Below are 57671 nucleotides of genomic sequence, written 5' to 3'. Positions count from 1 at the left end.
AGGACGCTTCCTGTCATCATTTTATAGCCGTCACGTCCACACCATCCTTAACTAAAAAAAGATTAGCGCCTTATAGTATATATAAAGCGCTAATCTTTTTTATGCTATATTTTATTTCCAAGGTAATAGCTTATGTTCAAGCCATTGCAATCCTCGATTGAATGTTAAACCGAGCAAAGACAAAACGAGTACACCGACCATCAGTTTTGTTGTAATCATTAAGTTTCCATAATGTAAAACCATCGATCCAATACCACTCTCTGCTGCAATCATTTCCGCGGAGACTAACAATAAAAGCGATGTACCAGCAGCTAGCTTTAACCCTGCAAAAATCATCGGCAAAGAGCCCGGTAGAATTACTTTGCGAATGACATTAAACGGACTTGATCCAAAAGTAACAGCTGCCTTAACAAGCATTTGATCAACATTTTTCACACCTGAAAATGTATTAATTACAACTGGGAAAAAGACACCTAGAGCAATAATCGTTACTTTTGACAATTCTCCGATACCGAGCCACAAAATAAATAAAGGCAAAAGAGCAATTTTCGGAATCGGATAGATTGCGTATACAATCGGAGTCCCAATAGCATCCGCCCATTTTGAAAAACCAAGAATTAGTCCGATCACAATACCAAAGCTCGCACCAATTGCATACCCTACAACAATTCGATATAAGCTTGCCGTAAGATTTGTATAGATTTCACCGCCTATAATCATGTCCCAGCCGGTAAGTACAATCGCAGAAGGCGCAGGCAAAAATAATGGTGATACGATATTCAAGCGTGTAATAAGCTCCCAGATAAGCAGAACGCCTACTATTCCAATAAAAGAAGCATAAATAGGTATTTTCTTTTCTAAAAACGCGACGCGATTCGTTATCACTTGTTTCTTTTTGCTCATTTTCATTACTCCTTTAACGCTTCGGCCGCATCATGGCGAATTAATTGCCATATAGCATCCGCATATTGCTCAAATTGCATGCGATACTTTTCCTCGCCTCTCCCTGTTTTTGGCAAATCAATAGAAATAATGTCTTTGATTTGCCCAGGGTGACGAGAAAGAACGATAACTCGATCTGCTAAATAAACAGCTTCTTGTATGTTGTGTGTAACATATAGTGTACTTAATTTCGTCCGGTTCCATATCGTCAATAATTCTTCCTGCATTAACGTACGTGTTTGTGCATCAAGGGCAGAAAACGGCTCGTCCATTAACAATAAATCTGGTTCAATTGCAAGTGCTCTAGCAATTCCTGCTCGTTGCTTCATTCCACCGGATAATTGCTTCGGATATGCATTTTCAAACCCCGTCAAGCCTACCATATCAATGTAATGCTGGCCACGTTCTTTCTGTTCCTTCTTACTTAATCCTTTTTCTTCTAAACCATACACAACGTTTTTAAATACGGTACGCCAAGGAAACAATGCAATTTCTTGAAATACAATACCTAAATTCGGTTGCTTGTTGTCCATCCCTTCAAAGTAAACAGACCCTTCCGTCGGGGACATAAGTCCTCCGACGATGTTTAAAAGGGTCGACTTTCCACAACCGCTTGGACCTACCAACACGACAAATTCTTCTTTATCAATTGAAAAATTAATATTCTCTAGAGCGGTTACTTCTTTCTTTTTCGTATCTGTAAACTTCTTGCCAACATTATCTATAACAATCTTCATCGATTTCACTTCCCTAGTTCTGTCAACGCCTCGTCTAGTAAATCCGTATTTACGATATCGCTTGCATCAAGTTCCTTTTCAAGCAAATTTTCTTTTACATACCAATCGATTTGAGTTTGAATATCTTCTGCTAGTAATTTTCCGTCACGATCCATATATGGTAGACCTTGCTTAATAATTTCCGGGTCTTGATCTGTATATTCCGCAATAATCGTAATAACCTCGTCAAAATTTTCCCCTGCAACAAGCTCTCCGTCTTCCTTCGTTAATACTGCATCGTAATAATAACGTGTGGCTTTTGCATAAGCCTTTAAGAACTTTTTCGCGGTATCCTCATCTCCTGCAAATGTTTTCGAGAAAAAGATTCCGGAAATTTGGTAGTCGAACGTATCGCCAATTTGTGCAACTACCTTTCCGTACCCTTCATCTAGTACTCTAGAAATATTCGGCTCATTTAAAAGGACAGCATCTACCTGCTTGCTCTCCAACGTCTCCATTAATCCAGGAATACTGTTCAAAGGAACAAGATCAACATCGCTTGTTGACAGTCCATTTTCTTCTAATAATCGTCCCGTCATATAGTGATACGTGGAGCCTGTTTGCGTAATCCCTATTCTTTTCCCTTTCAAATCCTCTACGCGCTCTACATCGGAATCGTTCGGAACGAGTAAAGCAGTAGAAGAATAGCCTTCCTGTTCTCTACCTTTATCCGCTACAATAACGAGTTCTTCACCGCCTGCTACCATATTGTAAAGGCTAGCAGTAATTCCGGTAGCACCTACATCAATATCTCCGCCGGCTGTTGCAACCGATATTGGCTGGGCTGCTTCAAACCATTCCACATTCACATTAATGCCTGCTTCTTCAAAATATCCTTTTTCAATCGCTATAAATAGTGGTGCTGAACTTGTTAGCTTCAACATTCCTATATCTACAGCAGTACCTTCACTGCTCGCATTTTTTTCTTCAGTAGTATTTTTATCTCCGTCATTTTGACTACAAGCGATTAAACTAATGGCCAAAATAAACAAAGCTCCCAATAAAAGTATATTTCTTTTCATCACCGTTTTCTCCTCACATTTCTGTAAAAATTACAACAACCTATAATTACTTATATGATTTATAGAATAGCACAATTAGACAAATTTCTCCATAAGTAAAAAATAGTAATAGCGCCTTACAACCGACTGCTTCAATTTACACAATCCGTCAAAAAAGTAACTGCATTCGTTTGTTCATTCTCTGTTCATATTCAAAATCTATACTATGACCAATGAACAGTCAAAGGAGTGAAGGAAATGCTTCAACCGATACGAAGTATTGTTAAATATACAAGTAGTCAAAGAGGGGCAAAAGTAACAATCATCGCTTGGATTGTGGCCGTTATTCTTTTAAGTGCCTTAGCACCTTCTGCAAAAGAGTATGAAACTAACGGTACAGAAGGTAGCATCCGTGCCAATACGCCATCAGAGGCTGCTTCTGCACTATTAGATGAGGAATTTCCAACAGATGAAGGCTTAACCGCACTACTCGTATTTCATCGTGAAACAGGGATTACTCAAGATGATGAAGAAATGATTCAAACATTTAGTGAGTGGCTCGTTTCTGAAGAGAAACCAGAAGGAGTAGCTAGCTCACTTCCATTCCATCAATTCCCTCCGAATGTAAAGAAACAGCTCTTATCAGATGGGAATACAACATTACTATTTAACATTGCTCTTGAGAAAAATCTAGAGTCAAATGAAGCACATGAAACATTACAGAAGCTGCGTAATCAATTAGAAGCTTATAACTTAGCGGGTATGGATTTCGAAATTACAGGCCCAGCAGGTATCGCAGCCGATACGATCTCATTGTTCAAAGACGCTGATTTTATATTAATGCTTGCTACCGTTTTGCTAATCTTTATCATTTTAATTATTATTTATCGCTCACCGCTTTTGGCTATTACACCGCTATTAATAGCCGGTATCGTTTATGGTGTTGTCGATCGTGTGCTAGGTCTTGCTGGTAAATATAATTTGTTTACGATCGAAGGCCAAGCAACATCTATTATGCTTGTACTACTATTTGCTGTACTAACCGATTATAGCTTATTCGTTTTTTCTCGTTATCGCGAGGAACTAACCAAACATTTATCAAAATATGATTCTATGGGTGAAGCGATTTACCACGTATGTGAGCCTATATTTTTTAGTGGTGGTACAGTTCTATTAGCAATGCTCTCGCTATTTGTTACATTATTTAACCCTTATCATTATTTTGCACCTGTATTTACAATCGCGGTTATATTTATTTTAATCGCTGGTTTAACACTAATCCCAGCATTATTTGCAGTATTAGGACGAAAAGCATTTTGGCCATTTATTCCAAACGTAAATAAAAGCAAGCAACCGAAAAGACGCTTTTGGAAATGGGTTAGCGCTCAGGTAAGGAAGCGACCTGCAATAGTTGCAAGTAGTATACTTGTCATCTTACTTATCGGAGCTGCGAACATTTTAACAATACAATTCTCTTTTAATTTGCTAAAGTCCTTTCCAGAAGACATTTCTTCACGCCAAGGCTTTGAGATTTTAGAGGAGAACTATCCAGCTGGACAGCTTGCGCCTGTTACAGTAATTCTTGAAGCAAATAAAAAAATAACAGTAAACAAAGATTTTATAAATAATGTAAATCAATTAAAAGAAACACTTGAAGCTAAGGAAGATATCGTTTCCGTACGACCAGACTTATCTCAGCTTACCGAAAATGGTATTGCTGAATTGCCAAAAGGATTTCTTTCAAAAAGCGAAAAGGCAATTAAAATGGAATTCGTACTAAATGAACACCCGTACGAAAAAGATGCAATGGATACGATAAACATGCTGCGAAAGAGTGGAGATGAGCTATTAGCAAATGCGCAGCTGTCTTCACAGGATTATAAGTTGCATTACGCCGGTCAAACAGCACAGCAGCTGGATGTGAAACAGTTGAATAAGCGAGATATGATTATCTTATTCACACTAGTGACCGTATTACTAACACTTGTACTCGGCCTTCAAACAAAGTCAATTGCCCTACCAATTATTATGATGGGAACGATCCTTCTATCGTACGCGTCTGCACTAGGATTTAGCTGGTGGGTTGTAGAACACTTTATTGGTTACGAAGCGATCAGTTATCGTTTACCTGTCTATGCGTTTATTTTCATGGTAGCGCTTGGTATTGACTATAATATTATGCTCGTCTCGAGAATGAAGGAATTCGTAGCAGAAGGACAATCGTGGGACGTAGCCATTCAAAAGGGGATCACCGTAACCGGGGGCGTTATATCTTCAGCAGGATTAATTCTTGCTGCAACGTTTTCTGTTTTAATGACCCAGCCTTTACAAGAGCTGTTCCTATTCGGATTTATGATGGCCCTAGGGATATTACTTGATACCTTTGTCATTAGAGGCTTTTTACTTCCATCCATTCTCACTTTATTCCATCGTTTTGGTTGGAACAAAAACATAGAAGCGAGCCAACAACACGTGCAAGAGATATAATATCATTTCTGAACAATTTATATTCAAACTAAAAGGGCCCTTATCATTAATCAATGATAGAGGCCCCCTTTTTTCTTTTTCAAAATTGCATTACATATAATTTCGTAAAATTATATATGTTAAATAACCTAAGTAAAATAAAACGAGAACGACACCTTCTGCTTTCTTCACTTTGTATTGCGTTCGTGAAAATATTAATAAAAATACCGTCAAGACCATCATAATCACAATATCAATAAATACATCGGAATCTGTAATCATCATTGGCGAGACGATGGAAGCTGTTCCTAACACAAATAATATGTTAAATATATTGCTACCAACAACATTCCCTAATGCTATTCCTGCTTCTTTTTTCACTGCTGCCGTTATCGACGTTACGAGCTCAGGAAGGGATGTACCGAACGCAACAACCGTTAAACCGACTAATGTTTCGCTCATTCCTAGCTTGTAAGCAATCTCTGTACTGTTCGTAACAACTAGTTGCCCACCGTAAATGATTCCTGCTAACCCTAATATGGTGAATACAAGATTTTTGCCCCACGATATATTGCCAGCCTTCTCATCATCAGCTGTCTTATTATTTCTACTTTTTCTTGCCACCTCAAACGCATAATACATAAAAACAATAAAAAACAACAAAAAGATCAGGCCATCACTGCGTGTTATTACATTCGTCGCTGTTCCTTGTAAAAACGTATCACCGATTAATACAAACAATGCCATGCTTGCTAATAACGTAAAAGGAATCTCCTTTCTGACGGTTTCATCCTCCACGCTTAATGGACTTATAAATGCAGTGATCCCAACTACAAGTGTAAGATTAAATATATTACTTCCGACAACATTACCGAGGGAAACACCCGAGTTCTCTTGTAATGAAGCGATAATACTAACCGTCGCCTCAGGAGAGCTTGTTCCGAGCGCTACAATCGTAAGACCGATAATCATGGGCGGAACACGTAATAATCGTGCTATATTTGAGGAACCATCAACAAAAAAGTCCGCACCTTTTATTAATAAACCGAAGCCTATAATAAGAAATACATAAGTCATCTTCTTTTACCTCTACTCGTTCTTTTAGACGTTGTGTTCTTTTTTATCTATACCCTAGTACTCGTATTATCATACAAAAGAATAACTTATTCAAACGGGATAAAAAAGCGGATTGAGTCAAGTATTTGTGGGTGTTATTTTAAGAAGTTAAAAAACCTCTCTTTGTATTCGTTAATTTTAGTATTGATTTCTACCGACCGCAGTAGATAGTTTCCTTTTATCCCTCAATTCAAAGCGTTGCTTATCCCTATTATCAGCGATGTATTGATCTAATTCCCCTAGGAATTGTGCCATTTTGTTAGTTGTGTTGTCGTAACTTAACTATACAAAAGAGGGTCCTTTTTTTCATGGAACACGACTAAATTATCCATAGATGATGTAACCACTCCCAGTTGATTGTAACGGAAGGTGGTGACTCCTGCGGGAATAGCAAGCGTCTGAAGACCCCGCAGGAAGTGGTTTTATTCCGAGGAGGCTGAAGCCGTGCCCGCGGAAAGCATCCACCTGCAGTGAAAATCAACGGTGTTATTCATGTGTATATCGTTCGAAGAAAATTGATCACATATTATCTAGTTAGATTCGTGCATGTGTTCCCCACAAACATTTTACTCATACTGTTCTCCCACCACCATTTTATTCATACAGAACCTATTACATCATGGTACGATTATTAACAAAGCATATTCAAAGTGTTTAGAATAGAAGCACGGCCAAGATTAAAATAAAAGGATGGTTTTTACAGTGATCATTAGAGATTCCGTCGACTCCTTCATTATGATTGAACAACACAATCATGCACACCTAGCAAAAGATATAGCAGAAAAATGGAAGGAAATTCCCCGCTATACGAAAAATCAACCAAAGGCGTCCGTTATGTATGCAATCGGAAATCATGACCGCGGCTGGCAAGCATTTGACAAAGCCCCTTTTTGGAACGACCGAAAAAAAAGACCGTTTACGTTTATCGACCTCCCACTATCTGTGAAAGCCGTTCTTTATACAAATGGCATTAATGAAGTGGAACAGGAGGATTTATATGCAGCACTCCTATGTAGTAAGCATTATACCCAATTCATGCAACGAGCAGCAGGACATGACGCTCAGCAGTTTGTTGTTCGAGAAGAAAAACGACAACACCAACTAATCCATCAACATAGTACGATTGACAACAATCTGCTCTCTACTCATTTGGATTTTCTTAAATTATGCGATAATTTATCCTTATACATTTGTTTAAACGATCCTGGATCAAACAAAGACGATGAACACCCGTTTTTCAAGGAAGGTATCCCAATAGCTTCTACACTCCAATTAAGCGAAACGGGAAGCATGAAAGTACATTTACATTGGCAAGATAAAAAGACAATCGAAATGGATCCATTTCCCTTTGAACATAACGTTCACCTTACCTTCCCATTAAAAAGGATCGCTAAACGTACAATTGCCGATATTGGTCTGTTAAAAGCATATAATCAAGCTCCATACGAAAACAAGACCGTTGTTCTAACGCCAATTTCCATTAATTCATAAGGGAAACCGTCAAATAAGCCATCCGTTCCGTTAAAGTGCACTACAAAAAGAGCATACTTCGAGTACGACAAGGCATTATACAGAGCTGTACTCTTTTAAAAAAACGGTCGTACAATATATGACGTTGGTGAAGAAAAATCACATTTTTTGATAGGGAAATGTGAAGGAAGTTAATTGCTTCATTTATCCGTTGCAAGTTAAACAGAACTGAAGTTTGTGTAATAAGGCTATTAGCCCTCTTTAAGCTGACTGGAAACGGAAGTCGACGGACTCCTGCGGAAATAGCACGCGTCCGAAGATCCCTGTAGCAAGTCAGATAAAGGAGCTACAAAAACTGAGTCCGTGCCCGCGGAAAGTCTGTCGGCTGTAATGCAAGTCAGCGACATCCGAATGCAAGCTTTCATGTTTAGTTCTATTTCATTAGTACGTATTTCTCGACTTAAAATACATCACCAACGTCGTTTGACAAAGAACCAAAAAGACGGCTATTGAATGTCCTCAATAGCCGTCTGATTATGTTACCCTTTTATAATTTGAGCAGGGCGAATATATTTAGAAATAATCCCGTGCTTAGGTGAGAAAATAAAGCTAATTATGAACGCAATACCCGTAGCAAACGCCATCGATCCGGAAATCGACGTATCAATCCATGCAGCGATATAATAACCGCCAACTGCAGACAATACACCAATTGTACCACTAATAAGTAGCATATGAATCAGCTTATCTGTCCATAAATAAGCAGCAGCTGCTGGTGTAATCAACATTGCCACGACCATAATTGCGCCTACTGCATCAAAGGAGGCTACTGTTGTAATCGAAACTAGACTCATGAAAAGGTAGTGCATAAGAACGACGGGAATCCCTAAGCTTGCCGCCAATGCCGGATCGAACGAAGTAATTTTCCACTCTTTATAAAACACAATAATGAAAAACAACACGATACACAATACAAGCGCTAGTAAAGCAGTTGCTTTAGGTACGTCACCAACGATAGGCAACGTTATTTTATCCCATGGAACAAAAGTAATTTCACCCATTAGCGTATGCTGTACATCTAGGTGTGCATTTCCTACTGAAGTTGCAATTAATATGACACCGATAGCAAATAATGTCGTAAAAACCACACCAATGGAAGCATCCTGCTGCACCCCTTGCGTATGCAACCATTGCACAAGAAGCGCTGTCACAAGCCCGGCTAAAATAGCTCCAACAAGCATATGCGTACCACTCAATTCACGCGTAATAATATAAGCGAGCACAATTCCTAATAAAACGGTATGACTAATTGCATCAGCCATCATCGCCATTTTACGTAATATTAAAAAAACACCAATTATTCCACAGGATAAACCAACTAATGATGCAGTCAATAAAATCCAAGCTGTATACGTCATCTGTTTTCCCCCTTAATCCCTTGGTTCATAGGGGACTTCACTAGTTCCTTCGCATATTCCTTTTCATGAAGCTTTTGCTGGATATACTGGATTAAAATTCCTTTTTCCTTTCCAAAAACAAGCGAAACAAAGAACACTACAGCTGCAACTAGAACGATAAAAGGACCGGTTGGCCAGCCACTTCCTAGCGCGCTTATTCCTGTCCCAATCGCTCCAGAGCCTCCGCCAAAAAAGGCCGATAAAAAAAGCATTGTTTTAAATGAATGTGTCCAATAACGAGCACTTACCGCCGGAATAATAATTAAGGCAGCAATTAAAATAACTCCAACCGCTTGTATGCCAATTACAATCGTCAATACGAGTAAAGCAGTATATAATCCGTCAAGCCCTTTCAGAGATAAGCCTAATCCTTTAGCAAATTGCGGATCAAACAAAAATATTTTCCATTCCTTAAATGCAATAATTGTGATTAAAATAACAATTAAACTTAAAAAAAGCATCATAAAAACATCCGATTTTACCATGGCTGCCGCTTGGCCTAAAATAAACCGATCGAGCCCGCTTTGATTTCCTGAAGCGGATCGACTTACAATTGTCAGCAGCATTATGCCAAACCCAAAGAAAACGGATAATACCATGCCCATCGCCGTATCCTCCGTAATGCGTGTGGAGGAACGTATCCATTGAATAAATAGAGCACCGATCAAAGCACTAACAGATGCACCTATCAAAATAACAAAGTAATTTTTTTCGCCTAAAAGGGCAAAGGAAACCAACACACCTGGTAGAGCAGCATGTGCGAGTGCATCGCTCATAAGACTTTGCCGCTTCCAATATGCCAAACAGCCGACAAGTCCAGCAGCTATCCCTAAGATCATCGTGCTTAATAGCACCCATTGCAAGTTACTGCTGGATAGAATGGACCACATCGCTGCTCTCCCCTTTCATCCAGCGCATGTTTCCACCATACGTTGCGGAAACATTATCTTTTGTGAACACTTTTTCTGTTTCCCCATGCTTAATAATCGTTTTATTTATAAGGAGTACGTGATCAAAGTAATCTTCAACAGATTGCAAGTCATGATGAACGACCATTACCGTTTTTCCAAGGTTCTTTAGCTCCTTCAAAATATCCATAATCGCTTGTTCTGTTGCAGCATCAACACCAACTAATGGTTCATCCATAAAATACAAGTCCGCATTTTGTACAAGCGCCCGGGCTAAGAAAACACGCTGCTGTTGTCCACCAGAGAGCTGGCTAATTTGTCGAAACGCATAATCAGCCATCCCCATTTTCTCTAACGATTCGTAAGCTTTCTTTTTATGGGAAGCAGTTGGCCATTTCAGCCATCCGATTTGTCCATACAATCCCATTAAAACAACATCCAATGCGTTCGTAGGAAAATCCCAATCAACGGAACCTCTTTGTGGAACGTAGCCGATTCGTTTCTTCGCCTTTTTAAAGCTTTTCCCGTAAAAAGAAACAGTCCCGGATAATGTCGGATGAAGATTTAAAATCGTTTTAATTAGCGTAGACTTCCCTGCACCGTTCGGCCCGACTATGCCCGTTAGCGATCCAGCCTGCACCTCAAAGTTTATATCGTGCAGCACGGTATTTTTCCGATAAGCTGCAGCTAAGTCTTTAACAGTTAAAACCGTTTCATTCATTTTACTCCCCGCTTCCACTTAATGCCTTAAAGATAGTATCTACATTATGACGATACATACCCAAATACGTTCCTTCAGCTGTACCAGCTTCCCCCATTGCATCGGAGTATAGCTCACCACCAAGCGCTAAATTAATTCCTTCGTTTTTCGCGCCTTCAAGGACAGCATTTATTGATTTTTCATTAATACTGCTTTCCATAAATACAGCTGGTACTTTATATTCCTTTATAATATTAATTGTTTCCTGAATGTCAGAAACTCCTATTTCTGCTTCGGTGCTTAACCCTTGCAAGCCTACTACTTCTATATCATGCATCCTTCCAAAATATCCAAACGCATCGTGTGCAGTAACGAGAACCCTTTGCTCCTCAGGAATATTTGCAAGTTTTTCTGCATCTGCTTTTAATTGCTCCATCTCAGAAAAGTACGCTTGTTTATTTTCCTCAAAATATGCTGCGTCACTTGGTGCATACGCTTTTAATTCTTCAACAGCTGCGTCCAGCGCCTGTTGCCATAAATCGATATCAAACCAAATATGCGGATCAATTGCACCTTCCTCGTCTTCCAAAAGATCCTCTTCCGCAATCGTTTCCCCAATAGCAAGCACAGGCTTTGACTTCTCCATTTCATTAAAAATATCAACCATATTTGCTTCCAAATATAATCCGTTGTAAAACGCAATATCGGCTTTGTCTATTTTTTCAATATCTCCATGTGTTGCATTGTACAAGTGTGGATCAACAGACGGGCCCATTAAACTATTTACTTCAACACGATCTCCGCCTATAACCGACAATGGCTCACCAATCTGAGAAATCGTTGTAATTATACTTATTTTATCATCACCAGAACCCTCTGATGTTTCCTCTGATTTATTACATGCAGCTAAAACCAATAACGTGCTAAAAATGAATAAAACTCCGACTGATTTCCAAAACCTCTTCATTTGTTGGCTTTCCCCTTCCATTTTTCCCTAGGTAAACTTATTTTATATTATAAACTTACTTGGTCATTAACAAAATGTCAATAACTTTTTTCCTTTTTTTTAAACTTTAATCTAATTGCCTACATTCATTTGTATTTATGCATCCGTCGGCAAATTTTAGTGTAACTTATTTTATTATCGTACCCCACAAAGGGCTACTCGAATCCAACCTACTTTTTAAATACAACGATCATTCCTTAAATAAAGAGCAAAATAAAAAACTCATCTGTATTTTAAACAAAATGAGTTTTTTATCCTATGTTTTATTCATATTTAACACAGCAAAGATTTTTCTTTCATAGTTATCCGTTCGATTTTTTCAACTGATGCTGTAAGGTTTCTAGTGCTTCATTTAAGTCAGCGGCCATCTTTTCCAACCGTTCTTTTTTCGGCAATTCATTTGCAGCATAAATTGGTTCCCCATAAATAATTTTTGGCTTAATACGCTTAAATAATTCACTAAAATTATTCGGACCGACATATGCAACAGGAATAAGCGGCACTTTCGCAGTACTAGCAATTGTAACGGCACCCCTCTTTAAAGGAACCTCTTCACTTGTTCTCGTTCCACTAGGAAATATACCGACGACTTCCCCTTCCTTCAATAATTTTCGCGGAATTTTTATCGTGCTTGGACCCGGATTTTCCCGATCAACCGGAAAAGCATGGAGGCTATTCATCAACCATCTTAACAACCGATTTTCGAACAATTCCTTTTTCGCCATATAATGAATTTTTATTGGTAATAACGACACGCCTAACCACAATATATCGACCCACCCTGTATGAGTACATGCGATTACATACCCACCAGAGGAAGGGATGTTTTCCTTTTGGTACATTTTTATTCTGCCAAATAAACTTAAAAAGCCTTTTAATAAATAACCTGCAAAATAGTACATTCAATCACCTTCTGCTACTTAATTAAATACTATATGTATTCTACCACAACATCCTATTACCTGGTACGATCGCTTACGTTTGCTTTTATTTGTAACAGCTTATAATACCCAATAATTATAGATGAAACGCCAATCGCAAAAAGGATACCTCCACCAACTAAAAAAGAGTACATATATGTGCTAATCCTTGATTCATATATGCTTGAATCCGACATGCCACCTTGACTAATTAACCACTGCTCTGCAAGTGACGTTCCAAAGCTTGCACTAAAAAACAATGCTATAAAACCGATTAGCGCTAACAAACTACCCACAGCCATAAGTCCTCTTTCTGCATCTGTATTCATATATATTAGTTAACCCCCTCCAATATTATTTTATCATATAGCTCTATATAAAAAGATGTCGATAAGTAAACGTAAAATGCCCTCCAAATATTGTAACACATGCTTACACGTCACGTGGCTAAACTACTTACAGGAGGTGATCTCGAATGGATGCAAAAATTAAAGTAAAGGACAACGGTCCATACCAAGTTTCTGGATCGTTTGATATGGTAGATGCAGAAGGAAATGCTTTCAAAAGCGAACGCACCGTATCCTTATGTCGGTGCGGCTACTCTGACGATAAGCCTTACTGTGATGGAACACATGAAGAGATTGAGTTCAAAAGCGCCCCACGAGCAAAGGATGTAATGGTGGAAGTATAACCCCATTTTCGACTATGATGGGATCCACTTGCAAAGGGTTAGGGCATAATTAAAAGCATTCAACTCAAATATGGGTAAGATATTATTGTTTAGGCCCGGAAATATACAATTACTCGTGCGGCCCTTTGCACGTAGAAAACAAAGTATATTTCCGGAGCGTGTACATACAAGAAAAAAATTAAACGCACATTTTTCCCTTACACCTACTTACGCTATACTTATTACTAGCGTACGATTTATAAAAAGGAGGCATACAATGAAACATATTACTGTTTTTTGCGGTTCAAGCATTGGCGCTTCTCCACTTTACAAGGAAGGGGCTATTGCACTAGGGAAAGAGCTTGCAAAGCGGGATATTACCCTCGTTTATGGTGGGGCAAGCGTAGGATTAATGGGTACGGTAGCAGACACAGTTCTTGAAGAAGGCGGTAAAGCGATTGGTGTAATTCCTAAAATGCTCGAAGAAAGAGAAATCTCAAATTCAAATCTAACTGAATTACATATCGTTGACTCTATGCATACTCGAAAAGCAAAAATGGCTGACCTTGCCGATGGTTTTATTGCGTTACCTGGTGGTGCTGGTACACTGGAGGAGTTTGCTGAAATCTTTACGTGGGCCCAGCTAGGTGTGCACCAAAAACCAATTGGCCTACTTAATATTAATCATTTTTTCAACCCATTAATCGCTTTTTTTGACCAAATGCTAAGGGAAAAATTTCTACAGAAAAAACACCGGCATCTTGCATTGGTTGAAGAGAAGGCCGATCAGTTAATCGATCAATTCTATTCTTACAAAGCACCGGATATTAAAACGTATATAAACGAAGAGCAAATTTAACTCACTCTTCGTTTAAAATCGTTATTGTGAAGATATAATTGTTGCGGGCGGGGTTACCTTCTTTATAAATAGGGCAAGTACTAACGCCACAATAGCCGATAATGTCGCGACAAAGAACGCCAGATTTATGCCTTCCAGCATCGCCATATCCATAAGCTGCTTTTGCAGCTCTGGTGTCACTACCTGCCCAGCCTCGGCAGCTTCTTTTACAAACGTCGCTCCCGCTGTTTCCATTCGTTTCGTCATAACAGTTAAAAGCAACGCTGTACCAATCGCCCCGGATACTTGCTGCAACGTATTATTCATTGCCGTTCCATGTGGGTTAGCCTCCATTGGCAATTGATTTAACCCATTTGTCATTACTGGCATCATAACGAGTGCCATTCCAAACATTCGAGCCGTATAAATCATCATAATATAGTAGTATCCGTCGTTCATCGACAATCTGCTTAATAAGTACGTCGTAACAATCGAAATAATTAGACCAATGATCGCCATAACGCGTGCTCCATATTTATCAAACAAACGACCGGTAATAGGCGACATTAATCCCATTAGTATTGCACCTGGAAGCATAAGCAATCCGGAATGAAAAGGGGATATTTCCCGCACAGTTTGAACATACAATGGCGTTAAAATCATCCCAGAAAACATCGCAATCGACAACGTTATCGATATCGCTGAAGATAAAGCAAACATCGGATATTTATAAATTCTAAAATCAAGAAAGGGCTCCTCCATCTTCATCTGTCTACCTACAAATGTTAAGAGCGCAATTGCTCCTATTCCAATCGTGCCATATACGTGTGGAGCACCCCAGCCATCATCTCCTGCAGCACTGAATCCAAACAGCAAGCCGCCAAAACCAACGCTGGACAAGATAACTGAAATAACATCGAGCTTTACGTCTTTGTTCGGAGTTATATTTTTCAATTTAAAAAAGGCATAAACTAACGTAAACAAAGCAAAAGGCAATACAATTACAAATAACATGCGCCATGAATGATGTTCAACGACCCAACCAGAAAGTGTCGGACCAATTGCAGGCGCTGTAAACATAACAAGGCCAAATATTCCCATAGCAGCCCCACGCCTCTCAACAGGAAATGCAGTTAACATAACATTCATTAATAACGGCATCATCATCGCTGATCCACACGCTTGTAACATACGCGCAATAACAAGTATGCTAAAAGTCGGTGCTACAATCGCGAAGGCAGTGCCAAGCGCAAAGAAACCCATAGCAAGTATATATATTCTCCGATTCGTATACTTTTGAATGAAAAAAGCACTTGCCGGAATTAATATTCCATTTACAAGCATATAACCTGTCGTAATCCATTGTACGATCGAAGGCTTAACTTGAAATTCTACCATAATCGTTGGCAGTGCAATATTTAACAACGTATTATTTAATAGGGAGGCGAATGCCCCAATAAATAGGATGGCAATCATGCCATATGGGGGGTTTTCATGCATTTTTTTTATATCCATTGTGTCACAATCGCTCCTATTCTTGTTTTTCTTCCATTAACACATTTTATACTCAGGGTACAATAAAAGCAACCTTACACATCTATATGCATATTCTCATTGATTTATCCATGTTTATAAGCTAGTATATTTTATACCAACAGTTCAAAAGGTGGTTGTATGGACAAAAAGAAACGGCAAGTAATTGAAACGGCTTTATCCCTTTTTTCAAAGGAAGGATTTGCTGCTATATCGATCCAAGACATTATTACCGAAGCAAACATATCGAAAGGGACATTTTATAATTATTTTTCCTCTAAAAGCGCTTTTTTAATAGCAATCATGGAATATGTAAACGAAGAATTGATCTTGCACAGGCGGGCATTGCAACTGGAAGGCACAGCTTCAAACAAGGAGATATTTGCTAAGCAAATAATGATACGATTGGAATTAAACACAAAGCACAACATTATCCCTATTTTTGAAGCCGCCTTACATTCCAATGACCGCACATTAAAGAAATTCATTCAAGAAAAGCACTTGGAGGAATTAGATTGGATTGCACAACGACTCCTCGACATATACGGAGAAAGAGCTGCACCATACACGATCGATTGTGCCATCATTATGCTCGGTATTATCCAGCATATGAATCACTATTGGAATGCGAACTGTAAAGGAGATATTAACATTGAGGCATTAATTTATTACACAGTCCGCAGAACGGACCGTTTAATGGCGGATAAAATCGATTCAAAGGATGCCTTTATTTGCAGATTTGTGAACGAACGAACGAATAAACAACAAAGAATAACAAAACACGACATTGTTAGCAAAATCGAAGCATTGCATACGGCCATTTGTGAAGAAGAACAAGAAATAAAGTCTCTTATTTCCTTTTTAAAAGAAGAATTTAACGAGCAACATCCTCGCTATTTTTTAATTAAACCAATCGTTCAATCGTTTGAATCAACCTTTAAAAATACGCCTTATGTTTTACTTGCAAATGAAATTGCGCAGTTAATTAGTACTTATATTGGGGGAAAACTTGACGATGAACTGCATTGTCTTTATTAAGTTATCCATAGCAGTTCATCAATATCGCTTTTATTTTGGGAGAGACACGATAAAGGTTGATCCTTTCCCTTTTTCACTCGTTACTTCAATCGTTCCGGCGTGTAGTTCAATAATCTTTTTCGTAATCGCTAGTCCTAATCCTGCACTTGCTTCCGTTCGTTTTCGAGATCTATCGACTTTATAAAAACGATCAAAAATATACGGCATGTCTGCAGCATCGATTCCTACACCCGTATCTTCAATGAAAACATTAACGGTACCGCTTAACACTTCCAACCGAATTGTAATATTGCCTCCTTTTGGCGTATAATGAATCGCATTTGTTATCAAATTCAGCCATACTTGATAAAGTAGTTTTTTATCTGCTTGAATGATTGCTGAAGGGGTATCCACTATTATTGCTATTTCCTTGTCTCTTTGCTGCCATTCCGTTGTAGCAACAACCTCTTTTAATTGGTCTGACAAATCAAACGTAGTTTTTGCTTGCGCTTCAACACGTTCCAAAAAAGACAATGTTAATAACTGCCTACTTAACAAGGATAATCTTCTGCTTTCCTTTTCGATAATCTTACTGTACCGTTGCCGCTCCGCATCCGATAACCCTTCCTCTTGTAACGCTTGAGAAAAGCCTTGTATCGATGTTAATGGAGACTGAATTTCATGAGAAACATTGGAAACAAACTCCTGTCTCTTTTCTTCCATCCGACTCAAGCTATTGCTCATACGAGAAAAATCATTTGCCAATCTACCAATTTCATCTCTACGTTTGGTTGTTAACTTAATATGGTAATTACCAGCCGCTATTTTGCGTGTTGCTTTTGTGAGCTTACGTATCGGAGTTACAATATATCTGGTACTCCATAGAACGAACAAAAAGCTGAAAAACAGCAAGAGTAAAAGCAACACAGTTAAAAACTCCCGCATCTCGCCAAACTGCTGCAACGTATTCGGTCGTACAAACAACGCATATGCTTCTCCTTCAACTTTCACAGGAACGCCGACCGTATTTTTTAACTCATTATCAAAAAATCCCGTGACGAATAACTGCCAAGGAAACGTTGCAATTCCATGGTACACATTACCACTAAGCACGGTATCAATTTGGGCATCCTTCAAATCATACGTACGAAACGGTTTACCAAACGTTTGATGATCACCATCCTCATGAACAAGATAAAATTGGTAGCCAAGATCTGTCATCGCATGCAAATAAGATGCGAATTTATCACGGCCACTTTCCTCCATAACCTGCGCAATACTTTGAGCAATTTCAGTTACTTTTTGATCGTTCTTTGGCTTGACCGCTTGTTGATAATACATATTAGCAGCGATAAAAGCCATTAACGCACTCGCAATCATAATCCCCATTGTCGTAATAAAAACCCGTACATATAATGTGCGCAATTGAACTTCCTCCCTTCAGCTTGAACGACACTAATATTTACATTTGCTCTACTCTTCAAGCTTATACCCTAGTCCACGAATTGTTCGAATAGAAAAACCTGCTAAATCACCATTAAATCGTTCCCGCAACCGCTTCACATGCACATCTACTGTACGATCGTTTCCATCGTAATCATAGCCCCAAACAAGCTCAATTAACTGCTCTCTTGAAAATGTACGCCCTGGATAGCTTGCAAATTGAGCAAGCAACTCAAATTCCTTCATAGGAAGTACGAGACGTTTCCCTAAAAGATCAATTTCATAATTATTTCTATCAATAACTAAATTACCGATATGAATGCTTTCCTCATTGACCATTTGAAATCTCCGAAGTAACGCTTTTACACGAAATAGTATTTCTTGCGGCTCAAAAGGCTTAATAACATAATCATCGGTTCCTGCAGCATATGCTTTCTCTTTATCCGTAATTTCTCCTTTTGCTGTAAGCATTAAGATCGGAATATCATAATAGGAGCGAATTTGCTCACATAGCTCATACCCATCCATATTCGGCATCATAATATCAACAATGGCAAGTTGAATCGTATTGATCTCCAGCTTTTCTAAAGCCTCTTTACCATCAGCCGCCTCCACGAAATGATAGCCTTCTCTTTTTAAATAAAACCCTACCAATTCTCGAATATTCGGATCATCGTCAACGACTAAAATTGAATGCATTTCTCAAAACTCCTTTTTTTTAGGATATAGACGCTCCTGTTGTATATTTTTTTCAAAAAAACTGCTCTCCATAATAGAGAACAGTCCTTTTCGTACAAGAAATTATGTAAAAGCAGTTGTACAACTACGAACGACTCCTGTTGACATTCGTTTTATTGTACGCCATACTTTCACACGGTCGTCCAGACCGATTTTCATTGGTACATATTATTCTTTTATCCCTAACAAATCATCAATAACGTGGGCAATTTGATCGGCATATTTTTTACACGCTTCTTCCGTTGGTGCTTCTACCATTACTCGCACGAGTGGCTCCGTTCCCGAAGGACGAACTAGAACTCTCCCCTGGTCGCCAAGTTCTTTTTCTACCTTGTCCACCTCATCCAAAATCTTCGGATTGCTTAAAGCGCGTTGCTTATCAATAACACGAACATTTTTCAGCACTTGCGGAAATACAGTCATCTCTGAGGCTAATTCCGATAAAGGCTTGCCCGTTTCTTTCATAATGTTAACGAGCTGCAATGCTGAGAGCATCCCATCTCCACTCGTACTATGATCAAGAAAGATGATATGACCCGATTGTTCTCCCCCAAGGTTATACCCTTCTTCACGCATCGCTTCCATTACATAACGATCTCCTACAGCTGTTTTCACACTTTTAATTGAATTGTTTTCTAAAGCTTTATAAAACCCTAGATTACTCATAACCGTCGACACAATCGTCCCTTGCTTTAAGAAGCCTTTTTCATGCATATACTTTGCACAAATGAACATAATTTGATCCCCGTCAACAATTGATCCTTTTTCATCGACAGCGATAAGGCGATCACCATCTCCGTCAAATGCTAGACCGATATCCGCTTTCTTATCCAGAACAAACGCTTGCAATGTTTCTGGATGCGTTGACCCGAAACCATCATTAATATTTACGCCATCTGGAGACGAGCCTATTGTATCTATTTCCGCTTCCAAATCAGCAAATAAATGCGTCGCTAAGCTAGAGGTAGCCCCGTGCGCACAATCAAGTGCAATGTGTAGCCCATCAAAATCATTGTCAACCGTCTCTTTCAAGAAGGAAAGATATTTTTGACCTCCTTCAAAATAATCATTAACGACACCAACATGAGCCCCGACTGGACGTGGCAAATCGTCTGTACTATCCATTAACCGTTCTATTTCATTTTCTTGCTCATCTGTTAACTTAAATCCATCTGAACCGAATATTTTAATCCCGTTATCCTCTACTGGATTGTGGGATGCAGAAATCATAATACCCATTTCTGCGCTATTCGCCTTCGTCAAATAAGCAACCCCAGGTGTCGAAATTATGCCTAATCGCATTACTTCTCCTCCAATAGAAAGCAAGCCAGCAACAAGGGCATTTTCGAGCATTTGTCCCGATATCCGTGTATCACGACCAATTAAAACCTTTGGTCTTTCTACTCCTTTTGTCAACACGTAGCCGCCAACACGACCTACTTTAAACGCTAACTCTGGCGTTAATTCTTCATTTGCAATTCCTCGAATACCGTCTGTACCAAAATATTTACCCACACTATATCTCCCCTTTATTTCATATGTAACATAAGAGCGATTATTCAACGCTGTCTGAGATTTAACTTTAATGTCATTCTCCTATTTCACTTCAATCGTTACTTCTTCATATTCGCCTTGATAAGTTACTTGTTCTGGTCCATTAATCAACACAGGGACTTGGTGCTCTCCAACACCTAGTCCACTTGTGTTAATTGATACGAGAATGTCCTCTGCTTTAATGTCTCTAACGTTTTTTTCATTACCGACAGCAATAACGCTCATAATTGGGTTATTTGGTTCTATAAAAGCAACATTTTCTTCTTCGGTACCATCGATATGAATGGATACATCAGTAAGTTCTTTTGTTTGTTCAATTTCAATTTCTACTTCAATCTCATCTACAGACGCAATAACATTTTTCCCTAAACTTAGCGGCACTTTTATCGTACCAGACTCTTTGATATTAGAAAGATCAATCGCCTCAGTTGATACTCGCTCAATATCTTTTAATACATCCGATGTCGAAAAGATCTCTAATTCCTCTAGTTCTGCTTTAATTGAAGTAAGCTCATACCCTTCAGGCAACTCATTTTTCGTAGGCACATCTAGAGGCACAATTTTACTAGGGTTGTCTACACTTAACGAAAGCACTGTATTTTCTGGCTCAACTCGGACATTAAGTTCATTTCCTTGACTGTCGTACACATTTATTGGCAACTCTCGGCTGTTTATAGATTCCGTTAAGCCCGATACATCCACAAAGACTTTAACCATTGCGATTTGGTCTATAATATTTTTGGAGCTAATAATCGTAACCGTATCTGGGCTGATCGTCGGCTTTCCAAGCTCATACCCGACCGGAAGCTGATCCTCATTTAATAAATCAATAGTAATTGCAAATTCTTTTGATGAACGCTCTTCAATTACAACATCAATTGTCTTTGGTTCAATATAAACCGATAGATCATTCGGTAAATTTGCATACTCTATTTCAACGGTATGTTCCCCTTCACCAAGATCTTGTAAATCAACAAATACAGAAAAGTTCCGTTGTCTTACCGTTGGTGTTAGCACACTATTGGCACCTTCCAACGTTACCAAAACGAACTCAGGAACTCCGCTTACGACATATCGATCCGCATCAATCTTAATTTCCACAGGAACATCGTCTAATGTTTGAGTATCTTGTGAGACACCTGGAAAAATTCTGGAATCATCCTTTGAATCATCGATTTCAATACTAACAAAAACATACAATGAAATTGCAAAAGCTAAGGAAACAATACGGACAAACCATTTGCTTTTAAACCAATTATCCATTATTTTTCCCCTCCTCTGTTGCGAGCCTTCGATTCAGAGGTTTTTAGGTTTTGCGATAAATTACTGAGCAACACTTTTCGTAGCTCTTCTTCTGTTAACTCTCTACGCATTTCTCCATTTTTTGTACACGCGATATTACCTGTTTCCTCAGAAACGACAATCGTTAGTGCATCTGTAACCTCACTTATGCCCATCGCCGCTCGGTGTCTAGTGCCCAGCTCCTTAGAAATAAAAGCATTTTCCGATAGTGGCAAATAACAAGCCGCTGCAACGATCGTTTCCCCCTTAATGATAACTGCTCCATCATGCAAAGGAGTGTTCGGTGTAAAAATATTAGTTAATAATTGATGCGTCAAATGGCCATTAATATGAATGCCTGTTTCTGCATAGTCGCCTATACCGGTTTCACGTTCAATTGTTATTAAAGCACCAATCCGCCTTTTGGCCATATATGTACAGGAGCTAACAATAGAATCGATCATCTTCTCCAAAAGCTCTTCCTCTGATTTGCTGCTCCTTGTAAATATGCTCCCTCTACCTAATTGTTCGAGTGCCCTTCTAAGCTCAGGCTGAAACAAAATAATAATTACGAGAAAGCCCCATAAAATCGCTTGGTTCGTTATCCACTGAATTGTTTGTAAATCAAATAAGATACTAAGCAACCAAACGACAATTACAACAAATATACCTTTTAGCAATTGAATTGCTTTCGTACCACGAATGATCATAATTAATTTATATAAAACATACCAGACGAGAGCTATATCTACGCCTATTCGTAACCAATTAAATAAATCAAATCCCCCATCAAGCATGTTTTCACACCCTTACCCTTTAAAGTTCTAACCTGTATATTCGGTATTATACCATAATCGACCGGTATTTAAAGCGCTTGAAAGCTTCAGCTCTAAATGTCCACTGCCAGCATACCGAATCCGTTTACAAAAAGCAATGAGGCTGGAACAAACGTATGCCATCTAGTAAAAGCCGAAAAACAATTAGAAGTACACTATTACCCGCTACGGAAATGTCCTTCACTTTCACAAGTGAGACAAAAATGTGACACCGGTTCATGTGAGCATGCACAGTGTTTTTTGTCGCAAACGGATAACAGTCCTCCAACAGAAACAAAGACCGCTTATGGAGCAAAACATCGCAAAGAGAAATACGCTCTTTGTTTCAATAAGGATCCGTATAGCTAATCTCATTCATTATTTGGATTTTTAATTTAGCAACTTCGTTATGTTCCATCCTCATTTAATTCAATCAAGTAAGACTCTATTTTAACTTTTCCCCAAAAAGAGAGCCCATTAATGCAACAGCCACGGAAGCTGTCTTGTTTTTTTCATCTAAAATCGGATTAACCTCTACAAATTCCGCAGACGTAATAATTTCAGATTCATGAAGCATTTCCATTGCCAAGTGACTTTCACGATAGGAAATACCGCCTAATACGGGCGTACCTACACCCGGGACCTCTGTTGGGTCTAATCCATCTAAATCCAAACTTAAATGGACACCATCCGTTCTCTCTTTTAAATAAGATATCGCTTCTTCCATCACTTTTGGCATTCCTACTCGGTCAATTTCGTGCATTGTATATACTTGTAGATTAAGCTTTGCAATAAGCTCCTTTTCACCAGGATCAAGATCTCTTGCACCAATCACAATTACATTTTCTGGTTTAACCTTTGGAAAATAACCGAGAATGTTTGTTAGACTTTCATTTCCAATCCCGAGATTAACAGCTAGCGGCATTCCGTGAATATTCCCTGATGGAGATGTTTCCTCGGAATTCAAATCTCCATGAGCGTCATACCAAATAACACCTAAATTGTCATAATGCTTGGCAACCCCGGCAAGAGTTCCAATAGCTATACTATGATCGCCTCCTAATACGAGCGGGAACTTCCCTTCTTTGATTTGAGCATCAACCAATTGTGCCAATCGTTCATTCGCCTCTGCAATTTGCTTTAAATTTCGCAAATTCCCTTCTCTTGCATCATGCGCTTTATCTGGACGCGATATCGCTATATCTCCTAAATCATCTACACTATAATTTAACTTTTCTAATCTATCTACAACCCCTGCATAACGAATCGCACTAGGGCCCATGTCAACACCTCGGCGACTTTGCCCTAAATCCATTGGTACACCAATAATCGAAATATTATTTTTCATGACGTATGCCTCCCTCTTTTTTATTTTACCCAAAAAAAGAGCAATGACTCAACCCGACACAATAATGTATATTTATACACTTATGCAATTAGAAAAACCCACACCTTCCTACGGTATGGGTTAAGGATGTAATTACGAATTAAATTATCTGAGCACCCTTTGGATAAGGTTTAAGTGCTAGCGGGCGGATACCAAACTGTTCCCATGCATGCATTAATGCATTCGACGCTTGGCTTGAAGCTACAAAGGCAATTCCACAGTCGCCACCTCCAGCTCCAGATAGCTTACCAGCCCCTCCATGCTGTGCTGCCAATTCACTTAGTTTTTTTAGTTGGTTCGTCTCAATCGCTACCTGAGCTGCATCACCAACTGCTGCCAATGCTAATCTATTTTTATGAATGCCTTCCATAAAAAGCGGAATATTATTTTCAATTATTCCGTTCAAAAACATATTAACTGCCGTTTCACTCGAGTGAAGAAAGCGTTCATATGAAGCTTTGTCCGTCTTTTTGAGTTGTAATATTCGATTAACGAGCTTAGCTGTGGAGGCAGGCTTACCCGTCCAACCAATACACATGCGAATCGTGCTTGGCAATTGTAATCGTTTAATAGAAAAATAAGTCCACTCCTTATTCACTAACGATTGCACACTTGAAGCCTGTTTATATTGTGCTATTAACCACTCCGCTTGAAAGGAAGCATATTGTAATAAGCCACCATAAGCAGATGCAGCAATATCTGCTCCAGAGCCGTTTCCTTGCGTTTTCACATGTGCGATAGCTGCAAGCTTAAAAACGAGCTGTTCTGGCGGAGGTGCCGGTAAATATTTATTTAAAACAGCAGATACAACCGCCGTAACGACAGCCGCACTCGAACCGAGACCATATTTCACTCCAGTCGCATCATCCAATTCGCTTTTAATTGACAAAGAAAAGGACTCCGGCTTGATATTACTTTCATAAAGATAGTCCAATACTGTTTGCAACGCTGCCGCAACAAAACGAATCCGTTCATCATTTGAACGGATCTCCAGTGCATTATATTGATAACTCCAGCTTACTTGGTTGATCCCGAAGTTTTCCAATGTTAGCTGATTATCGCTATTGGCATCGATCGTTGCATAAACAAAGCGGTTTACCGCAGTTACTACCAATTGATGATGCGGTTCTAAAACTGCAAATTCACCAGCTACCATTAGTTTCCCAGGTACTTTTACCGTTATTGATCTCTGAGACAACATGTCCAACCCCTATATATAGGATATTCCATTTCCTGCACGACTTAGTATAACGTCCGATACTCCAGGTGCTTCTTGCAATGTTTTTTCAACAATTGCTTCATGCTCCGGTAGATAAAGTACTTTTACATTCGGACCGGCATCGATCGTGAAAAATACCGGAATACCGGTAGCGCGCATCGTTTGAACGGTTTGCATAACAGCCATCGTCGTGTCGTGCCAATACGTAAATGGAGGGTTCGCACCTAAAGTCGTTGCATGCATTTTTAAACAATTTGCTTCCGCGATTTGACCTACCTTTTCAAAGTCCCGATCCATTATTCCTGCTTTTATTTCCGTTAAATCGTCTGGTATATGATTTAGCCAACCTTGATAAAATACAGACGTATCCACCGTCCGTTTCATTCCAGCTCGGCTCGATATATCCTTCTTTTCCGCTGACAAAACAACCGCCGCCACACGAACATCCCAATAATTAGCAGGTACGATCGGTACGGCATACGAATCAGATCCATCTAGCTTTTTCCCTTTTTCCCATTCGGCAAAGCCTCCATAAATCGAACGACAAGCCGAACCAGAACCTTGCCGTGTCAACATCGAAAGCTCTTGGTCAGTTATATCTAAGCCAAGCGCACGTGTTGCTGCAGCCGCCAAAGCCGCAAATCCCGATGCAGACGAAGCAAAGCCTGCCGCTGTAGGGACTGCATTTATAGAATAAACGTCTGCAAATATATTTTCTTTTCCCGCATACCGGCGAATAATATCTAAATAACGCGAAACACGCTCATAAGCTTCACCAGAAACAACTTGTTCATCTAAAACAAAAGTATCTTCAGTGGCATCCTCGTTAAAAGTAACAGTCGTTGTTGTGTAAAAGCCATCCAAGGTTAAAGATAAACTATTATTCGTTGGTAAAATCTTTTCCTCGTCTCGTTTACCCCAATACTTAATCAACGCTATGTTCGTATGGGCTCTCGCTGTAGCCTTCATGACTTGTCTCCTTTTAGCATATTTATCTGTATAATTATAAGCTTTTGCCTATTCGCACGTCTGCTCGTCTCTGTGACGAAGCACAAAAGACCAAACAGCATGAGCTCCAAACCGCTTCAATTTCTCTTTTAATTGGTGGGAGTGCACTTCATTACGAGCTAATGCAATGATACAGCCTCCATTTCCACCACCTGTTAGCTTCGCCCCCAATGCACCTTCTTGCAGTGCATAATAAATTAACCGGTTTAGACCAGCATCACTAATTCCGAGAGACTCCAGCTCTTTTTGCGCCTCCGTTAGAAGTTGTCCTAGCAAATGCTTGCTCGCCTTTTCCAAAGCTTCTCTCACTTGATAGGTAATTTCCCCAATACGCTCTATTTTCGAATGGATTCTTTTCGGTGCAGACTTCAATAAACTTGTTACCGACTCGATAGCTGTACGCGTATCTGCCATTCGTCCTGAATCGGCTACAATAAAATAAAGATCCTCTTTCGGTTTAATAAAATCAACAGTACCCTCGCGTTCAAACCAAATTGGACAGTCCGATGTAATCGTTAAAGGATCAATACCACTCGGCGCACCGTGCGCGTGTGTTTCGGCAATGTTTGCTAAGCTGAGCAGCTGTTCCTTCGTATACTTTGTATCTGTATACGTAAAAAGCGACTTAATCACAGCAATAGCGACCGATGCACTCGATCCTAGTCCCTTTCCTGGAGGAATCGAAGACTTAATACGAATTAATAAATCTTTACATGGCTTATTCAAAAACTCCAACGTGCCCTTTATACAGCTCACAATCCCCGCTAATGCTGGGGGAGCAGAGTCAATCGGCCCGTGATAAAAACTACTATCTATTGTAACTGTACCAATTACGTGTTCAACTACGGATTCAACACCAACTAATGGAAATGGAATAGCAATGGCCGGTTGTCCGTGTACAACCGCATGCTCTCCAACTAAAATCAACTTACTATGAGCTACACCAGTAGCTATTTTATCCGTAGTTGTTACTTTTTCAGCGGTCATCTTTATACGTTTCCATAATTTCTTCAGCTTTTCCAACACGGATTTCCTTTAATTGAACTAACTTCTCAGCCACGATATCAATCATCTCCCCGGTAGCTCCTGCCGCTATTGCAACAGAACGTGAATGTAACGCCATATGACCTTTTTGAATTCCATCCGTCACCAAGGCCTTCAAAGCACCTAAATTTTGTGCAAGTCCTACAGCAACCATGATTTGAGCTAACTCACTTGCCGATGGATTTCCTAAAATATCGAGCGCCAATTTTGCCATTGGGTGTACGCGTGTTGCACCACCGACAGTTCCGATTGACATAGGCAGCTCTAATTCGCCTACTAAGTTCCCTTCGCCGTCTACAGTCCATGAAGTCATTGATCCATAATGCCCATCTCTCGCTGCATAAGCATGCGCCCCTGCTTCGACAGCTCTCCAATCATTGCCCGTAGCAATTACAATTGGGTCGATCCCATTCATAATACCTTTATTATGTGTTACTGCTCGATACGGATCGGAAGCAGCAAACTCGTATGCATGAACTACTCCATCACGTACTTCTTCGCCAGAAAAGCCTTCCGACTTCAACAATTTTGGTGGAATTACACATTTCGCATGCGCGAGGCAGCGGTCTGCATAATTAGAGAGTATGCGTAAATATACCTTGCCGTTCGTAAGCTCCTCTACAGTAGGTGCTAAAGCTTCCACCATTGTATTAATGATATTAGCGCCCATTGCATCACAAGTATCTACATATAAATGTACGACAAGCATCTGTGAATATGCCGAAGATGCATCTTCATTTAATATACGAACATCAAGCCCTTCTGCTCCTCCACCTCTAGCAACCATACTCGGGTATGCAGCATTCGCAGCCTGTATTAACGATTCCTTTGCTTCTAATACAGCTCGTTTTGCTGCGTAAATATCTTCACAGCCGACCACTTGAATTTGTCCAATCATAATACGTTCCGTCGCTTCTGTTTGAAACCCGCCGGCACCCCTTACTATTTTTGCAATATAACTGGCAGAAGCAACTACAGATGCTTCTTCAATCGCCATCGGGACCGCATATTCCTGCCCATTAATTAAGAAATTCAACCCAAGTCCTAATGGAAGTGGGAACGTACCTATTACATTCTCTATCATTTTATCAGCCGTTTCCGTTTTTAAAGGTTGCTCTGAAAACAACTGACTTCTATCCGTTATGTTATACAATTTTGCAATAATTTCTCTTCTTTCTTCAACAGTCATGTTGTAGAATCCAGGAATCCTGGAGGTTTCCATTCCACTCACCCTTTTACAGTTGCATCTTTAATTATAAAACGGTTCATACCTTTGTCTATTATACATAGACACAAGCAAATTAAAAAACAATTTATAAACAAATAAGACAATCCTATTTAATTTAAGAATAACTACTCTCCGCAAAATCAACAAAAACATGAATAAATCATTTAACAACTATATGCTACCTTCTTATTATACAACAGAAGCCGATTATCTTTTAGTATAAAATTCTTTATATGAAAAACGTTTTAATAAAAATAACTGTATCCATTATGTTAAAAAAAACCTTAAAATGCAAATAAACAAGGTCATATATAATGACCTTGTTTAGAATAATTAGTGTTTGTATCACATTATGCATTTGTTAAAATACTTCAATATAAACTCAATAATAAGAATGTTATGGCTGGGCTACTAGGATTCGAACCTAGGAATGACGGGACCAAAACCCGTTGCCTTACCGCTTGGCTATAGCCCAAAACAACAAATGGTGGAGGGGGGCAGATTCGAACTGCCGAACCCGATGGGAGCGGATTTACAGTCCGCCGCGTTTAGCCACTTCGCTACCCCTCCGTATTGTAAACGAGTTCCGTTTAAATTATACAAAAAAATATAGTTTCTAAAATGGTGCCGGCCAGAGGACTTGAACCCCCAACCTACTGATTACAAGTCAGTTGCTCTACCAATTGAGCTAGGCCGGCATTAAAAATATTTTGTTTTTCTTCAAAAAACAACAGCTACTATTTCTGACCCTACATTTTCTAAATTACTTAATAACGTTTTGCGCCATGTGGTTACTCTAGGCTATTTAATAGATGGCTTTCGTGTCGTTTGCGCAATACACTAAGAATAAAAAGTGAATTATATCGCTGACCGAAACCTCTGCAATTCATATACAAAATGGATGTTTTTATAAAGAGCTTAAAATATTACTAGCAGAGGGAATAGTGCGCTGTAAAACAAAATGGTGACCCGTACGGGATTCGAACCCGTGTTACCGCCGTGAAAGGGCGGTGTCTTAACCGCTTGACCAACGGGCCAGTTACGTGGACTGATTTCCAACAACGAATCTTATTATATCCAAACAAAACCCCTTTGTAAAGCCTAAAATTATTTTTCTAATTATTAAATTTTTCAGAGAAACAAAACACCTTTATATATATAACGTTAAGAATAAAATACACTCGAAATAGCTCATAGCAACGCTATTATGGAAAAGCGTCGCCTTGAATAAATAAACTGTAATAAAGATCAAGATCAAAACGATTAACTCGTATTACAAGAATGCATGTTACTAGGAGTGCTCGTTTACCATTAGTGAAAATTATGTAATTTTAAAAAATAACGCTCGGATAAATACAGCAGTTTATCCAAGCGTATGTAACTTAATTATAAAAGATAAAACATAAGTAACTAAGAGGTCAATAGGTTAAGTAAGGTTTAGACCGTTTCCAGTAAGCTAGGTCTTTTGCCTTGCATTGGATTTGTTTGTTCAAATGCGTAACCGGCATTCAAAATTCTACCTTCTTTAAAGGCAGGACCTATAAATTGCATCCCCACTGGCAAACCTTGATCAATTCCACATGGAACAGATAATGCTGGAAGACCCGTTAAGTTTAAAGGCCCCATAAAACGAATAATATTATCAATTAAATCTACTTTCTCTCCATTTAAATCAGCAAAGTCATCGCCAATATCATTTGGTAGAACCGGTAACGTCGGCGCAACAAGGATGTCCACTTCTTCAAACGCCTTTTGAAAGTCCTGTTTTAATTGTCTTCTTACTTGCTGTGCTTGCAAATAATCTACCGCAGATGGAAGTTCACCTAATTCAAACAGCATGCGAATGTCATTACCAAAATCCTCCGGCCGTTTTAACATGTCACTATGATGAATTGTCGATGCTTCTGATAATGACGTAACAAGTTCTGCCCACTCAGCATATTGCAGGGTAGGAATTTTAACCTCTTTTACTTTAGCCCCTTGTTCTACAAGTTTTTGAATTCCCGCACGAACTAATTTTTCAATTCCGGAATCGACACGATTGAAGAAGTATTCCTCGTTTACACCAATAACCAGACCTTTGACGTCTCCACTTATTTGCTCCAAATAGTTATCGACTGGTACATCTACCGTGGTAGGGTCGTTGCTATCAAACCCAGCTATTACTTGTAATAAGCCAGCAGCATCTTTCACTGTTTTGGTCATTGGGCCAACATGATCAAGCGTCCAAGCCAATGGATATACGCCATATTTGCTAACTCGTCCAAACGTTTGCTTCAATCCAACGATACCGTTTGCCGACGAAGGTATGCGAATGGAACCAGCAGTGTCCGTGCCTAGAGTCGCAACCGTTGCATCTGCAGCAACAGCAGCACCTGATCCTCCACTGGATCCTCCAGGTATCTTGTCTAAATTCCACGGATTTCGTACTGCACCATAATGTGGGTTATTATTCGTTATCCCCCATGCATACTCGTGCATACTTAATTTACCAGTAAAAATGATCCCTGCTTCCTTCATTTTGGTTATGACTGTTGCGTCATAATCCGAAACAAAATCTTTGTGAATTTTTGAAGACATTGTTGTTACTTTGTCTTTCATATAAATATTATCTTTAACGGCCATCGGAATCCCATGGTACATTCCACGGTAAATACCATTACTGATTTCTTCTTCCGCTTTTCTCGCTTCTTCCATTGCTTCTTCTTTATAGATGGCCATGTATGAATTTATTTTGTCCTGGGTTGCTTCCGCTTGTTCAATCACTGCTTTTGTAAGTTCCACAGGAGAAATCTCCTTGTTTTTAATAAGCGGTGCCAATTCCTCAACGGATTTTGCTACAAGCTCTTTACTCAACATGATCACCCCCAGGTATATTTCGTAGGCTTATGTCTGCATCATCTATGTTGGCTTTGTCTAAGGAGCCTCTTAGATCTTGCATCCCTTTCCAACGTTTTTCCAATATTCCTAAATGTTCTTCTCTCGGCTTAATTCCTTTGTTCTCCAGCATTTGTTTTACTGTAAGAGACAAATCAAAAGCCCTCCTTTATAAAATAAATATTTATCTTCACAGGCAAATTGCCTCGAGATAGCTTACACAAATAGATTACTAAGAAAATAAACGTATTTAATAGCGTCTTATATGTATATACTAATCTAATAACTTATATTATGTAAGCGCTTTCTATGAGCGTCGCCTCAATGTTATCATTTCACATCTGAACAGTCAAATTTATTACAATAATTAAATAATTTTAAGACTAGGAAGGTGATGTCTCATTAATACCTAAAATCACAGGGTGCTAAAACTCAAACCACGTTGAATAGTTTCGATCGGTAGTCTCATTAATACCTAAAATCACAGGGTGCTAAAACGAACAGCCCGTTCAGCGCCGCAATTAGCGCGTCTCATTAATACCTAAAATCACAGGGTGCTAAAACTGTTCCTGCTGCGCTCCTCGTCAAAGCCATGTCTCATTAATACCTAAAATCACAGGGTGCTAAAACCACGGACAGGATAGAAAAGAACTGGAAAGCGTCTCATTAATACCTAAAATCACAGGGTGCTAAAACGAGACTTCATATCTAGCACAATGCAGAGGTGTCTCATTAATACCTAAAATCACAGGGTGCTAAAACGATACTTCTTTTTAGTATCTTCGGGGTTACGTCTCATTAATACCTAAAATCACAGGGTGCTAAAACCTTTTATTTCTGCGGAAATGATAGGATTTAGTCTCATTAATACCTAAAATCACAGGGTGCTAAAACATAACGATGTCTAATTCGATATGATTTCGCGTCTCATTAATACCTAAAATCACAGGGTGCTAAAACTATACGTCGATAGTAGCTTGTTAGTATCGCGTCTCATTAATACCTAAAATCACAGGGTGCTAAAACTCTTCAAGCAATTGTAACTCATCGCCCGTGTCTCATTAATACCTAAAATCACAGGGTGCTAAAACATGAAGCAACAAGCGGAAGAAGTGAACAAAGTCTCATTAATACCTAAAATCACAGGGTGCTAAAACATATTGCAATCGGAGGACAAGCAGAAGATGGTCTCATTAATACCTAAAATCACAGGGTGCTAAAACTTGCTGGGTTGATATGATTGTCTATTACTGGTCTCATTAATACCTAAAATCACAGGGTGCTAAAACAACTGTGATTAATTGCGATTCCGCCTGTTCGTCTCATTAATACCTAAAATCACAGGGTGCTAAAACTACGCCAATTAATAATCCGTCAACGCTTCGGTCTCATTAATACCTAAAATCACAGGGTGCTAAAACGCCTGCGATCGAGTAATCGGCTTATCGCCCGTCTCATTAATACCTAAAATCACAGGGTGCTAAAACGCTCATATACGAATTGATAAGGCGCTTCCTGTCTCATTAATACCTAAAATCACAGGGTGCTAAAACTTATCGAGCGTTATGCTTGGCACGGCATCGGTCTCATTAATACCTAAAATCACAGGGTGCTAAAACCTGTAATGAAAATATATCACATTTTTTCATAGACATCTAGAGCATACTCCAATACTGGCTTTTCTATTCTATCTTCATTTAGTTGTAAGATATACTGAAGTTTCAGCCTTTTCATAATAAAAACTATTACATATAAGTCAATAGAAGAGAATGTTACTATATCTGCTTGCTTAAAATTAGATACAACAGGATTTAACTCTAATGCATCTAAATGATTTTGACTTATTGTTAGTAAACTTTTGATTAGTGATTCCCTTTCAAAAGGCAACGGACTTTCCCATTCTAAATCATCTAAAAAGCTATTCGTAAATAGCTGTTCGCCTTGATTAAAGTAATTGCAACCGTCAAACTCATTAGCCATAAAAAATCTGGAGCTTGTTATGACAAATACATGCATTTCATTACTTAAAGAATAAAGAAATTCTTTCATATTTATTTGTTCTTTCGGACTTAAGTATAACTCTGGATACATGTAAAATAAAATCAAGGAATTTTTATGTTTATGTGCTAGATGTTTTTTGATTATCTGAAGGAGTAGTTGGTTTTGGTGTATCGTGCGCTCAGAACAAAATGCAAGATCTACTTCAAGCAGCTTTAATAGAGAGTCGACTGTAAAATTCTTTGCTTTTATTGGCAAGGGATCTAGTGAGGACGTAATTAAATCTTGAACTAAAGAATTTATTGTTTGCATATACCCATCGGTTTCAATATGGTTTAGTAATTCTGTTTTTAACTGTGCCTTTAGATAAGATTTTGCACTTAGCGCCGGCTCCTCTTTTAAGTAATTATTCGATATTTCAATTGCAGTGAAAGCATGATGCGTTATTTCTTCATACTCATCATTAATATCTTTTATTGATACAGCTTCTTTAAGCTTGCTTCTAGGCTGAAAATATTCAATGACTGGTTTCACAAATAAATCTAAATTAGTAGTGTGATCTATAAAAAGAGAGCTATAGGAAGCCATGTTCAGCTGCCACTTTTCATCGCCATTACTTACAAGCCAACGCATTTGCATTATTCTCACCTTCAAAATTGAATTGTTCTGTTTTCGCCAAGTATTTCAAGGTTTCGATTCGACTCTCCTACTAAAATAGTCATTTTTTCAAATTGCCTTTCTGTAATTATCATAGATCTTACATGACCATCCTTTGGCAAAAACCGCCTTACATTACTAATCGTCCCATGTGCGGCATCTTTATTAAGACATGACTTTACATATATTGAGTATTGCATCATTAAAAACCCTTGCTTAATCAACTCTTTTCTAAACTTTGTATAAGTTCTTACTTGCGCCTTTGTTTCAACTGGTAAATCAAACATGATCATTACTCTCACAAACCTATAACTCATGCAGCTTCATTTTCTCTAAATCGGGCAGCTTTAATGACGTTGATTTACCAGTCTCAAAATAATCAAATAATGAGTTAATGCATATTTCAATGGCGCGTATAACCGTTTGTACTTTATTATCTATAACAACTTTTGCATGTAGCAAGTTTATCAAATGAATTCTATATTCTTTTGTAAGATAAGCCTCTGGCGGATGTTTAATGACAAAATAATCTACTATCGGGCGAAATGGTTCTATTATATCTGAAGCAAGGTTATGTGGGTTGCGATCCCCTCTATGATGTACACCGAGCCCCGGTATTAATCCCTTTGCAACAACTGTTCTTGCTATTGCCGAATGAATGATGGCATACCCGTAATTCAGAGCTGCATTTTCAATAAAATTCAGATTACTTCTCGTGTAGCCTTCTTCAAAGAAACTATTAAAATATATTTTTGCCGCTTGCCCTTCTATATTTGTACGGTCTCCAGGTGAGATGCTTCTTAAAAGCTCGTTCATCTTTTCGATCCGATAATCGTCAACAGAACACCTTTGCATAACATTTGCTTGATTTGTCACTTTTTGGTGAATAATTAGTTTCCATAATTCTTTCTTCTGTGAATCTGTCCAGCCTAATTGTTTCATCATTTGCCTATGTTGCCCAAAGTGACCAGAAACAGGGTGAATGACGCATTCTGGCAAGTATTTTTGATTGCATAGTAACACGAGTATATTATTCTTTGAAAGCTCAACCATTAATCTACTAGTCAACTTGCAAGCTAAATCTTCAATTACTAATGCAAAGATATCACGTAATGGGATTTTGACATCTACATCTTTTTGGACAACTTTTAAATTATCTAATTGTAATGATAATTGATCGACATTCCCTACATGGACGATACGCCAACTCACCCTGTAAACCTCCCTTTACTAATTACTTTGGATAAAAATATTTAATTCTTTCATTTTTTGTTATATAGCGATTTCCTAACACATCTACAGAGATCTTTTTAAATATTGAAGTTCTTCTGCCTATGTTTATGCGAATTCTATTATTTTTAATGTTGTTTTGTTCACAATACTCTTTATAGTCGTTTGTAACATTATTTAATTCTATAGTATTTGCTGTATCGTGATTCACACCAATTAATCTGTACTCTTCACCATTTATTTCCAAAATTTGATGTTTATATAAGGAGAAAACGAAATTTTTTATATTTTTAATATTTTTTTGCGTTAATTTTTTATCATAAGTTTCTTTCGTTAACTCAAAACCACCTTTTTTCTCAAACAAATCGTTATACCGAATTGTAATAAACTTATAAACGCCGTCATCAAGAAACACGTCCATTCTGAATGGTTTTAGGGACAAGTTAACAACACGTTTATTTTTCGGTGCAAACTTATGGGAAATATCCTTATGTTCCTTTAATTGATTCCCATAATATTTAATTGACTTTATATACGGACCGTTACCTTTTTTACTATATTTGCGAACGTGTTCACCTTCCTCTTCAAAATATTTATATAGCGGGTTTTTAGCTTCTCTGTAGCGATTAATTATTTCCTTTAGTTCATTAAACGTCTGGTTATCATGATGGTACATTAATAATTTCTCTGGAGATTTTATTATTAGCTTGGCTAACTTATCATTATCTTTCTCATAGAGGTTTTTTATCTTTTCAACAATATACTCTTTGCCTTCTTTTTCTCTAGTTGAATAAATCGTGTCATTCATTAATTGACGATTTGGTTTCATATCGGCTTTATGGGAGTACTTATACTGTTTATAGTTTTTAATTGCTTGAACCTTGTTATACTTATCTGTAAACGTTGCGTTAAAGGTTTCTTCGTCTAAAATTTCCCCTGTCGTTTGATCCACTACTCTATTTTCAGTTAATAAAATATTTTGTGCTACAAAGGCGTCCTTATGTTCAAATATATAACTAGCCATTGCAACGACTAATGCGTCTTCTGCGTGATGCTTAAAGTCTACGTCTCTATCCTTTTTAAACTTCCATAATTTGCGGAGGTAATTCGTAAAAGAGCCATTTAGCGATTTCAATTTGACGTCTTTGTTGTTTTCTTTAAAAAAGCTCGTTAGTAGAGTAAGGAGCTCACGTGTTGCATATCTCGTATCTACTAAATTCCGATTAATAAATTCCTTTTGGACATCATATTTATTAATGTCTCTTTCATCGAGAAGATAGTGCATTTTTTTCTTTGGTAATTTTTCTTTTGTCTTTGCTAATTGAAGTACATGGGCTTTAAATTTTTCATACGTTACACTCGTTTTGTTACTATGAAAATATTGGTAGGGGGTCATTTTTCCCTTTTTCTGGTTTTCCTCGCTTTTAACAAGGACTTTATTGTTTTGTGAATCGTCAAAGGAAACAGATCGTGGAATAATATGGTCAATTTCATAAAAGTTAGGATTATCTAGCAAATCCTCTATAGGAATTGCTTTCAATGAGTACAAGCAGATACCTTCTTGCAAATGCCATAATCTTAATTTCTGAAATAAACCATTCGATCCTGCGATCCCTTTTGATTCTAGCTTTTCCTTCACCTGTCTGTTCAGTGCAGCATTTTGCTTGTTTAAATCTTTGATAAACTGCTTTCTTTCTTGGCTGTTTTTTTCTCTCGCCAGTTCAATTACAATTTCTTTAGGTTCGCCGTACTCTTTCATCACAGCATTGATTACGCGAATGGACTGTTTAAACGAACGCTTCACTACTGGCGACAATATCCATTCATCTATATGGGTGTATGGAATGTATTTTTTTCCTGAAAGTGTAACCTTTTTAGGTTTCATTCCCATTTCGGTAAATAATTGCATTTGGTTTTTAGTTGTTGACCACAAATCAGGCAATACTTGTTTTATTAACTTTAAACTTAATGAATGTGTTTGCTGGTAGCTTAGATGACTTATCTTATCTATTTCATCATCGTGTAGAGGTAATTCTAGGTGTACTAATTCTTCTTTAACATCCTGGGGAGTTTGAAAGATCGTTGCAATTTCGGCAATGCTGTCTAATACATCGGGATTATTAAGGATTGATTCTTTTTTTGTTATTTTCTTTATGTCATAATAGATCTTCAATTCCGTAAAAATAGGCGTTCCTTTGCTATTTATTCGGTATCCTTCTATATCGTGCTCACTTACGCTTAATTCCTTAGCAATCTGTTTTAGTGTCCCGGTTTTCTTCTTTTTAAAAACATTAGTTACAATTTGTTCTTTTTCCTTCTCTGTAAGCTTGTTATTCTCCGGGCGAGTAATGACTAGATTGTTTAGGTCGTTTAGCAGATTGAACAACTGTGCGGAATACGCCTCTTTAACGGAGCGAAGTTCTTCTGGGTAATAGCTGCATTTCCCCATCATTTGCTCGTACCATTTTTTAATATCTTGCTCCCATCCATATTCACTGCCAAAGCCCGGCCCCTCATAGTATTCACGGCGTGTTTCAAGTAGGTTAATATATTTGGATATAAATGCTTCATCCAATGCAACGTAATACTTAGCTTGGGTACGTAATAATCGGTTTGCTTCATCAACATAATCCGACGTTTTAAAACGATTAACATGCCCTCTTACTTTTCCTGTTTCTTTTAATCTTTGTAGCTGTAATTCGCAAACATATTTACCTTCTAATTGTTTACTATTACTGCTAATTTGTTCTTTTGTCGATTGTTCATTTTTCGCTTCTTTATCATCCGCTGCTGCCTCTACATTATGAATCCCCCGTCTTTTTCCTAAATGCAACAGAGCAATTGCAAGTTCATTGGCAGATAGCTTTTCATTCAGACCTTTTACCCTAATATGGTAAGGTGATTCACTATTTTCATATGAAATATCGCCTGCGTCACGAATTATTTCTGCTTCTTTTAATAAATGCTTAATGCGTTCAAGTCGATGAGCCCTTCGTCTTAACAATCGACGCGTACCACGGTGCATTCTCCTTCCATCATTATTTGATACATCAGCTTCAGGAAAAATTCGGACGCCTGCATCAACAATATCTTGCTTTTCATCAATAATTCCCCAGCCGACAGATCCAATACCAATATCCAAACCTAACGTATAGCTTTTGTTTAAATCCCCCATATACTCGCTCCCTCTCTATCATATGCTTACATACACTATACCAAATATTACAAAAATTCCCACTCAAAATTGAGAACCTTTAAAATTAAACAAAAAGAGGGGCGTTAATTATCATTCGATTGCTCTTTTTGTCAGTTCGTATCGCGCGCACGAAAAAGGAAGCTACCATAAAATGATAGCTTCCTTAGATCCGATTGGATCAATTCCGGCACAATGGCCTTATTTTAGCAGATCCAATGATCTTAGGTATAAATGCAATCCGTCGATTGCTATGAGACACCTTTATAATATCCTATACTTTAACATTTGTCAAACTTTTCTAATTTTTAGTTCACTATTTTTACCAGGTTTCTTTGAAACAAAGGATCAAAAATCAAATCATGAAAATCATACTACGATATTTCTAACTTGAAATAAGAATAAAAAACGTAAACAGCAAATAGGCTGTGTGGTAGCGTTTAAAAAATTTCATGTCTGAACGCTAAACAGTTTTTCACTGTTTCTTTTTGGTCATTAAATTTCAGCACACCATAGTTCAATTTCAATTTTCAATTCAGGCAATCCCAATTCAGAAATATATGCAATTGTCATAGATGGATATGCCGTTCCAAATAGCTGATCCCACTGAATATCGAAATAATCCCAATTTATTTCTTCTGTTGCCCATATGTTAACCTTTATAACGTTCTCTTCAGTTAGTCCTTCTGATTCAAGAGCCCTCTTGATGTTTGTAAAAGTGTTTGTAATTTGGTCATTAAGATTTGAAGGAACTTTACCTTCCATATCTATTCCGATTTGACCAGATGTTACAAGCAAGCCCGCTCCTTTTGGTACTCTCGTTATATGACTGTAGTTACCTACTGGTTTTGGCATACATTTCGGGTTTTTCCTAGTAATTTTTTGCATACTATTACCTCACTTACTATAAATTTTCCTGCTTATTTTTCTTACTAAAATTAGACAGACTTCACCATTTTTTTTTATGTCTAAAAGAAAACAGCAGTCGAGTATCCATAGCCCATAGATAAGAACATAATTATTTTCTTTTTCATGATCTGGACACTCCCTTTTTTTATAGTGTGAGTAACACCTATTTATATTTAGAAATAAATTTTTACCACTTCTAAGTTATAAACGTTATATTATCATACAAAGTTATGGATTGTCAAAATTTGGGTTTTGATCGTGTGCTTACATTAACTAGGGAGCTTTAGGAAAAGAAGGTAATTTACTTTAGGATGACCGACTTATTTTATTGCATCAAAAAGGACACGAATGTTCAATAAAGCAATCATTTTTTGTGCTTAATGCAGTGCGATAATGAACCAGTAATCCCAAAAGGAGGTAAATTCTCTACATCTTTCAATAGAAACCCGGTGATTCAACAGAAAGAGGGTGCTTTTCAGTATCGGCTCCAAATTCTCCACCACAACATGCTTATTCATGAAGATAAATACTCGTTTCAATATTATGCCAGCAATTTAAGTTTCTTAGCTATTTTATTTCTTTCATAGAACGGAATCAGTTATAATAAAGTGGATTACTATTGGAGGTGCACGATGTCTAGATTATTAAAAGATAAAAACATTGTAGTAATGGGAGTTGCAAATGAACGAAGCATCGCTTGGGGAATTACGAAATCATTACATAACGCAGGCGCTAATTTAATTTTTACGAATAGACAGGAACGATCTTACCAAAAGTTAACAAAGCTTTTGGATAAAAACGATATACAAGCAAAGCAAATCGTCTCATGCGATGTTGCTAGTGATGAGAGCATTCAGGCCGCCTTTCAGGAAATTGAAGCGCATTGTGGTGTTATTCATGGTGTAGTTCACTCTGTAGCATTTGCCAATCGGGAAGAATTACAAGGAGACTTTGCGGATACATCTCGAGATGGATTCCTTTTAGCACAAAATATAAGCGCATTTTCTCTCGTAGCTGTAACGAAAGCAGCACGAAAGCTTATGAAAGAAGGAGGAAGTATTGTTACCCAAACGTACCTTGGTGCTGAACGTGCCGTCAAGAATTACAACGTAATGGGAGTAGCAAAAGCTTCCTTAGAAGCGAGCGTTAGATACTTGGCGGAGGATGTTGGAAAGGACGGAATTCGTGTCAACGCGATATCTGCTGGACCAATTCGCACATTGTCTGCTAAAGGCGTATCTGGGTTTAATGAGATTAGCTCTGTTATCGAAGAAAAGGCACCTCTACGGAAAAATGTAGACCAAGATGAAGTTGGAGACGCTACACTATTTTTTATAAGTGATTTATCCAGAGGGGTAACTGGTGAAGTATTACACGTTGATTCAGGTTATCATATTATCGGTTAAGTAACGAGCTGCGATTAAGCATAAAGCCAGGAACTGCATTGCCATGTTGACATATGTTTCAACAGAAGGAGATGCAGTTTTTGTTTTACTTCTAGTCATCTCTTATTTGCTCTAATACTTAGATATTTACACGCGCTTAACAATAAAAAATACAAATTTGAATAGTTACTATTAACATGCATACTTTACAAATTCAGGAGGCAGTCACATGGGTGATGTCAGACAAAAGCTTAGCACACAATCTGTTTTAAAAAGCTTTTTGCACTATTTTATTCCAACAATATTAGGCATGGTACTTATGTCCGTAAACATTATCGTTGACGGTATTTTTGTTGGAAATGGAGTTGGTGCTGTCGCGCTCGCAAGCGTAAATATTGCTGTACCGGTATTTTCAATTATCATTTCAATTTCAATTCTTATCGGTATGGGTGGTGCCACACTGTACTCAATGGCAATGGGGAAAAACAATCTGGAAAAAGCGAGACAAATTTTTTCGCTATCTATTGTACTATTATCGATTATTACAATAATTACAACGCTTGTCTGTTATTTTAATATCGATCATGTAGCTCGTATATTCGGTGCAACAGAAGCAACTTTCGCTTACGTCATTGACTATATGTCCATCTTGCTTCTATCCTCCCTCATTTTTGCTATGGAAGTGTGCTTAAGTATATTTATTCGTAACGACGGCGCACCTCAGTTAGCAATGGTTGGCTTAATTGTTACGGCCGTAGTCAATATTATTTTGAATTACTGGATGATATTTATCCTTCAGCTTGAAGTAGTTGGTGCAGCCTTGGCTACAGTAATTGCAACAGCAATTGGTGTGTTTATTTATTCGATCCATTTCTTCAGAAAAAGCTCTAACTTGAAATTCGTAAAAATTAAATGGCAGTGGAAAGATATTTTGACGATTAATACAATTGGCTTCCCTTTATTCCTTTCAGAAGCTGGCATGGGAATTTTAGTTATGGGTTACAATATTGCCTTTTCTTACTATATAGGTACGAATGGACTTGCCGCTTTCTCGGTAATTAGTTACTTACATGTCTTTATGCTTCTCGCCTTTATCGGTATTGGCTCGTCCATACAACCAATGATTAGCTTTTATTACGGTGCGAAAAAGCCAGAAATGATCCGAAGTACGGTCAAAATAGCAGAAATAGCAGGCCTTCTGCTCGGTATTGCGTTTATAGGCGTTGGATATGCTGGCGCTTCAAATTTGATTGCGATCTTTGGGGTAACCTCTACGGAAATAGCAACTATGGCAACAAACGGTTTAAAGTTATTCTTCCTCGCTTATTTATTTATGGGAATTAACTTTACCTACATGACGTATTATCAATCAATTGGTCAAGTAAAGCCGTCAATGGCGATTACTGTATGGAGAGGTTTTGTTTTTTTACCGATTTTGCTAGTCCTATTGCCGATCCTTTTCGGCTCAAACGGAATTTGGCTTGCCTTACCCGTTTCTGAGGCTATTGTCGCTATTTTCCTATTGATTTATACAAGAAAGGATATTATGTATGGCGACATAGCTTTACGTGACTTCTGACACAAGTTCTTTTGGTATATTTCAATCGAAGTAAAAACCGTACTTTTTCAAGCAAATTAAAAACACGTTCTGTTCAATTTGTTCAGAACGTGTTTCCTTTTCAAAAACGAAGCCAATAAAAAATGCTTTTACTGCTTTCATAAAAATAGCGTATACTCGAAACTTCGAGCAAACGGGACAGCAATTTTAATTTTTCATTTGATTAAGCTGCTTTTCTGCAATGTTCCCCGCAATTGGTAATTTAAACATTTTACCCTGATACGCCTTCACCATTAAAATAATCCATAGAATTACAGATAACGGTGATAGTAGAATCCCAATTATCCAACCTATTACTGGAAGCGCGGTTAAAACAAAGCTTAAAATAAAAATACCTGCAAATGTTATTATGGATTGTAAAGCGTGAAATCGAACAAAGCGATTTTCCTTTTCAATTAAAAGGAAAATTATTCCTGTTACAAATCCAACTAAATAGCATAACAAACCCGCAATATTTTCATCCAAGCCAGATGATGCTTTTGTTTGATTTACACCTGGTTTCGAATTATCTTGTGTATCCTCTTTAAAAACTGTCTGCTCTTTACTTTCTGTTTGATCGTTACCCATTAAACTCCCTCCTTTTACTTTCTTAGATATTCGGAAGATAATTGATATGAGAAAATTTCCCAACATTGCCATTCATGAAATATGCTCGCTTTTCTCGGTCGAGTGGTGGGCCTCCTTGTTCTACTTGCACTGTGGGGTCTCACCGATCGTTTTCCTCCCGCTGAAGGCTCCCATCTTCCATTCACTCGTGTCGGAAACCGTTTCCGATATTCCACAAGCTAATCCGAAAACCGACTTTCTTTTTCTAATAACTCGAATTACAACCGAATCGTTGTATACATCTCTATACGTAGTATTTTCTATATTGCTGAATTTCCCTTATTTCCTTCGCCACTGACTTACTTCAGTTAGTAATAACTTATTCATTTTATCTATAATTGAACGATATCATAGAAAGGTTAAATTCCGGTTAAATCCTATAAAATTTTTAACTTTTTCCTTTTCATTATCCCCTCTGCATAATTCCAAACACTTACAGGGCAAAGGTATAATCGATGTACAGCAGTTGATCGAATGAATACAGCATTCTACCAAGAAATACAGGTTGCATAGCTACACCAACTCGTCTGTGTGGAATCCGGATCCACGCAGACTCCTGCAGGAATAGCAACAGCCGAAAATCCATTTTAAAAGTTTTGGCAAAAACGTTTAAAATTAGTTGAGGCGTTGCCTGCGGAAAGCGGAGTGGATCTGGATGGGAGCACAATAGACACCAATCTAGCATTAAATTTTTAAATGGATTTTAAGATTCTGTTCTTTTGTGATGTTTTAAAAATGGCAATTATGAAATTGACTCCTCTATAAAATTAATTACAGAGACCCGGACATAATGAAGCTACTATGTTAAAAGTTTGAATAATGAACAGGATTCGCTTCGGCAGTCGTTAGCTTTTAGGAGGTTCATCTGCGACCATTATTTTTCGTTCTTTTAATTTTCCTCATTTTTTACGAATGATTTGTTCGTTCCAATACTAATAAGCACGTAGGCACAAAAAGAAACGAGCACAGGCAGAACTACTGCGTGTAGCCCAAATGGGGGAGGTATGTATGAGTCTGATAAAACATATAACCCTATACCCGCGACCATTGAAGCGATTGCTCCATACTTGTTACCCTTTTTCCAATATAAACCCAAAACAATCGGCCAGAGAAATGCCGCTTCCAAACCTCCAAAAGCAAATAAATTTAACCAAATTACCAAATCAGGCGGCTGTAAAACAATAAGATAAACGACAATTCCTAACAAAGCCGTTACCGATAAGCTAAGCCTTTTCACTTGTGTATTGGTTGCATTTGGATGGATATAGTTCAAATAAACATCTTTTACAATCGTGGAACTCACTAATAAGAGCAACGAATCGACCGTCGACATGATCGCTGCCATTGGTGCGGCCAGCACAATACCTGCAAGCCAAGCAGGCATCACCTCTAAAGCAATAAGCGGCATTACTTTATCAACGTCGCCGCCCTCAATACCAGGTAAGATAGGTCGTGCAAACACCCCTATTAAATGCATATTTAACATTATAAATCCGACAACTATCGTTCCAATAATTAGTGCCCGATGCATCGATTTCGAGTTTTTGTACGACATTGCACGGACAGCTATTTGTGGCAACGCTACAACCCCAACACCAACTAGAATCCAAAAAGAAGATACATAGGCAGGAGATAACGTGCCCTCCGCCCCATAAGGAGTTACTAAATTTGGATTTTCTGTCAGTAGATCATTCATAATAGCAGGTATTCCTCCTCCTGCAATTATGACCGCTATTAGTAAAATAAGTGTACCAAAAAACATTACTGTTCCTTGAATCGCATCTGTAAAAGCAACTGCACGGAAGCCTCCAACTGTTACATAAACAAGGATAGAAATCGCAAAAATAAATAATGCAGTTTTGTACGACATTCCTGTAAGAGACTCAATTAACCTTGCCCCACCGATCCACTGAGCTGCCATCGCAGAGAATAAAAAAACGAGTATACTAAAGCTAGAAAGGAGTACAACCCATTTCGACTGATAGCGCTCTTTTAAGAAGTCAACCATTGTTATGGCTTGATACTGACGAGTAACGATTGCAAATTTTTTACCTAATACCATTAATACAAAATAACCGGTGGCGACTTGTGACATTGCTAATAATACCCAGCCAAGCCCATGAATATAAGCAGTCCCAGGGCCGCCGATAAAACTACTTGCACTCCCATAAGTTGCTGTCATCGTCATCGCTAATATAAACCCGCCCATACTTCGTCCACCAAGAAAGTAGTCTTGTAAGAATGAAGTGGATGAACGTACATATCTTGAAGCATATAAACCGATACCAAATACAACAATTAAAAATAAAAGGATTGGAAGGATCGCTAGCCAATTCATAGCTTACTCATTCCCCTTCCTCATCAAAAGGAAGATCAACAAAATATTTTTTCACAACAAAAATAACGAGTGCGACCATAACAATAAAACCTACAATACAGCTATAAAAAAACCACGCTGGAAAACCAAACAAATACGTATACTGTTCTGGGTCCTTTCCGCCCAGAACATAAGCAAAGGAAAACCACCAAGCAAAATTGAAAAGAACGAGGCCTACTCCTATCCATGCTTCTCGATTCGCTATTTTAAAACGTATGTCGTTATTGTCCATTCATTCTTCCTCCATAATTCATAGAATTCCATTCCATCCTTACGTAAGATATCGTCATTATAATCTAAATGCGTTTAACGTTAAAGTTAAAGGGGTTTCGGCTTAGCTTGTTGAAACCTAGAATCGTAAAAATTATAAATCGTAATGATTACTGTTTACAAATCGTAATCATTACGATATTATGTTTGTAGACAATTTCAGAGAGGAAGAAAACAAATGAATTGGAAGTACGTTTATTTACTAGCAATCTTAATTAGCCTTCTTATTGCCGGATGTTCGCAAAAAGAAGAAAAAGTCTCTACCCAAAAGGAGCCTAATCTCACCGTTTACACGACGGTATATCCACTACAATATATTGTTGAAGAAATCGGTGGGGAAACGGTAGCAGCAGAATCAATTTATCCCCCAGGTGCAGATGCACATACATACGAGCCGACAGCGAAGGATATGACGCGCTTCGCTAATAGCGATGCTTTTATTTATATTGGAGCAGGTATGGAAGGCTTTAGCGAAACAATATCTGCAGCACTTAACAACCAAAAAACAAAGCTAATTGAAATTGGTAAGGAAGAGTCCCTGTTTCACAAAGATGGGCATCTGCATGACGAACACGACCATCACGTAGACGCCACTACGGCTCACACGCATGAAGAGCACTCAGAAAGTCATGCTAATGATCATCCAGACGAAAAGGAAGAGCATATGCATCGGCATGAAGAAATAGCGCACGACCATGAACACGATGAACATGAACATGAAAATAAAAATGACGTGGAGCAAATTATTACTATAGAAGGTTTAGCTGCACATTACCACACTGGGGATACAATTGAACTTACTGCACACGTTCATAAAGACGGTACGTATGACCACTGGCATTGGTTTACATTAGAACCAGGAAAGGATGATTGGGAGCTCGTAAAGCGTCAAGAAAGCAATACGTACTCTGGCGAAGCGACAATTGCCGGTCAAAAAATCAAAGCGGTTGTTTTGAACAATGCGCATGAAGTCATTGCCGAATCAAATCCTATTTCAATTGCAATTGATGATCATCTCGATCACGACCCTCATCTTTGGATTGACCCGTTTCGGATGATCGAAATGGCAGTGATTATTAAAGACGAGCTCATTACATTAAATCCTCAAAAAGAACAGCAATACAATGAAAACTTTCAAGTATTAAAAAGAAATTTAATTGAATTAGATAACCGTTTTATTCAACGGTTAGAAGCGAAAGAAAATAAACATATTATCGTACCACATGCTGCTTTTGGATACTGGGAAGAACGCTACGGAATCAAGCAAATAACGATAAATGGATTATCTTCTAGTGAAGAGCCTTCCCAAAAGGAGTTAACAGAAGTGATGAAAGCTGCAAAAGATTTTGACTTAGAATATATTTTATACGAGCAAAATAGTGAAAATCGCTTGTCAAAGGTTATTCAAGCTGAAATTGGCGCCGAAGCATTAATGATACACAATTTAGAAGTGCGAACAGAAACAGATATTAAAAACGACAAAGACTATATATCGTTAATGGACGAGAATTTAGAGGTTTTAGACCAAGTAACAAAATAAAAGAAAAGAGGTTCCCTTCACTCAATTATCTATGACCCGATCCGTTGCGTCTGTAGAGCGCTCAATACACTCGTACATTTAAGAATTTTTTTGGAACACATTAGGAACTCATTAATACGCAGAAATTATAACAGTGTAAACATCCGGATACTCGCGGTAGAACGATGGGCATTTGAAGCACTAGAACCACCACACACTGTGCGGCGATTCCTTCGAGTCAACTACGAAAAGCTAGCAGATGGCGCAGCTAGCTCCCAGTTGGATTACTCATTCGTATGAGTAAAATGTTTGTGAGGGAACAGATGCACGAATCTAACTAGATAATATGTGATCAATTTTACTTCGAACGATATACACATGAATAACACCGTTGATTTTCACTGCACACAGAAAGCGTAGTGTATATCTACTGCGGTCGGTAGGAATCAATACTAAAGTTAACGAATACAAAGAGAGGTTTTTTAACTTCTTAAAATAACACCCACAAATACGTGACTCAATCTACTCATTAGAGTCTTTTGTTGAACGAGCACCAATGATGTATAAATTAAGTACAAATGCATTCATTCCAAAACCAATCGGAGAAGCTACTGATGCACTCGTATCACTCATTGCATTGAATGGGTTAGAGCTGTTAGCGACGTCTCAATTAAATAACATTCAACGATGCGCCAATCCAGATTGCGTACACTTATTTATTAATACACACGGAATACGCAAGTGGTGCTCGATGAAAATATGCGGAAATAGAACAAAAGTCACGAAGCATCAGCAACGAAAACAAAAAGAACAGCAATAACCAGCGCATCCCTTATAAACGATTTTTTTTATCCATACGCTCACTTCTAAAGCTTTGAACATGTAAAGAAGGATTGTAGTTTCATATAGTTATATATTATTTTAGCCTGTCGTCCTTGCTGCGTATGCGAATTAATAAGCGGACGAAGCTGCTCTAAAAACGCTCGATCACACGTGCAAGATGGTCCATACTTCTTATAGCAAAAATCATGCGCCTTACAAGCCGCATCTACCGCGTTTATTGGTGCTCCCGGCCCTCTGCAGCCGGGGCCACACCAATTGTAGCCTGGAAACAAACAAAAACCCGGCTTTGGTCGAACTTTTACTTTTCTCATTGCCATACCTCCTATCAAAACCCGCTCTTTCTTGTATTTTTATGTTTCAAATCGTTTGCTCGTACTTTTGTATAGTGTATGCAACATATTTGCAGGTGGCTGTTTAGCCGTCTAGTTCAAGTGAATATTCATACAAGCATTAGATAATTGATGATAGGTCGATACATCGTTGCGATAATTGCTATTATGTTTTTCCTTTGAATAGGGAACGATAAAAAATGAACACATAACCTACTTGATTTAATTGGCAAACATCCAATCATTTCAATTCCTTTATTCATAGATTAATACTATTAAGTGAATTCAACTGCGTAAGCTCCTAGCATGCCTATCACAAGGACATATTCGTTATCTATAAATTCAGCGCATTTTCCATGCGCACTACATGCATCCGTGTATATGGTTAGTAAAATTCATGTAGGAGAGTCACCTGCTACACGTACAGACAATATTGAAAAATAAGGCTGTACTTCTTTATATAACATAAAAGGAGGGTACTGTTTATGTCTTGTGAAAAATATTATCATCTATGTAAAAAGAACGTAGGTGCTGAAGTCGAAATAAGAGACCACCACGGGAAAGTTTATGTTGGTGCAATCGAAAGGTTTGACCGAGATCGTGTATATCTGCGACCTGTTGGACCGACACATGGACACGGACATGGGATGCACTTTTTTGCAGCCGCAGCATTAATAGCTATTTCATTTGCATCCATCGCATTTTTTCGCTTTAGACGAAGACCTTTTTATTAATATTTTTAAAAAACCGAAGTCTGCTAGAATGCATGGACACATATTAGAGCATCATCGCCATAGCTTTGAAACCATCTGTGAAAATCTTATTAGAAAAGTGTTCCATATGTGATCGTACATTAGCACTATTGTGTGTCTAGCTATATTTTAAGATAGCAATCCGTCGGGTTTACAGAAAATAAAGGAAGTGCACGTCAAATGCAAGAAAGTGAATTTCATTTAAAGTCAATACAAACGAAAAACTTAATCTTTAGAGAGCTAACCGTCGAGGACACGGAAGACATTTACACACTGTATTCCGATTCTGAAGTGCTACAGCTCGATAATCGAGAACCTATTAAATATATATCGGAAGCAGAAAGTTTAATACGGACTTTTCAACAGGCGAACTTGAGCTATCACTCTATCAACTGGGGTACTGAATTAAAAAGTACAAACAAAATTATTGGGACGTGTGGCTTCAAACGTTGGGATCGAATTTCCCATCATTCCGAAATAGGTGGAAATATCTCAAGCCTATACTGGGGAAATCATTACGGGACGGAGATGCTACATTTTTTGCTTAATTACGGATTTAATAAAATGGATCTAAACAAAATTTATGCGTGTACAAATAGAAAGAATACGCGTGTGCGGGCATTATTAGAGAAGTTTAACTTTAAGACAGATGGGAGGCTACGCGATCATCAACTCGTAAATAATTTATACGAAGATGTACTTCTGTTTTCTAAGTTGAAAAATGAACACACTGTGCCATAATAACTTGAACCGCTTATCAAAAATAATCACCTAATCTAAAGAATAAAAGACCCACAAAAAAACGCCTTTTAAGAATGTTGCTCGTAGTGATGAATAAGTTTTTAAAAATTGGCATAGTCGTGAGTTTCGCGGCTATGCCTTTTGTCTTGCTTTCTAACTCCGTTAATTTCCACTTCAGGTGGACGCTTTCCGCGGGCATGGCCTCAACTCTTATTTTTCCACTAACGTGTCACAATAAGGATTTTCGGACTCATGCTATTCCCGCAGGAGTCGCCACCTTACGCTCCAATCAACTAGGTTACAGCTACACATTTGGGATATTGTTAATTGCTCCAATACAATTGTAATAAATTTTAATACGTTGTTCTTGTTTACCGTTTACTTTTTCAGCTTGATAAACGATAATCTTATCGACAAACTCTCTGATTAATTCAGGGCTGATTGTACTGATTTCAGTATGTCTTTTTACTAATTGTAGAAAATGATTTGTGTTCATGATGTTCTCACGTGCTTTATTTAGTTGAAGGCTAATTGTCAATACTTTTTCTTTTAAAGCTTTCTGCTCGGCTTCATACCCTGCAGACATTTTACGGAAACGATCATCGGAAATTTTCCCGAATACATTGTCTTCATAAAGCTTTTCAATAATCGTATCAAGAGATTGAATTCTAGCTCTTGCTTCCTCATATTCTTTCTTATCTTTTCTCTGCTTTTGTGACAAGTCATGTTCGAATTGCTGAAGGACAACTTGTGTGAATTCTTCTTCATGGTTTCTCGCAAAAGCTGTAATTCGTTTTAAATCTTCAAGAAGAAGTTCTTCTACTACTTGATTTCGAATCCGATGTGAACTACACATACCTTTTTGTTTTCGGTAAGTCGCACAAACGAAATATTCCAAGTGCTTAGGTATTCTTTTGCTTCGAACTTGATAAAGTTTAGCACCGCAATCTTCACAAAACATCATGCCAGACAAGACGCTCATTGGGCCGAATTTTGTTGGTCTACGTCTTCCTTCTCGTATCTTTTGAACAATCTGCCACGATTCTTCATCAATGATTGCTTCATGGGTGTTTTTAAACACTGCCCACTCTTCAGGATCATTCCATATTTTTTTATTCGTTTTGTAGGATTGCTTACGAGTTTTAAAGTTGACTGTATGTCCAAGATATTCCTTTCTTTCTAATATATTGGCAACTGACCGCCCTTGCCATGCGTAAGGGATGCTAGGCGCACGTGCGGCAATATTAACACCTTTATTTCTCATGTGGACACTTGGCACAGTGATTTTCTTTTCTGTTAATTCCCTCGCAATTTGTGTTGGACCAAGTCCAGATATACACATGTTAAAAATCATTCGAACAATTTCCGCTGCTTCTTCATCGACAATCCATTTTGAATTATCATCTGGATGCTTTAAATACCCGTAAGGTGCTGTTGTCGATAAAGGTTTTCCAGATTGTCCTTTCGATTGAAAACTTGCTCGAATCTTCTTACTTGTATCTTTTGCATACCATTCATTGATGATGTTTAAGAACGGTGTGAAATCACTGTCTTGCTGATTGGCACTGTCGATGCCATTATTAATGGCAATAAATCTCACATCAGCTTCAGGAAAGACAATTTCTGTATAATAACCAACTTTCAAATAATCTCGTCCGAAGCGTGACATATCTTTAATAATGACGGTATCAACTACACCTGCTTGTACATCGGCAATCATCCGATTAAAGTCTGGGCGGTCAAAGGTTGTTCCGCTAAAGCCATCATCGACATAAAATTGTGTTGGATAAAAACCATTATCTTCCGCATATTTCTGCAAGATAGCTTTTTGATTCACAATACTATTTGAATCACCCGAAAGTTCATCATCTCTTGATAATCTACAATAAAGTGCTGTTACCTTTTCTGAATCAGTACGAATCGCTGAATAATGATTAATTGGTTGTTCCATCATGGACTGTCTAAACATATTTACCTTCCTTTCCGACAGTCTTCAAGCGGTTTCGTACTGTGTATATTACCGTACTAACTTGAAGAAGTCGACTTATTCTCGCTATGATTAACACAATATAAAGCTTGATGTGACGATTGTTTTGCATCATTTTCTATTCGCCTTTTTAGCTTTTGATAAACCGTTTCTTGTGCTGTTTTACTTTCTTTCACTTCTATTAAATAGGTGATTTTATCAATCTGCCTTTCTATGAATCTCATCGAAGTATTCTCTGACATAAAACTGCTCCTTCCTGAGCGCAGATTTGCGCTGAGTAAATCCATGTCACTCAGCCCAATTTAGGGCTTAGCGGAGATGAATGCACTGACCCCAAAAGTGGAGTCAGTGGTTTCACTTATTTTACCTGTAGTACTTGAATGGCATCTGGATGAATCAATTGTCCGTCTACTCGTTCATGTGCTAGATAGCCAATTTCATTTGTTCGACTATATAATTCCGTTAACATTTTTATAGCGATTGATTGACGTTCAATGACCCAAAAGTAGGCTAAGTCACCAAACAAAATGGCTTTCTTTCCTGATTCTACCGCTGGCATATAGGCTGAAATGTGAACAGGCTTACCGAAGATTGTGTTATTTGTATCATTGAAAATAGGAAGTCCATTTTCATCTTTTAACTTGCGCAAGTGCATGGCTGTTTCATCACTCATCATAAACACAGAGTTTTTACGATAGTGTACATCTACACTAAAATATAAATCGACTAGATCGTCATAACTAATTGCTCCAGCTTCACTAGTTGTCACAGTAGCACCCTTCTGCAGGAGACCTTGCGGTTCTGTCTGCCCATTCCCATTTAAGAATTTATCTTCTTCTGCACGTCCGAACCGTTTGGCATAATCTTTACATAAATACTTTTCTAAATCGAATTGTGTATCTAGAATAAATGACTTTTTTAATCTTGACATACTAGCAATTTTAAAAGTATTGATTTTAAAGGCTTGAATCGTGTCATTGCTTTCTGAAATGCTTTCACCCACAGCGACAATTTCTGCTACACCTGTTGAAGTGACTGCATGAATCACACCATCTGGACTTTCTGTTTGAATAACTGTTCCTAATTTACGAAAGATATTTTCTTCTTTAATCGTTTCATTGACTTGTTTTAATGATTGTACAGGTAAAGCTGAACTACCATTGTCAGTGATAGATGCCAACACACTTCGGTCGTATTCTTTTCCTTTCATAGCATTCCAAAAATTTGTGTATATTTCATTTTCTAATTTAAACATAATTGTTTTCCTCCTAATGATTTTAATTAAAAGGGATATACGCAGATGAATATCCCTTTATGGAAGGCTGTCGTATTGACCGACAGCCTATATACCTTGTTTGAAATCGCGACTTTTTGCGTGACGCTCCCCGCCCGTTGTCCAAGTAAAAGACACTAGAGGTTCTTATCCCCCTAGGGGTCACACAAAACTTCGTTTAGAAAGGGTGTCCACAAAAAGTGGTTACCCTTTACGGTTTTAAGTGACAGATGATACATTGAAACACTTGTGTTCTTGCATTGTTAAAGGCAGAGTGCTTTCTAATAAGAAATGCTCGGCACTTCGGACAGTGTATGAGCAATTCTTTTAATGCCTGATTGTCTTTTCGTGTATGCACTGCGATTCCATTCGTATCAGTCGTCATATAGTAATCACAGTTTGTTTCTTCTAAGACTCGTAAACTGTTCCCGCTGAAAGGGCGGGCTGTATAGAAGTCATGTTCGTTCTTGTAAAGTGCGTACGTTCCAAGCATGACAAAACTCCTTTCTCAAATAAACACAGGGTTTTATAATATTGGGGAGATATGTGGCAAGGGTTTAAGTTAATTCTCTATAGGAACTTCTATATAAGAAACTAACAATAATGCTTGCCACATCCTGCCCACTCTTTCAATTTTGATTTGGGGTGGTATGTGGCAGGATTTTAAGCTAATTCTCTATAAGACTATCTATATAGGAAACTAACGATAATGCTTGCCACAAGCTGCCCAGTAAATTTACCTTAAAAATTCTTGTCCTTCTTTTAAGGTATAGCCTAAAAATAATGTGGTTTTCTCACCACCTGCACGAGGCCTTTTTCGTACTACTTGTCCAGCATTTGATAAAGCACTATTAAAGTTTCGAGCATTCTCAACGTAATATCCGTTGGCATAACACCAACTTTGATAGGCTTCATAAAGTGCAGCAGTTCGTTCCTCACCATTAACATCTTCTGTTAGCTCTTCTTCGATAAACAAGCCGATTTTATCGTTTTCACGATGATAGGCTAAAGTTGCATCTTGTACCGAAGTTGGTACATCAAAGCCTGTTTCTTGTAATTTCTGATAACCTTCAATCGCCCAGTTCAAGATGCCACTTAAGTTTTCCGCTTTAGAGAAGGTTGATTTTAAATGCTTATCTTGTTCCCATGCTTCAAAGTGACGTTCAAAAGGAATAATTTTCACACGTCCACTGGTGAGTAAGGTTAAATCCGTCACATGCGGTAAATGGTTGGTGTTAATGAATAGTTTGAACTGTGGTTTAAATTCAAAACTATTCTCATGCAAGAATCTTGCATTAATCGTGTCATTCCCAGTCAGCGTTTTAAGCAGGGCAGCACTTAAGGTTAACTTCTTATCTGGCTCACTTATATTTACAAAACGTGAACCAGCTAGTCTTGCAACATCTTCAGATGGTGCGGAACTGCTACTATTGATTTTCATGCCAATTGTTTCAGGTCGACTTGTTTTTCCGTAATCACCACATATCTTAAGGAAAGTTTCCATCGATGTTCCTTTTCCGTTACGAGTCGTTGCACCAAATAAAATAAACATCGTTTCATAGCGGGTATCACCTGTTAGGGCATAGCCGAGACACTTCTGAAAAAATGTTGCTTTTTCTACATCATCACTCATTACCTCATGAACGAATTGTTCCCACCGCTCACATCTTGCGAGTGGATCATAATGCACCCCCGCAACTTTTGTAATAAAATCTTCCGAACAGTGCGGGTGAAAAGTGTTCGCCCGTAAATTTAACGTGCCATTTTTACAGTTGAGTAAATATTTATTTGTATCAAAAGCGCTCATCGATATGGGATGTACATCTTGTGCGTCACGAAGAATGATTTCTCTATTTCTTCTAACTTGCCATTTCTTCGCAAAATCGATATATGTTTTACGAATGTTTTCATCTTCAATCGAGAGTGCATAATACATGAGTTGATTAGCAAGTTGTTTACAGAGCTGCATGACCTTCAGATTCCCTGTATCACTTTCCCAAGCTTGTCCGTTGTATACGAACCATTTCTTCCGCTCAGGAATATAGCGGGCAAGTGACTTATAATAATCAGCAAATAAGTTACTATTCCCAATATCCGTACAAGCGTAATGATTATTTTTAAATGGTTGCATGGCTTGTATTCGTTCAAGGTCATCATCTGAAAAATCATCTTGTGCTGAACTAATGCCATAGGGCTTATAGGTCGTAAACACATTTCGTCTTGCAGTTTCTAAGGTGATTTGACCGTATGTTGTACCACTTTGTTTACGATCCCATTTATCCCGCATTAACCCACTTTGACGAAATAGCCTGTCCATCTGCGCAATATCCCGTCCACTCCAAAAAGCTAAAATACTCGCAAGTGCTAAATCCGCTTCACTTCGTGATTCATAACTTGGAATATCACCATTCCACAGCTTTTTAAATTTCTCATGGTTTACTGACTTACTTGCTTTTTCAATCACCGATTCATCGGATAAATACGATACCCCTTTATCTACATCATTCTGCGTTACAGTAGACGGACGCTTCATAGAGACTTCTAAGAACTGTGGTAATGTACCCGTCATATCTTCCAATTTCCCATCTTGGAATACATCACCTGTTAGGGTGAGGAAATGATTCGTTACACCTGCGATATAGACTTCAATATTTAATTTTCGATTGTTGATATAGTAAACATCTGTATCGTAATCAACATTTCTTGCTTTAAAGTAAATATGAAGTCCGCTTCCAGATGGACTTTTCTCGATATAACAGTTTGGAAAATAAGCAATCACATTTTGCGCAATTTCGTTTAGTTCTCCCGCTTCATCCACACAATCATCTAAATCAATGGCACAAATGTCATGGCTGACGATAAATCCTACGCCAGTGTAGTTATGCACAACATTTACCGCTTCATCATAAGAAGAAAAAGTGCTTAAATCATTTGGTCTGGCACGACTACCTGTCCTAGCGTTATACGGAACTTTTGTTTTCTTCCCATTTCGTTTTTCTTCCTTCCAGCAGCAAAATATATCATGTTCTTTCATTTCCGCTGGAATATTTTCAATGTCACTCACAGAAAACACACACCTCCTTTGCCTGTAAATTTTTAAAGCTATTCAGTTGTCAAGGAACGATGAGAGGAATTTTCTATCTGTGCATTTGTGTGATGTGCTTTTCACTTATGAATTTTTCGACAAATTTCACAGTTGTAAATATGACCCTCACCTATATGCGAAGATTTCGATTGATTCGAACCCCTTTTTTCAAAAAAAGAAAATCAGCTCTATTTGAACTGACAAAAATAGTCGAATGTTATAGTTTTAAGTGACCACTTCACGTCTTCGTGATATGATAATAGATAGGTAGAAAGAAGTCGTTCAAGATAAGGAGGAATTGAAATGGCTGTACGTTATGAAAAATTATTTCACTTATTAGATGAACGGAAAATTACAACAAGAGAATTGGAAAAGCTAGCTGGATACTCAGGTAATATCACAACCCGCATGAGGAGAAATGAATACATTTCATTAGAGAGTATTGAAAAAATATGCATGACATTAGGCTGTTGTGTCGACGACATTATTGATTTCACTAATGAAAATTAGAGATTAAAAAGGAGCATTCCTATGGAAAGTAATATAAAACTGAAAATCTTTGATGAAGATTTAACAGCCTATGGCAAACAAGTATTAAGTATCCTGTTAAAAGACAGAACAACAGGAAAAAATATAATTTGGGCAACAAATGACTATATTTCGCTAGGGAACATATATAAGGCAGAAAATGAGATTAGTATAAATATCATTAATGGTAATAAAGAGAAGTTTATTAGACCACGAATAACAAAATCATTTGAAAAACAAAATAATAGAACAAGGGATAAAGCAGAAGTATTTACACCTTCATGGGTATGTAACCAGCAGAATAATTTGATAGATGAACAATGGTTCGGTAGAAAAGATGTTTTTAACAAATCTAAAGAAAATGGTTGGATTACAAAAAAGAAAAAAATTGAATTTCCGAATACTAAAAATAAAACTTGGTGCGATTATATAGATGCTAGAAGAATGGAGGTAGCCTGCGGGGAGGCACCATACTTAGTTAGTCGTTACGATACTGTTACTGGAAATAGTATTGATATAGCATCAAGAATAGGCTTTTTAGATAGAAAAATGAGAGTAATAAATGAAAATGTTGATGATGAAACCGAATGGCTTAAATGGACAGAAAGAGCTTTCCAGAGTGTTTATGGATTTGAATTCCAGGGAGATAATTTACTTCTAGCAAGAGAAAACCTGGTGTTTACTTTTATAGAAAATATTAAATTTAAATTAAACAGGGAGCCTAAAATAAACGAACTAAAGAAAATTGCTACAATAATTTCTTGGAATTTATGGCAAATGGACGGCTTAACATACTCTACTCCTCTTTCAGCAAATATAAAGGAAACCCATCAAATGAGTTTTTTTGATGATATTGATGACTTTAATGATAAGCCGATTAAAAAATACTGCAAAATTAAAAACTGGCGTTCAAATAAAATTTTAGAATATCGTTCTTTATTGGAGGGAAAAAATTAT

At 37.9% G+C, this 57671-nt stretch carries 50 protein-coding genes, 4 tRNA genes and 1 CRISPR repeat array; of the genes, 13 read left to right on the top strand and 41 right to left on the bottom strand.

The annotated features are described in order from the left end of the window. Positions 1-111: 111 nt before the first annotated feature. From ACLIBH_RS00270 to ACLIBH_RS00260, 3 genes are read right to left on the bottom strand one after another with little or no spacing between them, the layout of a single operon-like run. The gene (locus ACLIBH_RS00270; protein ID WP_439314673.1) at positions 112-903 is read right to left on the bottom strand and encodes an ABC transporter permease; all 792 of its coding nucleotides are present in this window, start codon (positions 901-903) and stop codon (positions 112-114) included. Between the two features lie 5 nt (positions 904-908). After that, positions 909-1679 carry an ABC transporter ATP-binding protein gene (locus ACLIBH_RS00265; protein ID WP_439314672.1) on the bottom strand — a complete coding sequence of 257 codons (771 nt, stop codon included), beginning with the start codon at positions 1677-1679 and terminating at the stop codon, positions 909-911. Positions 1680-1684: 5 nt separating this feature from the next. Further along, on the bottom strand, positions 1685-2740 hold the full coding sequence (locus ACLIBH_RS00260) for an ABC transporter substrate-binding protein (protein ID WP_439314671.1): 1056 nt from the start codon (positions 2738-2740) through the stop codon (positions 1685-1687). A gap of 237 nt (positions 2741-2977) precedes the next feature. Between ACLIBH_RS00260 and ACLIBH_RS00255 the strand changes: the two genes are divergently transcribed. Next, positions 2978-5206: an MMPL family transporter gene (locus ACLIBH_RS00255; protein WP_439314670.1), complete on the top strand. Its 2229-nt coding sequence runs from the start codon at positions 2978-2980 to the stop codon at positions 5204-5206. Between the two features lie 90 nt (positions 5207-5296). On the opposite strand, the gene ACLIBH_RS00250 is transcribed toward ACLIBH_RS00255, so the two are convergent. Continuing rightward, positions 5297-6262 (bottom strand): calcium/sodium antiporter, encoded by a 966-nt coding sequence (locus ACLIBH_RS00250; protein ID WP_439314669.1) that lies wholly within the window; start codon positions 6260-6262, stop codon positions 5297-5299. A gap of 741 nt (positions 6263-7003) precedes the next feature. On the opposite strand from ACLIBH_RS00250, the gene ACLIBH_RS00245 reads away from it, so the two are divergent. Next, a complete protein-coding gene (locus ACLIBH_RS00245; RefSeq protein WP_439314668.1) occupies positions 7004-7792 on the top strand; it encodes a DUF3891 family protein in 789 nt (262 codons plus the stop codon). Positions 7793-8310: 518 nt separating this feature from the next. Here ACLIBH_RS00245 and ACLIBH_RS00240 read toward each other — a convergent pair. From ACLIBH_RS00240 to ACLIBH_RS00215, 6 genes are all read right to left on the bottom strand, one after another. Continuing rightward, the gene (locus tag ACLIBH_RS00240) at positions 8311-9189 is read right to left on the bottom strand and encodes a metal ABC transporter permease (RefSeq protein WP_439314667.1); all 879 of its coding nucleotides are present in this window, start codon (positions 9187-9189) and stop codon (positions 8311-8313) included. Further along, on the bottom strand, positions 9186-10118 hold the full coding sequence (locus ACLIBH_RS00235; RefSeq protein WP_439314666.1) for a metal ABC transporter permease: 933 nt from the start codon (positions 10116-10118) through the stop codon (positions 9186-9188). The genes ACLIBH_RS00240 and ACLIBH_RS00235 overlap by 4 nt, the downstream gene beginning before the upstream one ends. After that, positions 10093-10857 carry a metal ABC transporter ATP-binding protein gene (locus tag ACLIBH_RS00230; RefSeq protein ID WP_439314665.1) on the bottom strand — a complete coding sequence of 255 codons (765 nt, stop codon included), beginning with the start codon at positions 10855-10857 and terminating at the stop codon, positions 10093-10095. The genes ACLIBH_RS00235 and ACLIBH_RS00230 overlap by 26 nt, the downstream gene beginning before the upstream one ends. 1 nt (position 10858) lies before the next feature. After that, positions 10859-11803, bottom strand: coding sequence for a metal ABC transporter solute-binding protein, Zn/Mn family (locus tag ACLIBH_RS00225; RefSeq protein WP_439314664.1), 945 nt, complete (start codon positions 11801-11803; stop codon positions 10859-10861). 341 nt (positions 11804-12144) lie between these two features. Continuing rightward, positions 12145-12744 carry a lysophospholipid acyltransferase family protein gene (locus ACLIBH_RS00220; protein ID WP_439314663.1) on the bottom strand — a complete coding sequence of 200 codons (600 nt, stop codon included), beginning with the start codon at positions 12742-12744 and terminating at the stop codon, positions 12145-12147. Between the two features lie 56 nt (positions 12745-12800). Beyond that, on the bottom strand, positions 12801-13091 hold the full coding sequence (locus ACLIBH_RS00215; protein WP_439314662.1) for a hypothetical protein: 291 nt from the start codon (positions 13089-13091) through the stop codon (positions 12801-12803). Between the two features lie 146 nt (positions 13092-13237). Here ACLIBH_RS00215 and ACLIBH_RS00210 point away from each other — a divergent pair, with 146 nt between their 5' ends. Beyond that, positions 13238-13453, top strand: coding sequence for a CDGSH iron-sulfur domain-containing protein (locus tag ACLIBH_RS00210; RefSeq protein WP_439314661.1), 216 nt, complete (start codon positions 13238-13240; stop codon positions 13451-13453). A gap of 256 nt (positions 13454-13709) precedes the next feature. Beyond that, positions 13710-14291, top strand: coding sequence for a TIGR00730 family Rossman fold protein (locus tag ACLIBH_RS00205; protein ID WP_439314660.1), 582 nt, complete (start codon positions 13710-13712; stop codon positions 14289-14291). Positions 14292-14312: 21 nt separating this feature from the next. Here the strand turns inward: ACLIBH_RS00205 and ACLIBH_RS00200 are convergent, their stop codons facing one another. Beyond that, complete coding sequence (locus tag ACLIBH_RS00200) at positions 14313-15785, bottom strand: DHA2 family efflux MFS transporter permease subunit (RefSeq protein ID WP_439314659.1); 1473 nt, start codon at positions 15783-15785, stop codon at positions 14313-14315. A 159-nt stretch (positions 15786-15944) separates the two neighbouring features. On the opposite strand from ACLIBH_RS00200, the gene ACLIBH_RS00195 reads away from it, so the two are divergent. Beyond that, positions 15945-16841: a TetR/AcrR family transcriptional regulator gene (locus ACLIBH_RS00195; RefSeq protein WP_439314658.1), complete on the top strand. Its 897-nt coding sequence runs from the start codon at positions 15945-15947 to the stop codon at positions 16839-16841. A gap of 30 nt (positions 16842-16871) precedes the next feature. Here the strand turns inward: ACLIBH_RS00195 and ACLIBH_RS00190 are convergent, their stop codons facing one another. The 21 genes from ACLIBH_RS00190 to ACLIBH_RS00090 all read right to left on the bottom strand — a co-directional run bounded on the left by ACLIBH_RS00190 (position 16872) and on the right by ACLIBH_RS00090 (position 39380). Further along, positions 16872-18245: a sensor histidine kinase gene (locus ACLIBH_RS00190; RefSeq protein ID WP_439314657.1), complete on the bottom strand. Its 1374-nt coding sequence runs from the start codon at positions 18243-18245 to the stop codon at positions 16872-16874. A gap of 48 nt (positions 18246-18293) precedes the next feature. After that, positions 18294-18962: a response regulator transcription factor gene (locus tag ACLIBH_RS00185; protein WP_439314656.1), complete on the bottom strand. Its 669-nt coding sequence runs from the start codon at positions 18960-18962 to the stop codon at positions 18294-18296. A gap of 207 nt (positions 18963-19169) precedes the next feature. Next, on the bottom strand, positions 19170-20516 hold the full coding sequence (gene glmM / locus ACLIBH_RS00180; RefSeq protein ID WP_439314655.1) for a phosphoglucosamine mutase: 1347 nt from the start codon (positions 20514-20516) through the stop codon (positions 19170-19172). A gap of 81 nt (positions 20517-20597) precedes the next feature. After that, entirely contained in the window at positions 20598-21818 is a 1221-nt protein-coding gene (locus ACLIBH_RS00175) for a CdaR family protein (RefSeq protein ID WP_439314654.1), read from the bottom strand. Further along, positions 21818-22633: a diadenylate cyclase CdaA gene (gene cdaA, locus ACLIBH_RS00170; RefSeq protein WP_439314653.1), complete on the bottom strand. Its 816-nt coding sequence runs from the start codon at positions 22631-22633 to the stop codon at positions 21818-21820. Before cdaA ends, ACLIBH_RS00175 begins: the two co-directional genes overlap by 1 nt. A gap of 463 nt (positions 22634-23096) precedes the next feature. Continuing rightward, positions 23097-23999: an arginase gene (gene rocF / locus ACLIBH_RS00165; protein WP_439314652.1), complete on the bottom strand. Its 903-nt coding sequence runs from the start codon at positions 23997-23999 to the stop codon at positions 23097-23099. Positions 24000-24138: 139 nt separating this feature from the next. Beyond that, positions 24139-25239 (bottom strand): phosphomevalonate kinase, encoded by a 1101-nt coding sequence (locus tag ACLIBH_RS00160; protein WP_439314651.1) that lies wholly within the window; start codon positions 25237-25239, stop codon positions 24139-24141. A gap of 9 nt (positions 25240-25248) precedes the next feature. Continuing rightward, positions 25249-26226 (bottom strand): diphosphomevalonate decarboxylase, encoded by a 978-nt coding sequence (gene mvaD / locus ACLIBH_RS00155; RefSeq protein WP_439314650.1) that lies wholly within the window; start codon positions 26224-26226, stop codon positions 25249-25251. Positions 26227-26274: 48 nt separating this feature from the next. Further along, positions 26275-27252 (bottom strand): mevalonate kinase, encoded by a 978-nt coding sequence (mvk, locus tag ACLIBH_RS00150; protein ID WP_439314649.1) that lies wholly within the window; start codon positions 27250-27252, stop codon positions 26275-26277. Next, positions 27242-28531: a hydroxymethylglutaryl-CoA reductase, degradative gene (locus tag ACLIBH_RS00145; RefSeq protein ID WP_439314648.1), complete on the bottom strand. Its 1290-nt coding sequence runs from the start codon at positions 28529-28531 to the stop codon at positions 27242-27244. Before ACLIBH_RS00145 ends, mvk begins: the two co-directional genes overlap by 11 nt. 406 nt (positions 28532-28937) lie before the next feature. Beyond that, positions 28938-29012: transfer RNA gene (locus ACLIBH_RS00140), tRNA-Gln, on the bottom strand. 10 nt (positions 29013-29022) lie between these two features. Next, positions 29023-29107 (bottom strand) — tRNA-Tyr (locus tag ACLIBH_RS00135). 52 nt (positions 29108-29159) lie between these two features. Continuing rightward, positions 29160-29235 (bottom strand) — tRNA-Thr (locus ACLIBH_RS00130). A gap of 264 nt (positions 29236-29499) precedes the next feature. Continuing rightward, positions 29500-29574, bottom strand: a tRNA-Glu gene (locus ACLIBH_RS00125). Positions 29575-29974: 400 nt separating this feature from the next. Further along, positions 29975-31396: an amidase gene (locus ACLIBH_RS00120; protein ID WP_439314647.1), complete on the bottom strand. Its 1422-nt coding sequence runs from the start codon at positions 31394-31396 to the stop codon at positions 29975-29977. Continuing rightward, the gene (locus tag ACLIBH_RS00115) at positions 31386-31568 is read right to left on the bottom strand and encodes a hypothetical protein (RefSeq protein ID WP_439314646.1); all 183 of its coding nucleotides are present in this window, start codon (positions 31566-31568) and stop codon (positions 31386-31388) included. The genes ACLIBH_RS00120 and ACLIBH_RS00115 overlap by 11 nt, the downstream gene beginning before the upstream one ends. A 242-nt stretch (positions 31569-31810) precedes the next feature. Then, positions 31811-33033: direct repeats of the CRISPR family, unit length 36 nt; unit sequence GTCTCATTAATACCTAAAATCACAGGGTGCTAAAAC. A gap of 16 nt (positions 33034-33049) precedes the next feature. Further along, the gene (locus tag ACLIBH_RS00110; RefSeq protein ID WP_439314645.1) at positions 33050-34051 is read right to left on the bottom strand and encodes a hypothetical protein; all 1002 of its coding nucleotides are present in this window, start codon (positions 34049-34051) and stop codon (positions 33050-33052) included. An 11-nt stretch (positions 34052-34062) separates the two neighbouring features. Further along, complete coding sequence (cas2, locus tag ACLIBH_RS00105; protein WP_439314644.1) at positions 34063-34356, bottom strand: CRISPR-associated endonuclease Cas2; 294 nt, start codon at positions 34354-34356, stop codon at positions 34063-34065. 19 nt (positions 34357-34375) lie between these two features. Next, complete coding sequence (gene cas1, locus ACLIBH_RS00100) at positions 34376-35281, bottom strand: type II CRISPR-associated endonuclease Cas1 (RefSeq protein ID WP_439314643.1); 906 nt, start codon at positions 35279-35281, stop codon at positions 34376-34378. A 22-nt stretch (positions 35282-35303) separates the two neighbouring features. Then, positions 35304-38474, bottom strand: a complete 3171-nt coding sequence (gene cas9, locus ACLIBH_RS00095; protein ID WP_439314642.1) for a type II CRISPR RNA-guided endonuclease Cas9 — start codon at positions 38472-38474, stop codon at positions 35304-35306. A 513-nt stretch (positions 38475-38987) separates the two neighbouring features. After that, complete coding sequence (locus ACLIBH_RS00090) at positions 38988-39380, bottom strand: RidA family protein (RefSeq protein WP_439314641.1); 393 nt, start codon at positions 39378-39380, stop codon at positions 38988-38990. Positions 39381-40033: 653 nt separating this feature from the next. On the opposite strand from ACLIBH_RS00090, the gene fabI reads away from it, so the two are divergent. Both fabI and ACLIBH_RS00080 read left to right on the top strand, forming a co-directional pair. Beyond that, a complete protein-coding gene (gene fabI, locus ACLIBH_RS00085) occupies positions 40034-40807 on the top strand; it encodes an enoyl-ACP reductase FabI (protein WP_439314640.1) in 774 nt (257 codons plus the stop codon). A 208-nt stretch (positions 40808-41015) separates the two neighbouring features. Further along, complete coding sequence (locus ACLIBH_RS00080) at positions 41016-42365, top strand: MATE family efflux transporter (RefSeq protein ID WP_439314639.1); 1350 nt, start codon at positions 41016-41018, stop codon at positions 42363-42365. Between the two features lie 186 nt (positions 42366-42551). Here ACLIBH_RS00080 and ACLIBH_RS00075 read toward each other — a convergent pair whose 3' ends face one another. The 3 genes from ACLIBH_RS00075 to ACLIBH_RS00065 all read right to left on the bottom strand — a co-directional run bounded on the left by ACLIBH_RS00075 (position 42552) and on the right by ACLIBH_RS00065 (position 45619). After that, positions 42552-42971: a DUF4870 domain-containing protein gene (locus ACLIBH_RS00075; protein ID WP_439314638.1), complete on the bottom strand. Its 420-nt coding sequence runs from the start codon at positions 42969-42971 to the stop codon at positions 42552-42554. A 928-nt stretch (positions 42972-43899) separates the two neighbouring features. Continuing rightward, a complete protein-coding gene (gene panF / locus ACLIBH_RS00070) occupies positions 43900-45348 on the bottom strand; it encodes a sodium/pantothenate symporter (protein ID WP_439314637.1) in 1449 nt (482 codons plus the stop codon). A 7-nt stretch (positions 45349-45355) separates the two neighbouring features. Then, on the bottom strand, positions 45356-45619 hold the full coding sequence (locus tag ACLIBH_RS00065) for a YhdT family protein (RefSeq protein WP_439314636.1): 264 nt from the start codon (positions 45617-45619) through the stop codon (positions 45356-45358). Between the two features lie 216 nt (positions 45620-45835). Between ACLIBH_RS00065 and ACLIBH_RS00060 the strand changes: the two genes are divergently transcribed. Both ACLIBH_RS00060 and ACLIBH_RS00055 read left to right on the top strand, forming a co-directional pair. Further along, entirely contained in the window at positions 45836-47197 is a 1362-nt protein-coding gene (locus ACLIBH_RS00060; RefSeq protein WP_439314635.1) for a metal ABC transporter solute-binding protein, Zn/Mn family, read from the top strand. A 535-nt stretch (positions 47198-47732) separates the two neighbouring features. Further along, positions 47733-47996, top strand: a complete 264-nt coding sequence (locus ACLIBH_RS00055) for a CGNR zinc finger domain-containing protein (RefSeq protein WP_439314634.1) — start codon at positions 47733-47735, stop codon at positions 47994-47996. 46 nt (positions 47997-48042) lie between these two features. Here the strand turns inward: ACLIBH_RS00055 and ACLIBH_RS00050 are convergent, their stop codons facing one another. After that, a complete protein-coding gene (locus ACLIBH_RS00050) occupies positions 48043-48330 on the bottom strand; it encodes a phospholipase (protein ID WP_439314633.1) in 288 nt (95 codons plus the stop codon). Positions 48331-48833: 503 nt separating this feature from the next. Here ACLIBH_RS00050 and ACLIBH_RS00045 point away from each other — a divergent pair. Both ACLIBH_RS00045 and ACLIBH_RS00040 read left to right on the top strand, forming a co-directional pair. Continuing rightward, a complete protein-coding gene (locus ACLIBH_RS00045; RefSeq protein WP_439314632.1) occupies positions 48834-49082 on the top strand; it encodes a hypothetical protein in 249 nt (82 codons plus the stop codon). A gap of 198 nt (positions 49083-49280) precedes the next feature. Then, positions 49281-49841, top strand: coding sequence for a GNAT family N-acetyltransferase (locus ACLIBH_RS00040; RefSeq protein ID WP_439314631.1), 561 nt, complete (start codon positions 49281-49283; stop codon positions 49839-49841). Between the two features lie 304 nt (positions 49842-50145). Here the strand turns inward: ACLIBH_RS00040 and ACLIBH_RS00035 are convergent, their stop codons facing one another. The 5 genes from ACLIBH_RS00035 to ACLIBH_RS00015 all read right to left on the bottom strand — a co-directional run bounded on the left by ACLIBH_RS00035 (position 50146) and on the right by ACLIBH_RS00015 (position 56165). After that, complete coding sequence (locus ACLIBH_RS00035; protein WP_439314630.1) at positions 50146-51810, bottom strand: recombinase family protein; 1665 nt, start codon at positions 51808-51810, stop codon at positions 50146-50148. Between the two features lie 56 nt (positions 51811-51866). Further along, entirely contained in the window at positions 51867-52070 is a 204-nt protein-coding gene (locus tag ACLIBH_RS00030; protein ID WP_191967595.1) for a hypothetical protein, read from the bottom strand. Positions 52071-52186: 116 nt separating this feature from the next. Beyond that, entirely contained in the window at positions 52187-53083 is an 897-nt protein-coding gene (locus ACLIBH_RS00025; protein ID WP_439314629.1) for a phage major capsid protein, read from the bottom strand. Between the two features lie 229 nt (positions 53084-53312). Beyond that, a complete protein-coding gene (locus ACLIBH_RS00020) occupies positions 53313-53594 on the bottom strand; it encodes a hypothetical protein (protein WP_439314628.1) in 282 nt (93 codons plus the stop codon). A gap of 243 nt (positions 53595-53837) precedes the next feature. After that, positions 53838-56165 carry a phage/plasmid primase, P4 family gene (locus tag ACLIBH_RS00015; protein ID WP_439314627.1) on the bottom strand — a complete coding sequence of 776 codons (2328 nt, stop codon included), beginning with the start codon at positions 56163-56165 and terminating at the stop codon, positions 53838-53840. Positions 56166-56489: 324 nt separating this feature from the next. Here ACLIBH_RS00015 and ACLIBH_RS00010 point away from each other — a divergent pair, with 324 nt between their 5' ends. Both ACLIBH_RS00010 and ACLIBH_RS00005 read left to right on the top strand, forming a co-directional pair. Then, positions 56490-56696 carry a helix-turn-helix domain-containing protein gene (locus ACLIBH_RS00010; RefSeq protein WP_439314626.1) on the top strand — a complete coding sequence of 69 codons (207 nt, stop codon included), beginning with the start codon at positions 56490-56492 and terminating at the stop codon, positions 56694-56696. Between the two features lie 21 nt (positions 56697-56717). Next, positions 56718-57671 (top strand): hypothetical protein (locus tag ACLIBH_RS00005; protein ID WP_439314625.1); only part of this gene is annotated, 954 nt, incomplete at its 3' end.

It is taken from the genome of Virgibacillus sp. W0430 (assembly GCF_051846935.1).
GTDB lineage: Bacteria > Bacillota > Bacilli > Bacillales > Amphibacillaceae > JBPYCR01.
This window is presented reverse-complemented; position numbering and strand designations above follow the sequence as displayed.

Bases quoted from the DNA above. Each gene is read 5' to 3' on its own strand.
- ACLIBH_RS00270 (WP_439314673.1), bottom strand. From the start codon at position 903: ATGAGCAAAAAGAAACAAGTGATAACGAATCGCGTCGCGTTTTTAGAA.
- ACLIBH_RS00265 (WP_439314672.1), bottom strand. From the start codon at position 1,679: ATGAAGATTGTTATAGATAATGTTGGCAAGAAGTTTACAGATACGAAA.
- ACLIBH_RS00260 (WP_439314671.1), bottom strand. From the start codon at position 2,740: ATGAAAAGAAATATACTTTTATTGGGAGCTTTGTTTATTTTGGCCATT.
- ACLIBH_RS00255 (WP_439314670.1), top strand. From the start codon at position 2,978: ATGCTTCAACCGATACGAAGTATTGTTAAATATACAAGTAGTCAAAGA.
- ACLIBH_RS00250 (WP_439314669.1), bottom strand. From the start codon at position 6,262: ATGACTTATGTATTTCTTATTATAGGCTTCGGTTTATTAATAAAAGGT.
- ACLIBH_RS00240 (WP_439314667.1), bottom strand. From the start codon at position 9,189: ATGACGTATACAGCTTGGATTTTATTGACTGCATCATTAGTTGGTTTA.
- ACLIBH_RS00235 (WP_439314666.1), bottom strand. From the start codon at position 10,118: ATGTGGTCCATTCTATCCAGCAGTAACTTGCAATGGGTGCTATTAAGC.
- ACLIBH_RS00230 (WP_439314665.1), bottom strand. From the start codon at position 10,857: ATGAATGAAACGGTTTTAACTGTTAAAGACTTAGCTGCAGCTTATCGG.
- ACLIBH_RS00225 (WP_439314664.1), bottom strand. From the start codon at position 11,803: ATGAAGAGGTTTTGGAAATCAGTCGGAGTTTTATTCATTTTTAGCACG.
- ACLIBH_RS00220 (WP_439314663.1), bottom strand. From the start codon at position 12,744: ATGTACTATTTTGCAGGTTATTTATTAAAAGGCTTTTTAAGTTTATTT.
- ACLIBH_RS00215 (WP_439314662.1), bottom strand. From the start codon at position 13,091: ATGAATACAGATGCAGAAAGAGGACTTATGGCTGTGGGTAGTTTGTTA.
- ACLIBH_RS00210 (WP_439314661.1), top strand. From the start codon at position 13,238: ATGGATGCAAAAATTAAAGTAAAGGACAACGGTCCATACCAAGTTTCT.
- ACLIBH_RS00205 (WP_439314660.1), top strand. From the start codon at position 13,710: ATGAAACATATTACTGTTTTTTGCGGTTCAAGCATTGGCGCTTCTCCA.
- ACLIBH_RS00200 (WP_439314659.1), bottom strand. From the start codon at position 15,785: ATGGATATAAAAAAAATGCATGAAAACCCCCCATATGGCATGATTGCC.
- ACLIBH_RS00195 (WP_439314658.1), top strand. From the start codon at position 15,945: ATGGACAAAAAGAAACGGCAAGTAATTGAAACGGCTTTATCCCTTTTT.
- ACLIBH_RS00185 (WP_439314656.1), bottom strand. From the start codon at position 18,962: ATGCATTCAATTTTAGTCGTTGACGATGATCCGAATATTCGAGAATTG.
- ACLIBH_RS00175 (WP_439314654.1), bottom strand. From the start codon at position 21,818: ATGGATAATTGGTTTAAAAGCAAATGGTTTGTCCGTATTGTTTCCTTA.
- cdaA (WP_439314653.1), bottom strand. From the start codon at position 22,633: ATGCTTGATGGGGGATTTGATTTATTTAATTGGTTACGAATAGGCGTA.
- rocF (WP_439314652.1), bottom strand. From the start codon at position 23,999: ATGAAAAATAATATTTCGATTATTGGTGTACCAATGGATTTAGGGCAA.
- ACLIBH_RS00160 (WP_439314651.1), bottom strand. From the start codon at position 25,239: ATGTTGTCTCAGAGATCAATAACGGTAAAAGTACCTGGGAAACTAATG.
- mvaD (WP_439314650.1), bottom strand. From the start codon at position 26,226: ATGAAGGCTACAGCGAGAGCCCATACGAACATAGCGTTGATTAAGTAT.
- mvk (WP_439314649.1), bottom strand. From the start codon at position 27,252: ATGACCGCTGAAAAAGTAACAACTACGGATAAAATAGCTACTGGTGTA.
- ACLIBH_RS00145 (WP_439314648.1), bottom strand. From the start codon at position 28,531: ATGGAAACCTCCAGGATTCCTGGATTCTACAACATGACTGTTGAAGAA.
- ACLIBH_RS00120 (WP_439314647.1), bottom strand. From the start codon at position 31,396: ATGTTGAGTAAAGAGCTTGTAGCAAAATCCGTTGAGGAATTGGCACCG.
- ACLIBH_RS00110 (WP_439314645.1), bottom strand. From the start codon at position 34,051: ATGCAAATGCGTTGGCTTGTAAGTAATGGCGATGAAAAGTGGCAGCTG.
- cas2 (WP_439314644.1), bottom strand. From the start codon at position 34,356: ATGTTTGATTTACCAGTTGAAACAAAGGCGCAAGTAAGAACTTATACA.
- cas9 (WP_439314642.1), bottom strand. From the start codon at position 38,474: ATGGGGGATTTAAACAAAAGCTATACGTTAGGTTTGGATATTGGTATT.
- ACLIBH_RS00090 (WP_439314641.1), bottom strand. From the start codon at position 39,380: ATGCAAAAAATTACTAGGAAAAACCCGAAATGTATGCCAAAACCAGTA.
- fabI (WP_439314640.1), top strand. From the start codon at position 40,034: ATGTCTAGATTATTAAAAGATAAAAACATTGTAGTAATGGGAGTTGCA.
- ACLIBH_RS00080 (WP_439314639.1), top strand. From the start codon at position 41,016: ATGGGTGATGTCAGACAAAAGCTTAGCACACAATCTGTTTTAAAAAGC.
- ACLIBH_RS00075 (WP_439314638.1), bottom strand. From the start codon at position 42,971: ATGGGTAACGATCAAACAGAAAGTAAAGAGCAGACAGTTTTTAAAGAG.
- panF (WP_439314637.1), bottom strand. From the start codon at position 45,348: ATGAATTGGCTAGCGATCCTTCCAATCCTTTTATTTTTAATTGTTGTA.
- ACLIBH_RS00065 (WP_439314636.1), bottom strand. From the start codon at position 45,619: ATGGACAATAACGACATACGTTTTAAAATAGCGAATCGAGAAGCATGG.
- ACLIBH_RS00060 (WP_439314635.1), top strand. From the start codon at position 45,836: ATGAATTGGAAGTACGTTTATTTACTAGCAATCTTAATTAGCCTTCTT.
- ACLIBH_RS00055 (WP_439314634.1), top strand. From the start codon at position 47,733: ATGATGTATAAATTAAGTACAAATGCATTCATTCCAAAACCAATCGGA.
- ACLIBH_RS00050 (WP_439314633.1), bottom strand. From the start codon at position 48,330: ATGAGAAAAGTAAAAGTTCGACCAAAGCCGGGTTTTTGTTTGTTTCCA.
- ACLIBH_RS00045 (WP_439314632.1), top strand. From the start codon at position 48,834: ATGTCTTGTGAAAAATATTATCATCTATGTAAAAAGAACGTAGGTGCT.
- ACLIBH_RS00040 (WP_439314631.1), top strand. From the start codon at position 49,281: ATGCAAGAAAGTGAATTTCATTTAAAGTCAATACAAACGAAAAACTTA.
- ACLIBH_RS00035 (WP_439314630.1), bottom strand. From the start codon at position 51,810: ATGTTTAGACAGTCCATGATGGAACAACCAATTAATCATTATTCAGCG.
- ACLIBH_RS00030 (WP_191967595.1), bottom strand. From the start codon at position 52,070: ATGTCAGAGAATACTTCGATGAGATTCATAGAAAGGCAGATTGATAAA.
- ACLIBH_RS00025 (WP_439314629.1), bottom strand. From the start codon at position 53,083: ATGTTTAAATTAGAAAATGAAATATACACAAATTTTTGGAATGCTATG.
- ACLIBH_RS00020 (WP_439314628.1), bottom strand. From the start codon at position 53,594: ATGCTTGGAACGTACGCACTTTACAAGAACGAACATGACTTCTATACA.
- ACLIBH_RS00010 (WP_439314626.1), top strand. From the start codon at position 56,490: ATGGCTGTACGTTATGAAAAATTATTTCACTTATTAGATGAACGGAAA.